This is a genomic window from Acidovorax sp. Root568 (assembly GCF_001427445.1).
In the GTDB taxonomy this organism is placed as follows: Bacteria; Pseudomonadota; Gammaproteobacteria; order Burkholderiales; family Burkholderiaceae_C; genus Acidovorax; species Acidovorax delafieldii.
Genome location: NZ_LMGP01000016.1, coordinates 283,270 through 339,304 on the forward strand (window position 1 = coordinate 283,270; position 56,035 = coordinate 339,304).

50 protein-coding genes (1 of these 50 cut by a window edge) are annotated in these 56,035 nt (G+C 66.6%); 24 read left to right on the forward strand and 26 right to left on the reverse strand.

The annotated features are described in order from the left end of the window. The 6 genes from ASD75_RS15865 to ASD75_RS15890 form a co-directional block, all read right to left on the reverse strand. Positions 1-339, reverse strand: the start of a protein-coding gene (locus tag ASD75_RS15865) for a 3-deoxy-7-phosphoheptulonate synthase (RefSeq protein WP_056746914.1). It extends 783 nt beyond the left edge of the window; the window shows 339 of its 1,122 coding nt (coding positions 1-339); it begins with the start codon at positions 337-339; its stop codon lies off the left edge, out of view. A 281-nt stretch (positions 340-620) separates the two neighbouring features. Beyond that, positions 621-1,160 (reverse strand): hypothetical protein, encoded by a 540-nt coding sequence (locus ASD75_RS15870; protein WP_056066577.1) that lies wholly within the window; start codon positions 1,158-1,160, stop codon positions 621-623. A 110-nt stretch (positions 1,161-1,270) separates the two neighbouring features. Further along, positions 1,271-2,755 (reverse strand): metalloprotease TldD, encoded by a 1,485-nt coding sequence (gene tldD / locus ASD75_RS15875; protein ID WP_056066366.1) that lies wholly within the window; start codon positions 2,753-2,755, stop codon positions 1,271-1,273. Positions 2,756-2,847: 92 nt separating this feature from the next. Then, on the reverse strand, positions 2,848-3,186 hold the full coding sequence (locus tag ASD75_RS15880; protein WP_056746915.1) for a YegP family protein: 339 nt from the start codon (positions 3,184-3,186) through the stop codon (positions 2,848-2,850). A 94-nt stretch (positions 3,187-3,280) separates the two neighbouring features. Further along, positions 3,281-4,456: a rod shape-determining protein RodA gene (rodA, locus tag ASD75_RS15885; protein WP_056746916.1), complete on the reverse strand. Its 1,176-nt coding sequence runs from the start codon at positions 4,454-4,456 to the stop codon at positions 3,281-3,283. 72 nt (positions 4,457-4,528) lie between these two features. Then, the gene (locus ASD75_RS15890; RefSeq protein ID WP_056746917.1) at positions 4,529-6,967 is read right to left on the reverse strand and encodes a serine/threonine protein kinase; all 2,439 of its coding nucleotides are present in this window, start codon (positions 6,965-6,967) and stop codon (positions 4,529-4,531) included. A gap of 114 nt (positions 6,968-7,081) precedes the next feature. Between ASD75_RS15890 and ASD75_RS15895 the strand changes: the two genes are divergently transcribed. Further along, positions 7,082-7,666, forward strand: a complete 585-nt coding sequence (locus ASD75_RS15895; RefSeq protein WP_056746918.1) for a YqiA/YcfP family alpha/beta fold hydrolase — start codon at positions 7,082-7,084, stop codon at positions 7,664-7,666. A 30-nt stretch (positions 7,667-7,696) separates the two neighbouring features. Here ASD75_RS15895 and ASD75_RS15900 read toward each other — a convergent pair whose 3' ends face one another. Beyond that, positions 7,697-9,292: a Wzy polymerase domain-containing protein gene (locus ASD75_RS15900; RefSeq protein WP_056746919.1), complete on the reverse strand. Its 1,596-nt coding sequence runs from the start codon at positions 9,290-9,292 to the stop codon at positions 7,697-7,699. Between the two features lie 89 nt (positions 9,293-9,381). On the opposite strand from ASD75_RS15900, the gene ASD75_RS15905 reads away from it, so the two are divergent. The 4 genes from ASD75_RS15905 (at position 9,382) to mtgA (ending at position 14,081) form a co-directional block, all read left to right on the forward strand. Then, on the forward strand, positions 9,382-11,457 hold the full coding sequence (locus tag ASD75_RS15905) for a ribonuclease catalytic domain-containing protein (protein WP_056746920.1): 2,076 nt from the start codon (positions 9,382-9,384) through the stop codon (positions 11,455-11,457). A gap of 30 nt (positions 11,458-11,487) precedes the next feature. Continuing rightward, the gene (locus ASD75_RS15910) at positions 11,488-12,348 is read left to right on the forward strand and encodes an energy transducer TonB (RefSeq protein ID WP_056746921.1); all 861 of its coding nucleotides are present in this window, start codon (positions 11,488-11,490) and stop codon (positions 12,346-12,348) included. A 126-nt stretch (positions 12,349-12,474) separates the two neighbouring features. Next, on the forward strand, positions 12,475-13,329 hold the full coding sequence (aroE, locus tag ASD75_RS15915; RefSeq protein WP_056746922.1) for a shikimate dehydrogenase: 855 nt from the start codon (positions 12,475-12,477) through the stop codon (positions 13,327-13,329). Between the two features lie 17 nt (positions 13,330-13,346). Further along, positions 13,347-14,081 (forward strand): monofunctional biosynthetic peptidoglycan transglycosylase, encoded by a 735-nt coding sequence (gene mtgA / locus ASD75_RS15920; protein WP_056746923.1) that lies wholly within the window; start codon positions 13,347-13,349, stop codon positions 14,079-14,081. Between the two features lie 40 nt (positions 14,082-14,121). Here the strand turns inward: mtgA and ASD75_RS15925 are convergent, their stop codons facing one another. Then, positions 14,122-15,561 (reverse strand): cytochrome P450, encoded by a 1,440-nt coding sequence (locus ASD75_RS15925; protein WP_235511644.1) that lies wholly within the window; start codon positions 15,559-15,561, stop codon positions 14,122-14,124. Positions 15,562-15,637: 76 nt separating this feature from the next. On the opposite strand from ASD75_RS15925, the gene ASD75_RS15930 reads away from it, so the two are divergent. Genes ASD75_RS15930 through ruvC form a run of 4 tightly spaced genes read left to right on the forward strand, consistent with a single transcriptional unit; the run spans position 15,638 to position 19,025 of the window. Further along, complete coding sequence (locus ASD75_RS15930; protein WP_225581055.1) at positions 15,638-16,549, forward strand: helix-turn-helix domain-containing protein; 912 nt, start codon at positions 15,638-15,640, stop codon at positions 16,547-16,549. A 54-nt stretch (positions 16,550-16,603) separates the two neighbouring features. Then, on the forward strand, positions 16,604-17,365 hold the full coding sequence (locus tag ASD75_RS15935; RefSeq protein ID WP_056746924.1) for a 1-acyl-sn-glycerol-3-phosphate acyltransferase: 762 nt from the start codon (positions 16,604-16,606) through the stop codon (positions 17,363-17,365). Between the two features lie 60 nt (positions 17,366-17,425). Beyond that, a complete protein-coding gene (locus ASD75_RS15940; protein WP_056066583.1) occupies positions 17,426-18,418 on the forward strand; it encodes a phosphatidate cytidylyltransferase in 993 nt (330 codons plus the stop codon). A gap of 58 nt (positions 18,419-18,476) precedes the next feature. Next, a complete protein-coding gene (gene ruvC, locus ASD75_RS15945; RefSeq protein WP_056066401.1) occupies positions 18,477-19,025 on the forward strand; it encodes a crossover junction endodeoxyribonuclease RuvC in 549 nt (182 codons plus the stop codon). A gap of 86 nt (positions 19,026-19,111) precedes the next feature. Here the strand turns inward: ruvC and ASD75_RS15950 are convergent, their stop codons facing one another. Together ASD75_RS15950 and ASD75_RS15955 are read right to left on the reverse strand one after the other, a co-directional pair. Next, the gene (locus tag ASD75_RS15950) at positions 19,112-19,864 is read right to left on the reverse strand and encodes a M48 family metallopeptidase (protein ID WP_056746925.1); all 753 of its coding nucleotides are present in this window, start codon (positions 19,862-19,864) and stop codon (positions 19,112-19,114) included. Positions 19,865-20,191: 327 nt separating this feature from the next. After that, on the reverse strand, positions 20,192-20,677 hold the full coding sequence (locus ASD75_RS15955) for a CZB domain-containing protein (protein WP_056746926.1): 486 nt from the start codon (positions 20,675-20,677) through the stop codon (positions 20,192-20,194). A 204-nt stretch (positions 20,678-20,881) separates the two neighbouring features. On the opposite strand from ASD75_RS15955, the gene ASD75_RS15960 reads away from it, so the two are divergent. Continuing rightward, on the forward strand, positions 20,882-21,910 hold the full coding sequence (locus ASD75_RS15960; protein WP_056746927.1) for an LLM class flavin-dependent oxidoreductase: 1,029 nt from the start codon (positions 20,882-20,884) through the stop codon (positions 21,908-21,910). A gap of 43 nt (positions 21,911-21,953) precedes the next feature. On the opposite strand, the gene ASD75_RS15965 is transcribed toward ASD75_RS15960, so the two are convergent. Then, complete coding sequence (locus ASD75_RS15965) at positions 21,954-22,703, reverse strand: SDR family NAD(P)-dependent oxidoreductase (protein ID WP_056746990.1); 750 nt, start codon at positions 22,701-22,703, stop codon at positions 21,954-21,956. Positions 22,704-22,944: 241 nt separating this feature from the next. Between ASD75_RS15965 and gspF the strand changes: the two genes are divergently transcribed. The 3 genes from gspF to ASD75_RS15980 all read left to right on the forward strand — a co-directional run bounded on the left by gspF (position 22,945) and on the right by ASD75_RS15980 (position 25,717). Further along, positions 22,945-24,177, forward strand: coding sequence for a type II secretion system inner membrane protein GspF (gene gspF / locus ASD75_RS15970; RefSeq protein ID WP_056746928.1), 1,233 nt, complete (start codon positions 22,945-22,947; stop codon positions 24,175-24,177). Positions 24,178-24,181: 4 nt separating this feature from the next. Next, positions 24,182-25,108: a 5'-nucleotidase gene (locus ASD75_RS15975; RefSeq protein WP_056746929.1), complete on the forward strand. Its 927-nt coding sequence runs from the start codon at positions 24,182-24,184 to the stop codon at positions 25,106-25,108. A gap of 201 nt (positions 25,109-25,309) precedes the next feature. Then, on the forward strand, positions 25,310-25,717 hold the full coding sequence (locus ASD75_RS15980; protein ID WP_056066421.1) for an EF-hand domain-containing protein: 408 nt from the start codon (positions 25,310-25,312) through the stop codon (positions 25,715-25,717). Positions 25,718-26,003: 286 nt separating this feature from the next. Here ASD75_RS15980 and ASD75_RS15985 read toward each other — a convergent pair whose 3' ends face one another. The 3 genes from ASD75_RS15985 to ASD75_RS15995 all read right to left on the reverse strand — a co-directional run bounded on the left by ASD75_RS15985 (position 26,004) and on the right by ASD75_RS15995 (position 29,746). Beyond that, positions 26,004-26,435 (reverse strand): hypothetical protein, encoded by a 432-nt coding sequence (locus ASD75_RS15985; RefSeq protein ID WP_056746930.1) that lies wholly within the window; start codon positions 26,433-26,435, stop codon positions 26,004-26,006. 485 nt (positions 26,436-26,920) lie between these two features. Beyond that, positions 26,921-27,418, reverse strand: coding sequence for a DUF1854 domain-containing protein (locus tag ASD75_RS15990; protein WP_056746931.1), 498 nt, complete (start codon positions 27,416-27,418; stop codon positions 26,921-26,923). Between the two features lie 21 nt (positions 27,419-27,439). Continuing rightward, positions 27,440-29,746 carry an ABC transporter ATP-binding protein gene (locus tag ASD75_RS15995; protein WP_056746932.1) on the reverse strand — a complete coding sequence of 769 codons (2,307 nt, stop codon included), beginning with the start codon at positions 29,744-29,746 and terminating at the stop codon, positions 27,440-27,442. Between the two features lie 237 nt (positions 29,747-29,983). Between ASD75_RS15995 and cphA (ASD75_RS16000) the strand changes: the two genes are divergently transcribed. The 3 genes from cphA (ASD75_RS16000) (at position 29,984) to ASD75_RS16010 (ending at position 35,363) form a co-directional block, all read left to right on the forward strand. After that, entirely contained in the window at positions 29,984-32,191 is a 2,208-nt protein-coding gene (gene cphA / locus ASD75_RS16000; RefSeq protein WP_056746933.1) for a cyanophycin synthetase, read from the forward strand. A 98-nt stretch (positions 32,192-32,289) separates the two neighbouring features. Continuing rightward, positions 32,290-34,869, forward strand: a complete 2,580-nt coding sequence (gene cphA / locus ASD75_RS16005; protein ID WP_056746934.1) for a cyanophycin synthetase — start codon at positions 32,290-32,292, stop codon at positions 34,867-34,869. Further along, entirely contained in the window at positions 34,866-35,363 is a 498-nt protein-coding gene (locus ASD75_RS16010; protein WP_056746935.1) for a CreA family protein, read from the forward strand. Before cphA (ASD75_RS16005) ends, ASD75_RS16010 begins: the two co-directional genes overlap by 4 nt. Before the next feature lie 125 nt (positions 35,364-35,488). On the opposite strand, the gene ASD75_RS16015 is transcribed toward ASD75_RS16010, so the two are convergent. The 3 genes from ASD75_RS16015 to ASD75_RS16025 all read right to left on the reverse strand — a co-directional run bounded on the left by ASD75_RS16015 (position 35,489) and on the right by ASD75_RS16025 (position 39,332). Continuing rightward, positions 35,489-36,136 carry a DsbA family oxidoreductase gene (locus tag ASD75_RS16015; protein WP_056066442.1) on the reverse strand — a complete coding sequence of 216 codons (648 nt, stop codon included), beginning with the start codon at positions 36,134-36,136 and terminating at the stop codon, positions 35,489-35,491. Positions 36,137-36,660: 524 nt separating this feature from the next. Next, positions 36,661-38,169: an AMP-binding protein gene (locus tag ASD75_RS16020; protein ID WP_056746936.1), complete on the reverse strand. Its 1,509-nt coding sequence runs from the start codon at positions 38,167-38,169 to the stop codon at positions 36,661-36,663. After that, entirely contained in the window at positions 38,166-39,332 is a 1,167-nt protein-coding gene (locus ASD75_RS16025) for an acetyl-CoA acetyltransferase (RefSeq protein WP_056746991.1), read from the reverse strand. The genes ASD75_RS16020 and ASD75_RS16025 overlap by 4 nt, the downstream gene beginning before the upstream one ends. Positions 39,333-39,594: 262 nt before the next feature. On the opposite strand from ASD75_RS16025, the gene ASD75_RS16030 reads away from it, so the two are divergent. The 3 genes from ASD75_RS16030 to ASD75_RS16040 all read left to right on the forward strand — a co-directional run bounded on the left by ASD75_RS16030 (position 39,595) and on the right by ASD75_RS16040 (position 42,957). Beyond that, positions 39,595-40,569 (forward strand): YcjF family protein, encoded by a 975-nt coding sequence (locus ASD75_RS16030; RefSeq protein WP_056746937.1) that lies wholly within the window; start codon positions 39,595-39,597, stop codon positions 40,567-40,569. A gap of 203 nt (positions 40,570-40,772) precedes the next feature. Beyond that, on the forward strand, positions 40,773-42,089 hold the full coding sequence (locus ASD75_RS16035; RefSeq protein WP_056746938.1) for an SPOR domain-containing protein: 1,317 nt from the start codon (positions 40,773-40,775) through the stop codon (positions 42,087-42,089). A 115-nt stretch (positions 42,090-42,204) separates the two neighbouring features. Further along, complete coding sequence (locus tag ASD75_RS16040) at positions 42,205-42,957, forward strand: SGNH/GDSL hydrolase family protein (RefSeq protein ID WP_056746939.1); 753 nt, start codon at positions 42,205-42,207, stop codon at positions 42,955-42,957. Positions 42,958-42,963: 6 nt separating this feature from the next. Here ASD75_RS16040 and ASD75_RS16045 read toward each other — a convergent pair whose 3' ends face one another. Together ASD75_RS16045 and ASD75_RS16050 are read right to left on the reverse strand one after the other, a co-directional pair. Continuing rightward, the gene (locus ASD75_RS16045; protein ID WP_056746940.1) at positions 42,964-43,749 is read right to left on the reverse strand and encodes an alpha/beta fold hydrolase; all 786 of its coding nucleotides are present in this window, start codon (positions 43,747-43,749) and stop codon (positions 42,964-42,966) included. A 1-nt stretch (position 43,750) separates the two neighbouring features. Continuing rightward, the gene (locus ASD75_RS16050; protein ID WP_056746941.1) at positions 43,751-44,755 is read right to left on the reverse strand and encodes a M14 family zinc carboxypeptidase; all 1,005 of its coding nucleotides are present in this window, start codon (positions 44,753-44,755) and stop codon (positions 43,751-43,753) included. Positions 44,756-44,943: 188 nt separating this feature from the next. Between ASD75_RS16050 and ASD75_RS24205 the strand changes: the two genes are divergently transcribed. From ASD75_RS24205 to ASD75_RS16060, 4 genes are all read left to right on the forward strand, one after another. Beyond that, positions 44,944-45,075 (forward strand): hypothetical protein, encoded by a 132-nt coding sequence (locus ASD75_RS24205; RefSeq protein WP_255342784.1) that lies wholly within the window; start codon positions 44,944-44,946, stop codon positions 45,073-45,075. Then, on the forward strand, positions 45,047-45,208 hold the full coding sequence (locus ASD75_RS23935; protein ID WP_167514362.1) for a hypothetical protein: 162 nt from the start codon (positions 45,047-45,049) through the stop codon (positions 45,206-45,208). The genes ASD75_RS24205 and ASD75_RS23935 overlap by 29 nt, the downstream gene beginning before the upstream one ends. Before the next feature lie 10 nt (positions 45,209-45,218). Further along, positions 45,219-45,860, forward strand: a complete 642-nt coding sequence (locus ASD75_RS16055; protein ID WP_056746942.1) for a hemolysin III family protein — start codon at positions 45,219-45,221, stop codon at positions 45,858-45,860. Between the two features lie 207 nt (positions 45,861-46,067). Further along, on the forward strand, positions 46,068-46,544 hold the full coding sequence (locus ASD75_RS16060; protein ID WP_056066465.1) for an HU family DNA-binding protein: 477 nt from the start codon (positions 46,068-46,070) through the stop codon (positions 46,542-46,544). A gap of 121 nt (positions 46,545-46,665) precedes the next feature. On the opposite strand, the gene ASD75_RS16065 is transcribed toward ASD75_RS16060, so the two are convergent. The 3 genes from ASD75_RS16065 to ASD75_RS16075 are packed head-to-tail and all read right to left on the reverse strand — an operon-like array spanning position 46,666 to position 50,482. Next, complete coding sequence (locus ASD75_RS16065) at positions 46,666-48,465, reverse strand: feruloyl-CoA synthase (protein WP_056746943.1); 1,800 nt, start codon at positions 48,463-48,465, stop codon at positions 46,666-46,668. Positions 48,466-48,513: 48 nt separating this feature from the next. Continuing rightward, positions 48,514-49,479: a 3-hydroxyacyl-CoA dehydrogenase NAD-binding domain-containing protein gene (locus ASD75_RS16070; RefSeq protein ID WP_056746944.1), complete on the reverse strand. Its 966-nt coding sequence runs from the start codon at positions 49,477-49,479 to the stop codon at positions 48,514-48,516. Between the two features lie 10 nt (positions 49,480-49,489). Continuing rightward, positions 49,490-50,482 carry a Bug family tripartite tricarboxylate transporter substrate binding protein gene (locus ASD75_RS16075; RefSeq protein WP_056746992.1) on the reverse strand — a complete coding sequence of 331 codons (993 nt, stop codon included), beginning with the start codon at positions 50,480-50,482 and terminating at the stop codon, positions 49,490-49,492. A 138-nt stretch (positions 50,483-50,620) separates the two neighbouring features. Between ASD75_RS16075 and ASD75_RS16080 the strand changes: the two genes are divergently transcribed. Next, complete coding sequence (locus tag ASD75_RS16080; RefSeq protein ID WP_056746945.1) at positions 50,621-51,313, forward strand: Crp/Fnr family transcriptional regulator; 693 nt, start codon at positions 50,621-50,623, stop codon at positions 51,311-51,313. A gap of 60 nt (positions 51,314-51,373) precedes the next feature. Here the strand turns inward: ASD75_RS16080 and ASD75_RS16085 are convergent, their stop codons facing one another. From ASD75_RS16085 to ASD75_RS16100, 4 genes are read right to left on the reverse strand one after another with little or no spacing between them, the layout of a single operon-like run. Further along, positions 51,374-52,204: an alpha/beta fold hydrolase gene (locus ASD75_RS16085; RefSeq protein WP_056746946.1), complete on the reverse strand. Its 831-nt coding sequence runs from the start codon at positions 52,202-52,204 to the stop codon at positions 51,374-51,376. Continuing rightward, entirely contained in the window at positions 52,201-53,754 is a 1,554-nt protein-coding gene (locus ASD75_RS16090; protein WP_056746947.1) for a benzoate-CoA ligase family protein, read from the reverse strand. Before ASD75_RS16090 ends, ASD75_RS16085 begins: the two co-directional genes overlap by 4 nt. A 50-nt stretch (positions 53,755-53,804) precedes the next feature. After that, entirely contained in the window at positions 53,805-55,355 is a 1,551-nt protein-coding gene (locus ASD75_RS16095; RefSeq protein ID WP_056746948.1) for a 3,4-dehydroadipyl-CoA semialdehyde dehydrogenase, read from the reverse strand. A gap of 54 nt (positions 55,356-55,409) precedes the next feature. Continuing rightward, on the reverse strand, positions 55,410-55,877 hold the full coding sequence (locus ASD75_RS16100) for a DUF4863 family protein (RefSeq protein WP_056746949.1): 468 nt from the start codon (positions 55,875-55,877) through the stop codon (positions 55,410-55,412). Positions 55,878-56,035 lie beyond the last annotated feature (158 nt).

Here is a 56,035-nt window from a genome sequence, read left to right on the forward strand (position 1 = left end):
GAAGTACACGCGCATCACGATCTCGAGCGTGTCAGCGTACTGGGTGCGCACAGCCATCAGGCTGCGGGCGTACTCGACAGCGGCGGCGGGATCGTGGATAGAGCAAGGGCCAATCACCACTAGCAGGCGGTCGTCCTTGCCCGCCATGATGTTGTGAATGTTCTTGCGGGTTTGGGTGATCAGCGTCTCGACCGGCGTGCCGCCGATCGGGAAGAAGCGGATCAGATGCTCGGGAGGAGGCAACACGGTGATGTCCTTGATACGTTCGTCGTCGGTCTGGCTGGTTTTCTCGACGCTGCGGTACCAGGCATCGCTGGTGGGATTCGTAGTGGCCGTCATGGTTGCTTCCTCGTGGAGTCGGTTGGAGTGGATGGAAAAACGGGAGGGCTGAAAAACAAAAACCGCCGGGCTTTGCAGCGTCGGCGGTTGGTATGGGGAGGTTGTGTGTGCTTGCGCGTTTTCCTCTCATCCGCCGGGGACCGAGATAAAAAACCAAAAATAAAACGCGCTGCGAATTTGCATGGAAAGCAATGTAGCACAGGAGTGCGGCAGTTCAGCACCCTCGGCATGTTGCAAATGCACGACATCCACTCGCCCCAAAAGCGCCAGACCAGAGCGATTCACCGGCGTCCCCCCCGAAACCATGCACGCAAGCGCTGCAACGCCGAGGGCTTGCGCGGCGGCTGCACGTCTTGCAAGTCGCTCGCAGGATTGCTCTGGTGCTCGTACATGTCGATGAGCAGCAGCGCTTCGCCCAGGGTCCGCCAGGCCAGCAGCTCGAACTGGTCAAAGCTTTCGCTTTCTTTGGTGCTGCGCCGCTCCAGCATCAGTTGCCAGTCTGCAATGGCGTTGCGCAGCTCCCGCAGTGCACGCTGGTAGGCGCCAAACTCGTACAGCGCGTGCCACGCTGAGCCCAGGCCAGTCAAAAACAACTGGTGTTCACGCGCGCTGTGCGACAAGGTCACCACACGGCGCGTGATCTCGGTGGTGTCCGAGCTGGTGCGGCGGATGCGAACTGCCTCGTCGATCTGCGAGGACAACGCACCAAGGCTGTCACGCAGCTGGCGCGAGTCCTCGTCGGCAACGCCCTCGCGCAAAAAGCGGCTGATGTCTCCAAACGACTGGAGCGTCAGCAATTGACTGGGGCGCGTGGCAGGCATGGTGTCACCCATTGTGCGCTGGCCAACGCGCAGTACAAGCCCCGAAAAGCGGGTGAAAACGCGAAGTCACGCACCACCCCAGGTCTGCCGGCAGGCTGCCAACGCAACCCTCAGGCCGTACCGCCCACCGTCAAGCCTTCGATGCGCAGCGTGGGTTGCCCCACGCCCACCGGCACGCTCTGGCCTTCCTTGCCGCAGGTACCCACGCCGCTGTCGAGGCGCATGTCGTTACCGATCATGGTCACCTTCTTGAGCGACTCAGGGCCGCTGCCGATGATGGTGGCGCCCTTGACGGGGTACTGGATCTTGCCGTTTTCCACCCAGTACGCTTCGCTGGCCGAGAACACGAACTTGCCCGAGGTGATGTCCACCTGCCCGCCGCCGAAGTTGCTGGCGTACAGGCCCTTCTTGATGCTGGCGATGATCTCTTGCGGGTCCTTGTCGCCGCCCAGCATGTAGGTGTTGGTCATGCGCGGCATGGGGATGTGGGCATAGCTCTCGCGGCGGCCGTTGCCGGTGGGTGCCACACCCATCAGGCGGGCGTTCAGAGAGTCCTGGATGTAGCCCTTCAGGATGCCGTCCTCGATCAGTACGTTGCGCTGGCTGGCGTGACCTTCGTCGTCCACATTCAGCGAACCTCGGCGGTCGGCAATGGTGCCGTCGTCCAGCACCGTGACGCCCTTGGCCGCCACACGCTGGCCAATGCGGCCGCTGAACGCGCTGGAGCCCTTGCGGTTGAAGTCGCCTTCCAGCCCGTGGCCAATGGCCTCGTGCAGCAGGATGCCGGGCCAGCCCGAGCCCAGCACCACGGTCATCTCGCCCGCCGGGGCGGGGCGGGACTCCAGGTTGACCAGGGCCGCATTCACGGCCTCGTCCACATATTTACCCATCTGCTCGTCGTCAAAATAGGCCAGGCCGAAACGGCCACCGCCGCCCGCAGAGCCCATTTCGCGGCGACCGTTCTGCTCGGCAATCACGGTGACGGACAGCCGCACCAGGGGGCGCACATCCGCCGCCAGCGTGCCATCGGCGCGCGCCACCAGCACCACGTCGTATTCACTGGCCAGCCCCGCCATCACCTGCGCCACGCGCGGGTCCTTGGCCCGGGCGCGCTGCTCCAGCCGCTCCAGCAGCGCCACCTTGGCCGTGCTGTCCAGCGAGGCAATCGGGTCCACGCCCGGGTACAGGCTGCGGCTGGATGCTACCTTTTTAGGAGCTACCCGCACTTTGCCTGCGTTCGCTATAGACGAAATAGACCGTACGGTGCGCGCTGCGTCCAGCAGCGATGCCTCGGAGATGTCGTCCGAATAGGCAAAGGCCGTCTTCTCGCCACTGACAGCACGCACCCCCACGCCCTGGTCGATGCTGAAGGAGCCTGTCTTGACGATGCCCTCTTCCAGGCTCCAGCCTTCACTGCGGGTGTACTGGAAGTACAGGTCCGCATCGTCCACCTGGTGGGTGCGGATCTCGGCCAGTGCGCGGGCGAGGTGGCCTTCGTCCAGGCCAAAAGGGGTCAGCAGCAGTTCACGGGCAACATCAATGCGCTGGCTGGTGGCCGCACGCTGGGGCGCGGCAGTGGTGGAGCGGAAAGTCATCGAAGCATTTTAGGCGCCTGACCAGCCCCTGCCCGTGTGGAGCCCACATGTCCCTATTTGACCCTGGCGCCCCGTCAGCGCCGCCCGCCGCCTTACGCGGCGGTTTGGTCATCCAGGCCGGCCTCGGCCGCATGGACCTGCACCGACTCGATGCCCGCGTCCCGGGCCTTGGCACCGGAGTACATCTGGCTTTGGCCAATCACCTGGCCATTGGCGGCCTTCAAGGTGAAATATGGCGCTCCGTTCTTGGCACTGAGCCTGCCAAAACGGCCATCGTTCGGAGCGTTCTTGCGCACCGCCTCGATACCACCCAGCGCGCTGGCGCGAGACTCGTACATCTCGCTGGTCAGGATGACCTGACCGTTGGCGGCCAGCAGGTTGAAGACAAACTTGTCGTTTTTCGACTTCTTGAGCTCGAACTTCGCCGCCATGGGGAAACCCTCCGGATGCTGAGCGGCCAAAACACGGTTGGCCAGCCGGTTTGTACCCCGAGGGCGTGTTCCAGGCAACCAGGCCCACAAGGCCCTACAGTGCTGCCGGGAGAGGATCCTTGGTTTCCTGTTTCTGGGATCGCGCCACCGACATCAGGATGCCCAGTGCCAGCCCCAGCGTCACCATGGCGGTGCCGCCATAGCTGATGAAGGGCAAAGGGACGCCCACCACCGGCAAGATGCCACTCACCATGCCCATGTTCACAAAGGCATAGGTGAAAAAGATCATAGACACCGCGCCCCCCATGAGGCGGCCAAACAAGGTGGTGGCGCCTGCGGCAATGGCCAGGCCCCTCCAGACCAGCAGCAGAAAACACACCAGCAGGAACAAGTTGCCCGCCAGGCCAAACTCTTCCGAATAGGCGGCAAAAATGAAGTCGGTGGTGCGCTCGGGGATGAACTCCAGGTGGGTTTGCGTGCCCGCCATGAAGCCCTTGCCCCATAGCCCGCCCGAGCCGATGGCGATCATGCCCTGGATGATGTGAAAGCCCTTGCCCAGCGGGTCGCGGGTGGGGTCCAGCAAGGTGCAGATGCGCTGCTGCTGGTAGTCGTGCAGCACCACCCATCGCACGCCATCCGCGCACAGCTGGTCGCCCAGCAGCACCAGGGTGGCAATGCCCACACCGCCAATCAGCACCGGGGGCAGGATCAGCTTCCAGGACAGGCCCGCAAAAAAGATCACCGAGAGCCCCGCAGCCAGCACCAGCAGCGAGGTACCGAGGTCGGGCTGCTTCATGACCAGGCCCACCGGAACCGCCAGCAGCAGGCCCGCCGCCGCAAAGTCCAAGGGACGCAGCGTGCCCTCGCGCTTCTGGAACCACCAAGCCAGCATCAGTGGCATGGCGATCTTGAGGATTTCGCTGGGCTGGATCACGATACCCACGTTGATCCAGCGCGTGGCCCCTTTTTTGGTGATGCCAAACAGCGCCACCGCCACCAGCAGGGCCACCCCGGTCAGGTACAGCGGCACGGCGCAAGCCATGATTTTCTGGGGGGGCACCTGGGCCACCATGAACAGGATGGCTCCTGCAATCAGCATGTTGCGCCCGTGGTCCACAAACCGCGTGCCGTGGTCATAACCCGACGAATACATGGCCAGCAACCCCGCGCTGGCCAGCATCAGCACCAGCAACAGGAGGGGAAGGTCAAAGCCCCGGAACAGGGGCGCCAGACGCTGGACGAGCGTGGGCTTTTCAAAAACGACGGCCATTCCCCGATTATCGGGGGGATGCCGGGCGTCAGAGCAGCCAACTCCCCGGCAGAGAGATCGTCGACAGCGGCACTACCCTGCCTGCCGGAAGGCCATCACGGCCTGGTTGCGCAGGGTGCGCAGCAGGCCCAGGGCCTTGTCATCCACCACAATGCCCCCCGGTGTGGCCTGATCGGCATAGATGAGGGCAAAGGGCTGCCCCTTGATTTGCAGCGGCAGCAGCAGGAACGACGGTGCATTGACGCCCTTGCGGTACCACTCGGGCAGCCGCGCCTGCATGCGGGGCTCGGTGGCGTCGTTGATCAGGGTGTCTGCACCGCGCAGGCACACGGCGGCAAACAGGTCGCCCTGGGCCTTGAGGGGTACCTTGAGGGCCCGCACGGCCACCTCGCTGCCCTCCCCCAGGCCAAAGCGGCCGGTCAACATGTCGGTGCGGGCCTCGCGCAGGCAAAACACCATGCGTCGGAAACCCAGCGCGCGGAACATGGTCTCCAGGATCATGCGCAGTACGTCGTTGAGCTGAAAACTCTCGACCATGGCGTTGGTGATGTCCTGAATGCCTGCAGCCAGCACCTCATTGACCTGCGCCACCGACACCGCCCCTCCGGCCTGGGACTCCAGCACGGCAGGCAGGGGCTGGGTTTCGTTCACGCGCAACTCGTGGGCGCCCAGCGCGTCATCGGGAGCCACAGACGCACCCGCAGCCGACGGCAGCTTGAGCAGGCGGGCGGCTGGTGTGTCCGGTGCCACGCGCAGGTCCAGCGCCTCGGCCAGTGCCACCAGCTTGTGGCGCGCACGCAGGGTGGCTTCGGCAATGGCCTCAGCCGACAGCGCCAGCGTGCGTGCGTAGCGCATGCCCACTTGGCCCAGCTGCCCCTCCAGCTGAGCAGGTTCGCAGAACAGCAAGGCGCTGGCGACCTCGTTGGCCGCCATGGCCGCCCAGCGCAGGCGCTCCACCCCCTGCTCGGGCGCGCGCTGCATGGGTGAGCCCAGCGGCTTGCGCATGCAGCGCTGCAGGCTTTCGGGCAGACCCCAGACACGCGCCACGCCCACTCCCAGATCCTCAAACCCCAGGCCCAGCACCTGTACCGATGCAGCCTCTTCCCCGCCCTCCATGCGCCCCGAGGCCACCAGGCTGCGCACCTGCCGGGCCTCTTCAGGAAAGTAGAACTCGCACAGCATGCGCCCCAGGTTCTGGAACATCGCCCCGATGAAGGCCTCCTCGGCCGCCTGGCTGGTGCTGCACAGCTCGGCCGCGACCGAGCCCGCCATCATGGCGCGCAAAAATTCCTCGCGCATCTGGCTGGCATGGGCCTTGTCCTGCATGTGGTCCAGCAACACCAGGCTCAGCGCCATGTTCCGCACTGCATTGAAGCCCACCAGGCTCACCGCGCGCGACACGGTGCTGATGGTGCCCCGGCTGGCGTGGGCGTAATGCACGCTATTGACCAGACGCAGCAGCTTGTTGGTGAGCGCCACGTCTTTCAGGATCTCGTGGGTCAGGTCGCTGATGCTGTCGTCTTCCGAATTGGCCACCCGCTGGATGCGGGCCACAGAATCCGACAAGGCCGGGAAGTCGCTCTTGTGGCGCATGCGCCGCAGCAAAAAGTCCAGCGTGGCGTTGCTCGCGGCCGATGGCGCACTGGCCGGAGCCGCCCAGGCACGCAGCGCATCCCGAAAGTCCGCCGCCGTGGCGTAGCGCTGCGCGGGGTCGCGTGCCATGGCCCGCTGCAGGATGGCGCGCAGGCCGTCGTCCACGCCCGACCCCAGGTCGGCGGGCAGCGCCAGGTTTTCGTTGGCAATGCGGTACAGCGCCTGCCAGGTGTCTTTTTGGTGGATGAGGGGGCGCCCGGTCAGCATCTCGATGAGCACCAACGCGGCGGAATACACGTCCATCCCCGGGGTGGGCGCAGCGCCCGCCGCCGCCTCCGGTGCCATGTAGGCGGGCGTGCCGCTTGCCAGCTGGGCATCGGGCGCCGCCTGCACGGGGGCCGCCATGCCAAAGTCCATCACCCGGGCGTGCCGGTGCGCATCGATCATGATGTTGGACGGCTTGAGATCGCGGTGCACGATGCCCGCCTGATGGGCGGCATGCAAGCCATCAAGTACATCCACCAAAAGTGCCACGGCGTCATGCGGCGTACAGCGCCCCTGCTGGGCCAGGTGTTCGGCCAGCGTGTGGCCTGGCACGTACTCGAACACGATATAGGGCTGCGAGCCCTGCACGTCGGCCTCGAACACCGGCACGATGTAGGGGTGGGCCAGGCGCCCGACATGGCGCGCCTCGCGCAGCCACTGCTCCAGCACGGAAGGGTCCTGGTCCTGCATGGGGCGCATGAGTTTGATGGCCACTTCGCGCTGCAGACGGGGGTCCAGCGCCAGCCACACGGTGGCCTGGGGGCCTCGGCCCAGCTGCTTCTTGAGCTCAAACCGACCCAGCGAGGCAGGCGGCTTATCGCCTGATCCGAGCGCCCATCGTCTGGCAGTGGAAAGCGGGGCAAAATCGGTCATGGTGCGGGTAGCAAAACCAGGCGCCGCACGGTGTGGCGCCCCGGTACGCACATCTTATGCCTGCGCCAGCCCGGTTAAAGCAGTGATTCCCCTGCCCCGATCACTTTCTGTCTCATGACCACCACCCACCTGCTGTATCTGCACGGTTTTCGCTCGTCCCCCTCGTCGTCCAAGGCCCGCCAGACTGCGGCCTACATGGCAGCCCACCACCCCTCCGTGACCTTCTGGTGCCCCCAGTTGCCGCCATCGCCGCGGGCCGCCATGGCGCTCGTGGCGCAGGGCATTGCCGATTGGCCCCGGCCGTCCATGGCCGTGATCGGCTCTTCGCTGGGCGGCTTCTACGCCAGCTGGGTGGCGCAGCACGCGGGTTGCCCCAGCGTGATGCTCAACCCCGCCGTGGACCCGGCACGTGATCTGGCCCGCTACATCGGCGAGCAGACCAGCTGGCATGACCCGAACGAGCGGTTTTATTTTCTGCCGGAGTACATCGACGAGTTGCAGGCCCTGGACATGCGGGGTCGCTCGCCCGCAGCCCCTGAGCTGGCCATCGTTGCCAAGGGCGACGAAGTGCTGGACTGGCGTGAGATGGTGGGGCGCTACCCGCAGGCCAAGCAGGTGGTACTGGAGGGAGGCGACCACGCGCTGGGCAACTATGGGGACTACCTGCCCTTGGTGAGCCAGTTTCTGCGGCTGGCCTGAATGCGCGGAGGCCGTCCGCCGCGCCTCCGTTCAGGGCTTGAGGTGTGACGAAATCCGCCGACCCTGCTCCCGCCACCGCTCATAGTCCGCCGGGTACGCAGCACGGTATCGCTTGAGGTGAAACGCCGCCTCGTCGTCCAGCCCCAGCATCGTGGCGCTTTCGATCAGCGGCTCGATCACCCGGGGTTCGGGCGAGAAGTGCAGCAGCTTGTTGGCCACCCCAAAGACTTGGCCCGCATTGCTGGGCGAAAGCTCGATGGTGGTCAGCAGCGCAAAATCGACCTGATCGGTGAAAAAGGGGGTGTTACCCACCTTGCGAACGGTGTCCTGGCGCAGGGACGGCGGCCGGTCGGCGAGCGGTTTGTACAGCTGGCCGACGCGATAAAAATCCCAGCCCACATAGGCCCCTGTTGCCAGCGCGGCCACGATGACGCTGACCGCCCCCCGGCGTGCGCCCAGCGAGCTTGCCCAGCCGGGCAGCTGCCAGCGCCACAGCAACGCGACGGCCAGCACCGTGACCAGCTGGAACGGCCCGTACCACAGCGGAAACTCCAGCAGGCTGTGCAGACCCAGCGGCGCCAAGATGCCCCAGGCCAGTTGCCGCGCTGGATCGGTCTCGCGCCAGGGCTTTTCGCGCAGCACCCACACCACCACCGCGGCACAAAAGATCAGCGCCACCGGCACGCCCAGCTCCACCGCAAGGTGCAGGGGCAGGTTGTGGGCATTGTCCAGCAACACACAAAACCGCTCGCCCGGGAACACGGTGACATAGTGCGCGTAGTCCAGCTCCCCCCAGCCCCAGCCCACCCAGGGCTTTTGGGCGATCAGGTGCAGCACATTGGCCCACAGCACGCGGCGGCTGGTGCAACCAGGCTCTTCGTCGAGGATGCGCACAAACAGCCCATCCGATGCGAACCCGGTCCAGTCCAGCAGTAAACGGGGCAGCAGCCAGGCCGCTGCGCCATACAAAACCAGTCCCACCAGCCCCACCCCAGGAACCAGACGCCCCCATGACACGCGCCAGCACACCACGAGCCCCAGCAGTAACAACCACTGCGCAGCCCCGGTGCGCGACGCCGTGGCCGCGCTCGACATCGCCAGCAATGCCAGCCCACAAGCCACCAGCCAACCCGTCAACCAACCGGGCCAAGCTTGCCCTGTCTGAAAGGGGGTGACAGAGCCTGGCTGTTCCAAACGCCCTTGCCTCTGAACCAGGGTCCACAGCAAGGCCCACACTCCCAGGCTCAACAGCGTGGCCTGCTGATTGCGCTGGCGCAGGTTGCCGATGGCCTGCCCCAGTGTGGAGGGCTGCACCCCTGGCAGGCCAGGGTCCCCCAGAAAGTACTGCAGCAGCCCGATGACTGCACTGATCAGTGCCGCTACGAGAAGGCCCGCCGCCAGCATCCGGCTCGACACCAGGGCTGGCGCAACCCCGGTCTCCCCTTCCTGATACCGCCCAGGCGAACTGCCGCAGCGAGCCAGGGCCAGCAGCACTAGCACCGCGCCGCAGCCCCAGGACGCCAGCAGGGGCCAGAAGTTGTTGATGGGGGCCTGCGTGAAGCAGAACAGGAACGGCAGCGCCAGTGCCAGCAGTGTCAGCGGCGTGGCCATGGTGGCAAAGGGCATGGGATGGCAGGTCGGGCAGAAAGGGCGCGCCGTGGATCATATGCGCGGCTGCCCGGGTACCCGCTGGCGCCCATGGGACAATCGCCGCCATGCACGCATTGTTTGAAGAAGCCGGCAAATTTCTCGCCGGCCGTATCCTGTCCGAAGCCGATACCTCCGCCCAAGTGGAGCTGGACTCGGGCAAACGGGTCAAGGTCAAGGCCGCCCACATCCTCCTGAAGTTCGAAAAACCCGCCCCGGCAGAACTCGTCGCCCAGGCCCAGGCCGTGGCCGAGACCATCGAGCTGGACCTGGCCTGGGAGTTCGCGCCCGAAGACGAATTTGGCTTTGCCGACCTGGCGCGAGACTATTTCTCCGAGAACGCCACGCTGGCCCAGCAGGCCGGTGCGCTGTTCCGCCTGTACGACGCGCCCCACTACTTCCGCCGTGCGGGCAAGGGCCGCTTCAAGAAGGCCTCGGCCGAGATCCTGCAGCAGGCGCTGGCCGCCATCGAGAAGAAAAAGGCCATCCTGGCGCAGATCGACGAGTGGGCCGCAGCGCTCGGACGCGGCGAATGCCCGCAGCCCATCCGCGACCAGCTCTACAAGATCTTGTTCAAGCCGGACAAGAACGCGCCCGAATACAAGGCCGTGGTCGAGGCCAGCCGCGCCACGCACACCGCACCGCTGGACCTGCTGCAAAAAGCGGGCGCCATCGATTCGGCCTACCAGTTCCACTGGAAGCGCTTTCTGTTCGAGAACTTCCCCAAGGGCACGGGCTTTCCCGCGCTCACGGCGCCCGTCATTGCCGACGAGCTGCCGCTGTCGTCCGCACAGGCGTACTCCATCGACGATTCGCAGACCACCGAAATCGACGATGCGCTGTCGGTACAAGGCCTGGGCACCGGCACCGTGGTGCTGGGCATCCACATCGCCGCACCCGGCCTGGCCATCCAGCCGGGCAGCGCCATCGACCAGCTCGGACGCGCCCGCTTGTCCACCGTGTACATGCCGGGCTACAAGATCACCATGCTGCCGGATGACGTGGTGCAGACCTACACGCTGGACGAAGGCCGCGCCAACCCGGCCGTGTCTCTATATGTGACCATCGACGAGGCCACACTGGAGTTCAAGGGCTCCGAGACCCGGCTGGAGCGCGTGCATGTGGCCGCCAACCTGCGCCACGACCAGCTCGATGCGGTGGTGACCGAAGAATGGCTGTCCAACCCGGCGTTTGAGCACCAAAACGACCCCAAGCGCTTGTCCGAATTGCGCCCGCAGCTATCCTTTTTGCACCGCCTCGCCAAGGACCTCAAGGCCCGTCGCGAAGTGGTGCGTGGCAAGCCCGAGAACTTCAACCGGCCGGACTACAACTTCCGCCTGGTCGGCAACAACGGTGCCGAGCCCACGGGCGATGAACAAGTGCAGATCAGCGTTCGCCAGCGCGGCGCGCCACTCGACCTGATCGTGGCCGAGGCCATGATCGTGGCCAACAGCACCTGGGGCAGCTGGATGGCCGAGCTGGGCGTGCCCGGCATCTACCGCAGCCAAGCCAGCATGGCGCCGGGCGTGAAGGTGCGCATGGGCACCAAGGCGCTGCCGCACGCAGGCATCGGTGTCAAAGCCTATTCGTGGGCCACATCACCCCTGCGCCGCTACACCGATCTGGTCAACCAGTGGCAGATCATTGCCTGCGCCCGCCATGGCAAGACGGCCGCACTGGCCGCGCCCTTCAAGCCCAAGGACGCCGACCTGTTCTCCATCATCAGCAGCTTCGATGCGGCCTACAGCGCCTACAACGGCTACCAGGCCGGCATGGAACGCTTCTGGACGCTCAAGTACGTGGAGCAGAACGGCATCACCGAGCTGAACGCCACGGTCTTCAAGGAAGGCCCGGGCGGCAGCTTCCTGGTGCGGGCAGACGATATTCCGCTGGTCTTCCCCGTGCTGGGCGCGCAGAACCTGCCGCGCGGTGCGCGCCTCAAGGTCAAGCTGGGCGAAGTGGACGAGATCACCCTCGACATCCACGGCACCGTGATCGAGCGCCTGGACGACCCCGCCGACACCAGCGACGACGGCCCGGTGGACGATGCCGAGGACGACGACACCGTGGCAGGGCCCATCGCCATTGCCGTGGACGTGAACGAGGCCCCCGCCGACGCCACTGCAGCAGCACCGGCCGCCTAAGCCCCGGACAGCCCCTGATAATTGCCGGCGATGAAACTCCCTGCCTTCCTCCGCACCTTCAGCACGCTGCAGCTGGCGCTGGGCGTCTCCATCGCCGTACACGCTGCACTCATCTCCGTGCGCTTCATTGACCCCGAGGGCTTCAACCGGGTGTTCCAGGACACGCCGCTCGAAGTCATCCTGGTCAACGCCAAGTCGAACGAGCGGCCCGACAAGGCCCAGGCGATTGCCCAGGCCAACCTGGCAGGCGGAGGCGATGCAGAGAAGGGCCGGGCCACCAGCCCCCTGCCCTATTCGGCCCTGACCACCATCGGTGACGACTACGAAGAGGCCCAGCGCAAGATGGACGCGATGCAGGAGCAGCAGGCCCAGCTGCTGGCCCAGTTGCGCAAGCAGCTGGCCACCATGCCAGCGCCCGATCCGCGCCAGGCCAGCCAGAGCGGAGAACAGGCCAGCGAGCAGGAAAAGCGCCGCCAGCTGGTCAAGCTGCTGGCCGAGATAGAAAAACGCATCAACGAAGAAAACTCGCGCCCCAAGAAGCGCTACATCAGCCCCGCCACCCGCGAGGAAGCCTATGCCGTGTACTACGACGCGCTGCGCCGCAAGGTCGAGGACAAGGGCACCGAAAACTTCCCGGAGCAGGGTGGGCGCAAGCTGTACGGCGAGCTGACGATGATCGTCACCGTCAACCACGACGGCCGCGTGCTGGGCACGGAGATCGTGCAGGGCTCAGGCAACGGCACGCTGGACCGCCGCGCCGAAGCCATTGCCCGCGCCGCAGGGCCGTTTGGCGCCTTTGATGCCGAGATGCGCAAGAAGGCCGACCAGATCGCCATGGTGGCGCGCTTCAAGTTCACCCGCGACCAGACCCTGGAAACCGTTGTGAAGTAACTGCCCGGCGGGTGCGCAGCGAGGCCCTTCTCGCAGGCCGCCAAGGCCTCCACGCCCACCTGCCCGCCCCACAGAACACACCGCACGGCCGCCCGTACCGCCAGCCCCACGCCGCCCTAGCCACCCATGACATCCCCCGCCTCCCCTGCCGACCTGTACTGCGTGATGGGCAACCCGGTCGCCCACAGCCGCTCGCCTGCCATCCACGCCCGTTTTGCCGAGCTGACCGGTGAACACATTGCCTACGAACGCCGCCTGGTGCCCATGGACGGGTTTGCCCAAGGCGTGCGCGCGTTCGCGGCAGAGGGCGGGCGCGGCTGCAACGTCACCGTGCCCTTCAAGACCGACGCACCGGGCCTGGCGACCGAGTGCAGCGAACGCGTGCGGCTGGCGGGCGCTGCCAACACGCTCACCTTTCGCGCGGACGGCAGCATCTACGCCGACAACACCGACGGCCTGGGCCTGGTGGCAGACATCACGCACAACGCAGGGGTGTCGCTGGCCGGGCGCGACGTACTGCTGGTGGGTGCCGGTGGCGCAGCCGCTGGTGTGCTGGGCCCGCTGCTGCTGGCAGGCGCCCGCCACATCACCGTGGCCAACCGCACCCTGGCCAAGGCGCAAGCGCTGGTGCAGTCGCACAGCGCACTGGCAGCGCTACAAAAAGCAGAGCTGTCAGCACAAGATCCACTAGCGCTATCGGCCAATTTCGATGTGATCATCAACGCCACGGCCAGCAGCCTCTCTGGCGGCGGTGTGCCGGTCCCCGCCAGCGTGCTGCGCCCGGGCGCTCTGGCCTACGACATGATGTACGGCCCCGCTGCGCAAGGCTTCCTCGACTGGGCGCGCCAGCACGGTGCGGAGCCCCGTGACGGCTTGGGCATGCTGGTGGAACAGGCCGCTGAAGCCTTCTTGCTGTGGCGCGGTGTGCGTCCGCCTTCGGCCCAGGTGCTGCGCGAAATGCAGCAATCCATGGCGGCCTGAGCCCCGAGGACGCCCCGATGAAAGCCGTGCTGCGCTGGCTGGGACTGCTGGTGATCGCCTTCGTGGCGCTGCAGCTTTTCTTCGTGCTGCGCATTGCCGCCATGGTGGCGATCAACCCCCAATCCACCACCTTCCAGCGCTCTGAAGCCTGGACGCTGCTGGCCAGCAAAGGCCACGTGCCCTGGCGCCAGCAATGGGTGCCGTACGCGGACATTTCCGACCACCTCAAACGCGCGGTGATCGCCTCGGAAGACGATGGTTTTGTGAACCACGACGGCGTGGACTGGAACGCCATCGAAAAAGCCTGGGAGCGCAACGCCAAGGCCGAAGCCCTGGCCAGCAAGGCGCAGGCCCGTGCCCCCGAGCGCCCGGTGCGTGCGCCCAAGATTCGGGGTGGCTCCACCATCACCCAGCAGCTGGCCAAGAACCTGCTGCTGTCGGGCGAACGCACGCTGCTGCGCAAGGGGCAGGAGTTCGTGCTCACGCTGGCGCTGGAGCAGTTGCTCTCCAAGCAGCGCATCCTGGATATCTACCTCAACAACGTGGAATGGGGCGAAGGCGTGTTCGGCGCCGAGGCGGCCGCGCAGCACTACTTCCGCAAGAGCGCCAGCCGCCTGAGCACTGCCGAAGCCGCGCGCCTGGCCGTGATGCTGCCCGCGCCCAAGCGCTTTGAGAAAACGCCCGGCTCGGCGTATCTGGCAGGGCGGACACGCACGATCCTGGGGCGCATGGGCGGCGCAGAGCTGCCCTGAAGCCGGCTGTCGGCAGCGTCACCCACACGCCTACAGCGCCTCATCGCCCCTGCGGTGCCTCACGCCGCTGCAGCCACAGCGCAGACGCCCCCTCGGGCCGTAGTGTCACTTGAAACCTGGGGGCCCCCACGGCGCCCCCCGCCGGCAGGCGCACGGTGTAGCGCTGCAGCAGCATCGCCGCCAGCAGCGTCATCTCCAGCATCGCAAAGTGCTGGCCAATGCACACGCGCGGCCCCAGGCCGAACGGAATCCACGCGCCCCGAGGAATGGACGGAGCGCCGTCCAGAAACCGCTCAGGCACAAAACGGTCCGGCTCGGCAAACCAGCGCGCATCGCGGTGCAGCACCCAGGGGGTGATGCGCAGCATGGCGCCCTGGGGGACCGGCACGCCGCCCAGCGTGATGGGCGCGATGGTGCGGCGGCTCATCAGCGCGGCGATGGGGGGGTACAGGCGCAGCGCCTCTTTCAGCGTGGCGCCCAGCCAGGGCAGTTGGGCCAGATGCTCGGGGCCGGGGGTGCCGCCCTGCAGCACGGCATCAACCTCCGCCTGGGCACGCTGCGCGGCCTCGGGATGCTGGGCCATGAGCAGGGTCCACCACAGCAGCGTGGTGGCGCTGGTTTCGTGTCCGGCCTGGAAGCTGACGATGCACTGGTCAAACACCTCTTGCGCAGACAAGGCCTCGCCGGTTTCCTCGTCGCGCAGGGCCAGCAGCATCTGCAGCAGGTCCGTGCGCGCAGGGGCATCGGGCGGGGGCACCTCGGCCTGGCGGGCATGGATGTGGCGCCACACCAGCCCCTTCAACGACCGGATAGCCCGCCGCTTGGCCGCCTTGCCCGGCAGGGGCAGCCAGTCGGGCAGCGTGAAGGGCATGAACATCTCCTGGTAGGCCGTGGCACCCAGCGTCTGCGTGGCCCAGGCGGCTTCGCGCGCATCGGCCTGCGCCGAGGTGCTGAACAGCGTGCGCAGGATCACGTCCATGGCCACGTCCGTCCACAGCGCATCCACCGCCACCTGGGCACCGGACTGGCCCGGGGGCACGGCAGCGTCGAGTGCGCTGCGGGCGGCATCGGTCATCAGTTGTGCGTAGCCTGCCACCCGCTTGGGAGTGAAGGCGGGCATCAGCATGCGGCGCTGGCGCTGCCAGGTGTCGCCTTCGGTCACCAGCACGCTCTGGCCAAACACTTCTTCGAACACCGCAATGCCACGCTCCCAGCGAATGAGCTGGTCGGCATGGGTGACGAGTGCCTCGCGCACGAGGTCGGGGTGCATCAGGTCCCACGCATCTTCATACCCTAAGCGCATGCGGGTGAGGTCGCCATGCTCACGCTGCAGTTGGGTGACAAAGCCCAGGTAGTCGGCCCGCATGGCGCGCAGCAACGGCAGGCCCCACCAACGGGTTCGCGGGCCGCGTGGCGTTGCAGGCGTGGGGGGATGAGTGGGAGAAGTAACAGACGACGTGGTGACTGTGGGCGAGTTCATGCCCCACATGCTGCAGCGCAGCGACGATTCGGTATTGAACGATTGCGACAGCACCCTTCGCCTACACTCGCGGCCCATGGCAAGCTTGGCCCCCCTTTCCCACCGGCACCCTGCCGGGTTGATCCCGTCGGGCGAACTGTGGCTGCCGCGCGCCAGCCTCACGGCCTGCCTGCGCGCGGCGATGGCGCGTAGCACGGTGGGCCATGCGCTCAGCGATGCGCAGCGCATCAACCGGTTCCCCGCATCCCCCTTGTGCAGCCTGAGCTGGTGGTTTGAAGGCCGCAGCGAGGCACTGGTGGCCGAGCGCCCCGACACCATGCCCACGCAGCACAGCCCGCGCGAGGCCTACCCCGGCCGCTGGGTGCTGGCCGGCCCGCAGACCCGCCCCACTTCCAGCTACTGCGCAGGGCCCACGCACGCCATGATGGTGATGTTCATGCCCGACGCGCTGCACCAGCTCACCGGCGTGGACCCCGGCGCCCTGACCGACCGCATGGTGGACGCGCAATCCCTGTTGCCGCCCGACTGGCTGGCGCTGTGCGAAACGGTGCAACACCTGCCCGACAACGCGGCCCGCCTGCAGCACCTGGAGGACTTCCTGGAGCCCCGCTGGCAAGCCTGCCGCCCGGCACAACCCTTGCCCACACAGCGCTACGGCGACTGGGCCGCGCACCTGGCGCAGCGCGCCGCCCTGTCTGCCCCCGGCCGCAGCCTGCGCCAGCTGGAGCGGCGCATCAAGCGCTGGGCCGGGCTGCCCCTGCGCGAGCTGCGCGGCTTTGGCAAGGCCGAGCAGGCGTTCTTCGACACCATCGCGGCCGATGCATCCCAAGGCAGCGTCAAATGGGCAGACGTCGCAGCGGGCGCCGGGTTCTCGGACCAGTCGCACCTGTGCCGCGTCACGCGCCGCATCACGGGCTATGCACCGCAAGCGCTGTATGACGGCATCTATGGGGACGAAGCTTTCTGGGCCTATCGCATCTGGGTGTAGCGCTGCCCAGGTCCTTGCCTGGCATGCTGGCCCGGCGCCCGTATCATCCCCGCCATGCTTGCCAAGTTGATGAGTTTCCTTCTGCTGGGGATCGTGCGGTTTCTCACCGGCTCCCAGGCCCGCTGGTATGGCTGCCCGCCCAAGGCCGAGCAGCGTATCTACTTTGCCAACCACCAGAGCCATGCCGACATGGTGCTGATCTGGGCGGCGCTGCCCGAAGAGCTGCGCAGCATCACGCGGCCCATCGCTGCCAAGGATTACTGGACGAAGACGCCGTTCCGGCAGTGGATCACCACCGCCGTGTTCAACGCCGTGTATGTGGACCGCCAGGCCACGCCCGCGCGGCCGGTTGCGCCGGTGGCGGCCGAGCCCACTGGGGCACCAGCCACACCGAGCGATGCAGACACGGCCGCCGCAGGTGGCCCAGACCCATCGCCCGAAGCCCCGCCGCGCGCTCCAACCCCCGAGGAGTTGCGTTCCGCCCTGCCAGAGTCCGACCCACTGGCCCCGCTGGTGCGCGCGCTCGAGAGCGGCGACTCCATCGTGATCTTCCCGGAAGGCACGCGCGGCCATGGCGACGAGCCCCAGTCGTTCAAATCCGGCCTGTTCAAGCTGGCACAGATGTTTCCGCAGGTGGTGCTGGTGCCCGCATGGATCAACAACGTGCAGCGCGTGATGCCCAAGGGCGAGGTGGTGCCGGTGCCCATCCTGTGTTCGGTGACCTTTGGCGCGCCCATCCAGCTCGAAGCGGGTGAAGAGCGCCGCCCGTTCCTTGACCGCGCGCGCCGCGCCGTCATCGCTCTGCGGGAAGTCTGAGCATGACCTGTCCGAAGCCCCTGACCTTGCCGAATGCTGCGCCCCGGAGCGCGCGCTGACATGAACCAATTCCTGCGCAACCTCACCGCCACCCAGCAGATCGGGGCCTTGTTCCTGGTCGTGTTCGGCATCCTGTCCATCGTCACCGTGTGGGCCTTCGTGCGCAATCTGCGCGAGCACGCCAGCGACGACCCCGAAGCCGAAGCCCGGGCCCTGGAAGCCAAGCGCTTCTGGGGACTGCTCAAGACCTCCTGGGTCATGGCCACGGTGTTCTGGATCGGCTGGGTGCTGGGCGAAACGGTGGCCACGGTGCTGTTTGCCATCGTGGGCTTTTTTGCGCTGCGCGAGTTCATCACCCTGTCGCCCACGCGCCGGGGCGACCACCGCAGCCTGGTGCTGGCGTTCTTCGTGGTGCTGCCCTTGCAGTTCTGGCTGGTGGGCAGCAAGCACTTCGACCTGTTCACCGTGTTCATCCCGGTGTATGTGTTTCTGGCGCTGCCCGTGGTGAGCGCACTGGCCAACGACCCCCAGCGGTTTCTGGAGCGCAATGCCAAGCTGCAGTGGGGCATCATGGTCTGCGTGTACGGCATGAGCCACGTGCCTGCGCTGCTGCTGCTCGACTTCCCGGGCTACCGCGACAAGGGCGCGTTTCTGGTGTTCTTTCTGGTGTTTGTGGTGCAGACCTGCATGCTGGTGCAGCACCTGCTCGGGCGGCGCTTTCCGCACAAACCGGTGGCGCCGCAAGTGAGCCAGAGCTTTCAGTGGACCAGCTGGCTGGCTGGCGTGGCCGCCGGGGGCCTTGCGGGCGGGCTGCTCACCTTCATCACCCCCTTCAAGCCCGGCCAGGCGCTCGGCATGGCGTTGCTGGCCTGTGTGGCGGGCAGCCTGGGGCACCTGGTGATGAAGGCGTTGAAGCGCGACCGGGGCATCACCAGCTGGGGCATGCAGGGCATGTCCGTCACCGGCGCAGGGGGCCTGCTCGACCGGGTGGACGCGCTGTGTTTTGCAGCGCCCGTGTTCTTCCATTCGGCACGCTGGTACTTCGGTTTGTAGAAGAATCGGCCGATAGCGCTAGTTCCCATTGCCCCAATAGCTATAAAAACGAGAGCAAATGCGCATCCTTGGTATTGACCCCGGCCTGCAGACCACCGGCTTTGGCGTGGTGGACATGGACGGCCACAAGCTCAGCTACGTGGCCAGCGGCACCATCCGCACCACCACCCTCGCGCTGGGCGACTTGCCCGGGCGCCTGAAGATCCTGTTCGACGGCATCACCGAGGTCGCAGCCCGCTACCAGCCCGATGTGGCCTCGGTCGAGATCGTGTTCGTCAACGTCAATCCCCAGTCCACGCTGCTGCTGGGACAGGCGCGGGGCGCCGCCATCACCGCCCTGGTGGCCAGCAATCTGCCCGTGGCCGAATACACCGCGCTGCAGATGAAAAAAGCCGTGGTCGGCCACGGCCGCGCCGCCAAAAGCCAGGTGCAGGAAATGGTGCGGCGGCTGTTGCAGCTGCCAGGCCTGCCGGGCACGGACGCAGCCGACGGCCTGGGCATGGCCATCACCCATGCACACGCCGGTTCCGCCATGGGCCGCCTGGGTGAAGCCGCCACGCTGAATCGGCGGCAGCATGCGATGTACAAGGATGGGCGGAGTTATTGAACCCGCCTGGGCGCCACACCAGACAAAAAAATACCGCGCCCAAAGGCGCGGTACAGCCCCACCAGGGTCTTAACCAGAACGAGACGTCAGGCCAACTGCGTCTTCATCCGCTCCGCCCGCTCCTTCGGTGAGGGGTGGGTGGACAGAAAGTTGCTCGAATCACCGCCCGACATCGCGGCCAGCTTTTCCAGTGCGCTCACGCAGGCGGCAGGCTGGTAGCGCTTGGCTTTCATGAAGCCCATCGCGTAATCGTCAGCCTCGCGTTCGTTGCTTTGGGAGTGCTGGGCGCGCACCACTTTTTCAAACAGATCGCCCAGTTGCGATTCGGCGATGGCGCCGGCGCGGCTGTTGCTGGACGAAACGGCATTGCGCAGGGCGCTGGTGCGCAGGGCCGCCTGGATGCGGGCCTTGCTGTGGCCCTTTTTGACGTGGCCAATTTCGTGGCCGATGACGTAGCGCACTTCGTCATCGGTGAACTTGTCCATCAGGCCCGAGTACACACGGATGGTGCCGTTGGCCATGGCAAAGGCATTGATGTCGGGGGTGAGGTAGACCTTGAAGTTCATCTTCAGGCCGTCATACGTGCCCAAGCCCGCCGTGAGTTTGTTCAGGCGCGTGGCGTAGGGGTTGCCAGCGAGGGCAATGCGGTTTTGGCGGTCGCTTTCAGCGGCCATCTGGTCAAAGGCAGCCTTGACCTCGTCGTCGGTCAGCGACTCGGATTTGGCCAGGTCCTTGCCCGCGTCGAGCATCTTGCCCAGGTCAAACTGTGCCCAGACGGGCGATACGGCACTCACGCCGGATGCCAGGGTCACAAGCGTCAGTAGTTGGCGGCGGTCCATCGAACTCCCTCTCTCTTCTTTATCGTTGCTTTAGGTATGGATGTTTTATTGAGCAACCTTGTGCAAGCAAAGGTTCTCAAGTGCGCCGAAATATAGCGACGCAACCCCCCGATTTCGGGGGCGGGTCCTGTCTGCAGATGTAAGAGCTGTGTGTCGATGCTCGGCGCGGTCAGTACGCCAAGGCGTCGTTCACGTGCGCTCTAAAAAAGGTATCGCTAGCGACACCTCCACCTTCGCGCGGCGCGACGCGCGCAGCGGCAGAGGATTGCGGCTTCAGAAGGCCGAACGGCTTGGCAAAAAGAATGCCACCACCCGGGGTGGTGCGTCTCAGCGCCCCAGCCCGCGCTTGAGCTCCTTGAGCAGCAGCAGCACCTGGTTGGATGCGTGGCGGCAGCTGCCGTTGAGCAGCTGCGCTGCCTTGGGCTGGTCGCCCGACTGGAAAGCTGTCACCACGTCGGCCGCCTGCTGGTGAAAGTATTTGTGCCGCGCCACCAGCATGTCGAACGCGGGGTAATGCCCCAGGCGCACCCGGCCCGTGCCGTAGAGCCATCGGCCCAGGTCACAGCGGTCGTCCTGGCAGATGCGTGCGGGCCGCATGACTTCATCGGAGCGCCCGTTGACCATGTCTTGCAGCTGCAGGCGCCAGCGCTCGTGGCTGGCAATGGCGGCGTCGATGTCGATCTCGGTCATCAGCGTGGCCGCGTACTCGGCATCCAGCACCAGTTCACTGCCGTTGTCTTCCATGGCCCAGGTGGTCTCGGGGCTGGTGGGGTCCTGCTCCCGGATCTTGAACAAGCGGCTGAAAAAACCCATGCGTCATCCCTTTTGCGCGACTGGCCCGCGCAGCGCGAAATGGCAGCCGGCGCGGAAATGTCTTGAAACATTCTGTGGCGCCTCCGCCGTTTTGGCTACCAAAAAATGGCCCCTTCGTAAAAATGTGCGTGGGCAACCCTGCTGCCACTGCCAGCTCTGCGCCCACCGCCTGCACAAAAGCAACGGCAGCCGGACAATGCGCGCATGACTTCCACTCCCCGCCGCCCTGCCCTTTCCATGCTTGATCTGGTGGCCGTCCGCGAAGGCGGCACCGTGGCCGATGCGCTGCAGATTGCGCTGCGCACCGCCCAGCATGCCGAAAAACTGGGCTTTGCCCGCTATTGGCTGGCCGAGCACCACAACATGGCGGGCATTGCCAGCTCCGCCACCGCCGTGCTGGTGGGCCACATTGCCGGTGGCACCTCGCGCATCCGCGTCGGGTCGGGCGGCGTGATGCTGCCCAACCATGCCCCACTGGTGGTGGCCGAGGCCTTTGGCACGCTGGCCGAGCTGTACCCCGGCCGCATCGACCTGGGCCTCGGCCGCGCGCCGGGCACCGACCCCACCACCATGCGAGCACTGCGCCGCAACCGGGTGGAAACCGAAGAAGACTTTCCCCGCGACGTGGCAGAGTTGCAGCGCCTGCTGGCCCCTGCCGAGCCCGGCCAGCGCCTGATTGCCATGCCAGGTGCGGGCACCAATGTGCCGATCTGGCTGCTGGGCTCCAGCCTGTTCTCGGCCCAGCTGGCAGCCGAGCGCGGTTTGCCATATGCGTTCGCCTCGCACTTTGCGCCGCGCCTGCTGCACCAGGCCATTGACCTGTACCGCAATCTGTACCGGCCCTCTGCCGCCTGGCCCAAGCCCTATGTGGCCATCGGCGTGCCGCTGATCGCTGCCCCGACGGACGAAGAGGCCGACTACCTGGCCAGCAGCACCTACCAGCGCGTGCTCGGCATCTTGACAGGCGACCGCCGCCGTCTGCTGCCGCCTATCGAGAACTACGCCGCGCGCCTGCAACCCCAAGAGCGTGCAGCGATTGGCGACTTTTTGGCTGCGGCCGTGATTGGCGGGCCGGACACGGTGCGTGCAGGGCTGGCCAGCCTGAGCGAAGCCACAGGCGCCGACGAGCTGATGCTGGTGAGCGATGTGTACGACCCTGCGCTGCGTCTGCGCTCGCTGGACATTGCCGCCAAGGCCCACGCCACACCGGGCCAGGCCGCCGTCGCGGCCTGAGCACCTGGGCAGCCGGGGGGCGCCTGGGTGCCGCTCTTGTTCTTCAGCGCGCCAGGTAACCGCCATCCACGGGGTAGTACGCCCCGGTCACAAACGACGCCTTGCTGGACGCGAGCCAGGTCACCAGCTCGGCCACCTCCTCGGGCTGCCCCAGGCGGCCGATGGGGTGGGCGCCAACCAGCATGGCGTTGATGCCGGCGTCCTGCTCCAGCCCGCTGATCATGGGCGTGTGGATGAAAGCAGGGCCCACGGCATTGACGCGCACGCCGTGCGCGCTGTATTCGATGGCCGCAGCCTTGGTCAGCCCCACCACGCCGTGCTTGGCCGCCGTATAGGCGGGCGCCGTGGCAAAGCCCACCGAACCCAGGATGGACGCCATGTTGATGATGGCGCCGCCACCGTTCTTCAGCATCGCGACGATCTGGTACTTCATGCCGTAGAACACGCCCGACAGGTTGATGTTGATGACCTGCGCCCAGCCGTCCAGCGGGTAGTCGGCCGTAGGCGCCTGCGGGCCGCCGATGCCCGCGTTGTTGCAGGCCACGTCCAGGCGGCCATAGTGGGCGACGGTGCGCTGCACCAGCGCCTCGCAGTCCTCGGGCTTGCCCACGTCGGCCGCCACAAAGATCGCATCGCCCCCGGCTGCGCGCACCAGCGCGGCGGTTTCCTCGCCCGCCTGCACATTCACATCCGACACCACCACCTTGGCACCTTCACGCGCCCACACCAGCGCAATCGCGCGGCCGATGCCCGACGATGCGCCCGTTACCAATGCCACCTTGTTCTTCAGCATGAAAGACCCCTTGTTCGTTCCAAACGCCTGCAACCTGATGCCACAGATCAACTTTCATTCTGCGCGTGCCATGCGTCAGCGCCTTGACCTGTGTCATGCCCCGGACAAGGGAGTCGAGTGGAAGCCCCCGGCCTTGGGTAGCGGCTACCATCAGGGTCTGCCAAGCCTGCGGCGGACATCCGTCCGTTGCAGGACTGCCTGATTTCCACGCCAACGCCCCACCACCCACGCCCGCATTTGCATGCCTGCTTTTTCCTTTGAAGCCCTGGACGCCCAGGGCCAGACCCGCAAAGGCCTCCTGGAGGCTGACACCGCCAAGGCCGCACGCAGCCTGCTGCGGGCCCAGGCGCTGGTACCGCTGGCGGTGGAGCTGGTGCAGACGGGCCAGTCGCTGGACGGCCGGTCCGCCAGCCTGGGCCAGCGCCTGTTCACCCGGCCGGTGTTCAGCGCGACGGGGCTGGCCATCTGGACACGGCAGATCGCCGGGCTGGTGTCGTCGGGCCTGCCGCTGGAGCGCGCGCTCACAGCGCTGTCCGAAGAAGCCGACGATGAACGCCAGCGCCACCTGGTCGCCGCCCTGCGCGCCGAGGTCAATGCGGGCGCCACTTTTGCCCGCGCACTTTCGCAGCACCCGCGCGAGTTCTCTGACATCTACTGCGCCGTGATCGGCGCGGGCGAGCACAGCGGCAACCTGGGCCTGGTGCTGGAGCGCCTGGCCGACGACCTGGAAGAGCGCCAGGCGCTCAAGGCCAAGCTGGTGGGCGCTGCGCTGTACCCGGCCATCGTGACCCTGGTGGCCATCGTGATCGTGCTGTTCCTGGTCGGCTATGTGGTGCCGCAGGTGGCCAGCGTGTTTGCAGGCACCAAGCGGGCGTTGCCGTTCCTGACAGTGGCCATGCTGGGCCTCAGCGCCTTTGTGCGCAGCTATGGCTGGGTGATGTTGATTGCTTCTATTTTGATAGCATTTGGGACAAGATGGGCGCTCACCATCGGCCATATTCGCGAGAAATTCGATGCTGCGTGGCTCAATCTGCCCCTGGTGGGCAAACTGGCGCGCGGCTACAACGCAGCACGGTTTGCCGGCACGCTGGCCATGCTGGCAGGCGCCGGGGTGCCGATCCTGAAGGCCTTGCAGGCGGCTGCTGAAACGCTGAACAACCGCGCGCTGCGGGCCGACGCGCTCGACGCCCTGGTGCTGGTGCGCGAGGGTGCTCCGCTGGCCTCGGCCCTGGCCCAAAAGAAACGCTTTCCGGGGCTGCTGTCGATGTTTGCACGCCTGGGCGAACAGACCGGACAACTGCCCGTGATGCTGCAGCGCGCGGCCCGCCAGCTCTCGGCAGAGGTCCAGCGCCGCGCCATGGCCCTGGCTACCATCCTGGAGCCGCTGCTCATCGTGGGCATGGGCCTGATCGTGATGCTGATCGTGCTGGCCGTGCTGCTGCCGATCATCCAGCTCAACCAGTTTGTGAAGTGACTTTATGGCGGTGACCTTAGACGACAAGCTGGTAGTCGCCATCTCCTCGCGCGCGCTGTTCAATTTTGAGGAAGAAAACCGCGTCTTCGAAAAGGACAACGACCGCGCCTACGTAGACATGCAGCGCCAGCGGCTCGACGTACCTGCTGCGCCGGGCGTGGCGTTTTCGCTGGTGCGCAAGCTGCTCGCGTTCAATACCTCCGAGCACCAGCGCGTGGAGGTGGTGCTGCTGTCGCGCAATGACCCGGTGAGCGGCATGCGCGTGTTCCGCTCGTGCCATGCCCATGGGCTGCCCACCATCCAGCGCGGTGTGTTCACGCAAGGGCGCGACCCGTTTCGCTACCTGCGGCCGCTGGGTGCACACCTTTTCCTGTCCGCCAACGAGGCCGACGTGCGCGAGGCCTTGCACCTGGGCTACCCCGCCGCGCGGGTGGTGACGGAGTCGGTGCAGGCGGGCGACTCCAACCCCAACGAAGTGCGGATTGCCTTTGACGGCGACGCCGTGTTGTTCTCCGATGAGGCCGAGCGCGTGTACCAGGCGGAGGGGCTGGCCGCCTTCCAGCAGCACGAGACCGACAAGGCCGCACAGCCCCTGCCCGACGGCCCGTTCAAACCCCTGCTGGCCGCCTTGCACCGCCTGCAGTCTGCGGGCGAGGCCGGTGGCACCGGCATGCGCATCCGCACCGCGCTCGTCACCGCCCGCAGCGCCCCCGCGCACGAGCGCGCCATCCGCACCCTGATGGACTGGAACATTGCGGTGGACGAAGCCATGTTCCTGGGCGGCCTGCCCAAGGGCGAATTTCTGCGCGAGTTCGAACCCGATTTTTTCTTTGACGACCAGACCGGCCACGTCACCTCGGCAGCGCGCCACGTGCCTGCGGGCCATGTGAACAGCGGCATCTCGAATCCGGTGCGGGTCGCAGGGAACTGACCCGCAGGAGCCTCGGCTGCAGGCTGGCGCGCTGTGCCACCATGCACCAGCCCTTGGGAAAAGTTCTGCAAAGACTTGCAACGCCCGGTGAAAGCCTGCAAAGCCCCGGTTGCAAACCACCGCCATCGCCCCCCATGTGCCACCATGGCCGTTGAGACTTCGAAGGAGAACACTTTGCGCATTCGCACATCCCTGGCGTCCATGGGGTTGCAAAGGCCGGTCCTGGCGACGGTGGCCCTGTTGGCAGCCTGTGCAGCACTGGCACAAACGCCCCCACCAGCACCGGCCCCTCCAGCGGAGACACACGCCGCCACAGAGCCCGCAGCGGCAGTGAGCCCGGGCGAGCTGAAGGCACAACGTGAATTCAAGATGCTGGACTTCAACGGAGACGGCAAGCTCAGCCGCTCTGAGGTAAAGCTGTTCCCGCGCCTGGCGGCAGCCTTTGACGAGGCCGACACGGATGGCGATGGCTTTGTGTCGTATGCCGAAGTCCGTGCCTTCGCCGCCAAGTACCGCGCCGAGCGTGATCGCCAGCGAGCAGCGGCACAAGCGGCTGCGACGTCGGCGGCACCGGCTGCGCCGCCCCCTGCGCCAGAGACCCGCCCGTGAGGAGCGCTGGTTGCACTTTGCCAAGCGGCAAAGCCCAAAAAATCAGTCCAATCGACTTGGAGCGCTAGTGCAATATGCGCCAAAAGCTATCCATTTGATAGCAAAAAATACCTGACGCATCGCGGCAGTACCCACAGCTTCCGTGCGCACGGCACTGTGCACCCACGAATGCAGCGCCTGTACGTCACAGTTTGCCGCTGCGCAGTGGCTTCGCTGCACTGCACCGGGCTCGCCACCGCACGCAATGGGCCGCCTTCAGGGCAGGCAACCCGGCAGCACCAGCTGCTCAGGCGCCACCGGTGCGCTTGACCTTGGGGTCGGTGTAGGTCAGCGGCTCGTTCTTGGCCTGCTGGGCCAGGCGCTCCTGCAAGGTCATCTTGTTGACGTCCTGCGCGACCTCTACCGCGCTGCCGCTGGCGCGCCACATCGACTGGATGAACTCCAGCAGCTGCTTGTAGATCGGCTCTTTGGGAGGCTCCGGCGGCTCTTCGACGGTGTCTTTCTTTTTTACCGCCGTCCAGTCCCGGTTGGGCGCCTCGGGCGCCGAGGGTTTGTCCGGCTCGCGCACGATCGCCCCCTCACCCATCCGGTCCATGGACTCGACAGGGTTGGGAGCGTTGATGGGACGCACCGGAGGCGCACCCGAGGCGCCAGTGGAATACAAATCAGCGCCCTGAGGACGCCAGGACGGCGATCGATCGACAGGTGGCATTTGCATGACATTGGCCCGTAGTTGAACAAAAGGTACAGAGGGTCTTTCGGCCTCTTCGTACATTCATTACGGCAAAAAGAAGGGTGAATTTAGGTCTTTTTCACCGATTGAACGAAATTTAGGGTTTTCCCTAGCAAAAAGCCAGCTTTTCGGGACGGTTCAGCATCAGGCAGGGACCATGAAGGTGCCAAACAGTGCCCCGAATGGGCCGAATCGGCCGAACAGCGCGCTGGGCGCACGCCGAATGTCGCAACAGCACCACGCCGTCAGAAGGCCGGGCGCCCGCAGGCCATCACCCGCTGCAGGGGAACAGGCAGAGAAGTAAGCGGCTCGGGCCGTGCGCAAGGAATGCGCAAGAGGGGGGCTCCGCCGGCCCCACATTCCCGACAGAGCATGTTGACGGTCTTGCAGAGGAGCGCAGACAGGCTCCTACGGCTGGCGGGACAAGGTCCGAGCCCAGGACGGAGCCGGCTTGACTCCGCCTTACAAGGTCAAAGAAAGCGTTCGAGCAAGCGGCGCGAATGCTTGTCCAGCGCCGTGGTGTCCTTCACACGGAACTGCAAGCCGTCGCCCCCGGCAATCAGCAGCCGGGTGCGCCCGCCCAGGCGGCGGATGTCTTCTTCGGCCTTGAGCACCAGGCGGGCAGGCCCCCGGTCGGTCTCCACATCCCAGGTGCTAGGGGTCGAGAAACTAGAAACGGCGAGGATTTTCTGGATAGTGGGCACAAACTCGCGCACCTCCAGCTCTTCATCAATGAGCTGCCGGGCGGCGCCCGTCACGGCCTCCAGCCGGGGAACCCACAGCAGCTCATGACCGTCGGCGCCCACCAGGGACAACCCCTCGCCCGGCGCGGCGATGGGAAAAGCACGCACGGGAGTCACGCCCTCATGGGCCGTGCCATCGGCCAGGGTCAGGACGAGGCGGCCGTGCGGGTTGCGCGTGAGCTGGAAGGCAGGGGTGGACGACGATGGGGTCAGGGAAGCATTCATGGCAGGGTCGCTCACAGCGTCTCAGGGGTTGCCGGCGGGGTGGGCCGGGTGCAGCAGGCTGCTGTCGATGATCACGCCCGCCGCCTGCGCATCTTCTTCGGCACGGCGGGCCTGGGCTTCGTACAGCCGCCAGTAGGCGCCCTGCTTTTCCATCAATTCATCGTGCGGGCCCACTTCCACCACCTCGCCGCGGTCCATGACCACCAGGCGGTCGGCCTTGCGCAGGGTGGACAGGCGGTGGGCAATGGCGATCGTCGTACGGCCTTGCACCAGGTTATCGAGCGCCTTCTGGATTTCCTTTTCGGTCTCGGTGTCCACCGCCGAGGTGGCCTCGTCCAGGATCAGGATGCGTGGGTCGATCAGCAGCGCGCGCGCAATGCTGATGCGCTGGCGCTCGCCGCCCGACAGGCCCTGGCCGCGCTCGCCCACCAGCGAGTCGTAGCCGTGCGGCAGGCGCAGGATGAATTCATGCGCATGGGCAGCGCGGGCGGCGGCCACGATTTCCTCGCGCGTCGCTTCGGGCTTGCCGTAGGCGATGTTCTCGGCAATGGTGCCGAAGAACAAAAAGGGCTCTTGCAGCACCAGGCCGATGTGGCGGCGGTAGTCGGCCACCGCAAAGCGGCGGATGTCGATGCCATCGACCTGGATGGACCCGTCGCTCACGTCGTAGAAGCGGCTGATCAGGTTGACCAGCGTGCTCTTGCCCGATCCGCTGTGGCCCACCAGGCCAATCATCTCGCCGGGGCGGATGTCCAGATCCAGCCCCTTGATGACCGCGCGGCTGCCGTAACGGAAGCCCACACCCTGCATGCTGATGGCGCCTTGCACCTTGTCCACCTTGACGGGTTGGGCAGGGTCGGGCACGTTGCTCACATGGTCCAGGATGTCGAAGATGCGCTTGGCGCCTGCAGCGGCCTTCTGGGTGACCGAAACGATGCGGCTCATCGAATCCAGCCTCCCGTAAAACCGCCCGATGTAGGCGATGAAGGCGGTGAGCACACCCACCGTGATCTGGTTGCGCGACACCAGCCAGATGCCGAACGCCCAGACCACCAGCAGCCCGATTTCGGTCAGCAGCGACACCGTGGGGGTGAACAGGCTCCAGGTCTTGTTGAGCTTGTCGTTCACCTCCAGGTTGTGCTGGTTGGCATCGCGAAAGCGCTGGGCCTCGCGCTTTTCCTGGGCGAAGGCCTTGACCACGCGGATGCCGGGGATGGTGTCGGCCAGCACATTGGTCACCTCGGACCACACACGGTCGATCTTTTCAAACCCGGTGCGCAGGCGGTCGCGCACGGTATGGATCATCCAGCCAATGAAGGGCAGCGGCACCAGCGTGACCAACGCGAGCCACGGGTTGATGGAGAACAGGATCGCCGCCGTCATCACGATCATCAGCACATCGGTGATGAAGTCGAGCGCGTGCAGCGACAGGAACACGTTGATGCGGTCGGTCTCCGACCCGATGCGCGCCATCAGGTCGCCGGTGCGCTTGCCCCCAAAGTAGTCGAGCGACAGGCGCAGCAGGTGTTCGTACGTGGTGGTGCGCAGGTCGGCACCGATGCGCTCGGACACCAGCGCCAGGATGTAGGTGCGCGCCCAGGACAGGCCCCAGGCGGCCAGCGCCGACAGCAGCAGGCCGCTCAGGTACAGCAGCACCAGGCCAGGTTCGATCTGTTTGCCGTTCTGGAACGGAATCAGGATGTCATCCATCAGCGGGATGGTGAGGTAGGGCGGCACCAGGGTCGCTGCCGTGGACGCCAGCGTCAGCGCAAAACCGGCCGCCAGCTGTTTGCGATAGGGCCGCGCAAAACGCCACAGGCGCAGCAGCACCCAGGTGGAGGTCTGGGGTGGCTGGGCACGGGCGCAAGCTGGGCACTCCTCGGTGTCGGGCGGCAGCGGCGTATGGCAGGTGGGGCAAGCGGGCTCGTCGGCTTCGTCCTCGGCACCGCTGTCGCCCCGGGCGCTTTGCTGCTCAAAACGCTGCACCAGGCGCAGCGCCTGCGCATGGTGCGCCAGGGTAAAGCGCCACTGGGCCAGGCGCTCGTGGGGGTTGTGCAGCTCGAGCGAGCCCACTCCGCCATGGTCATGCAGCTTGAGCGTCAGCCCTTCACCCAGGGGCCAGCTGCGCCAGGTCGTGGTGCCCGGCTCGCAGGCCAGCAGCCGTTCGGAGGTCACCACCACCCACCCCGCCGCAAAGCGCAGTGTGGCGCTCAGGTCAACCGGCAAAGCCGCCAACACGTTCTCTTTGGAAGCGAGCATGGCCCGCAAATCGGCCCCCACAGGGCCAGAAAAGACACCCGAGGCGTCCACAGAATGGTGATGTTGCATTTTTGGTTGGGTTTTCCGCCACCGGCTGCCTGCGGTGGCCGCTCTCGCGAAAGCAAGAATTCTCACCGATACTGCACGCCACGGTGCGACGGCATCCTCCTGTAACGTCTGTGGCGGCCTTTTGGCTGACACTGCGCACAGGCCCTGGACTGGCGCACAATCATCGTCCACAAAATTCCCTTTCGTCCCTCTACCGCACAGCCCTTACCAAGGCCGGAACCACAACCGCTGCAATCCATGGCGAAACTCAACGACATCCAACTGCTTCGCATCAACTACCTGCGGGGCCCCAATATCTGGACCTACCGGCCGGTCCTGGAAGTCTGGCTGGACCTGGGCGAGCTGGAGGACTATCCCTCCAACACCATCCCCGGCTTCAATGACCGCCTCACGGCCTGGCTGCCAGCGCTGATCGAGCACCACTGCGGCGTGGGCGAGCGCGGCGGCTTCCTGCAGCGCCTGCAGGAAGGCACCTGGTGCGGCCATGTGCTGGAGCACATCGTGATCGAGCTGCTCAATCTGGCAGGCATGCCCACCGGCTTCGGCCAGACGCGCAGCACCAGCCAGCGCGGCGTGTACCGCATGGTGTTCCGCGCCCGCGACGAAAGCGTGGCCCGCGTGGCACTGGCCCAGGGCCATGCACTGATCATGGCGGCCATCAACGACCAGCCTTTTGATGTGCAGGCCGCCGTGGCGCGCGTGCGCACCGAGGTGGACGACCAGTACCTCGGCCCCAGCACCGCCTGCATCGTCACCGCCGCCACCGACCGGGGCATTCCCCACATCCGCCTGAATGACGGCAACCTGGTGCAACTGGGCTATGGCGCCCGCCAGCGCCGCATCTGGACCGCCGAGACCGAGTACACCAGCGCGATTGCTGAAGGCATTGCCAGCGACAAGGATCTGACCAAGGGCCTGCTCAAGTCCTGCGGCGTGCCCATCCCCGAAGGCCAGGTCGTCAACAGCCCCGAGGAAGCCTGGGAGGCCGCGCAAGACATCGGCCTGCCCGTGGTGGTCAAACCCTCCGACGGCAACCACGGCCGGGGCGTGACGCTGGACCTGCGCAAGCAGGAAGACATCGAAGCGGCCTACCACGTGGCCTACCCCGAGGGCAGCGACGTGATGGTGGAGCGCTTCATCCCTGGCGACGAACACCGCCTGCTGGTGGTGGGCGGCAAGGTGGTCGCCGCAGCACGTGGCGAGTTGGTCACCATCACCGGCAACGGCCGCTCCACCGTCAAGGAACTCATCGACACCCAGCTCAACTCCGACCCGCGCCGGGGTTACGAAGAAGAGTACCCGCTCGAAATCATCGACCTGGCCACCGACACCAAGGTGCAGCTCGAACTCAAGCGCCAGGACCTTGAAGCCGACTCGGTGCCCGCCGCTGGCCGCCAAGTGGTGGTGCAGCGCAATGGCAACGTGGCCGTGGACTGCACGGACGACGTACACCCTGAAGTGGCGTACATCGCCCAGCTTGCCGCCAAGGTGGTGGGCCTGGACATCGCAGGCATCGACATGGTGGCCCGCGATATTTCCAAGCCCCTGCACACCCAGGGCGGCGCGATTGTCGAAGTCAACGCAGGCCCTGGCCTGCTCATGCACCTGAAACCCGCCGTGGGCGCGCCGCGCCCTGTGGGCCAGGCAATTGCCGAGCACCTGTTCCCCTCCGACGCCGATGACGAAGGTCAGGCCGGTCGCATTCCGCTGGTGGGCGTGGCCGGCACGCGCAGCACATCGACCATCTCGCGCGTGGTGGCCTGGCTGCTGCACCTGAGCGGGCACCACACCGGCCTGGCCTGCCGCGAAGGGCTGTTTCTGGATCGTCGCTGCGTGGAGGCCACCGACTGCGCCCACTGGGAAGCCGCCCACCGCCTGCTGATGAACAAGATGGTGCAGGCCGCCGTGATCGAAAGCGACGCCCGCACCATCCTGCGCGACGGCCTGGCGTATGACCGCTGCCAGGTGGGCGTGGTGACCGACATGGACGGCGTGGAAACGCTGGCCGAATTCGATGTGCACGAACAGGACCAGATGACCAAGGTGATGCGCACCCAGGTGGACGTGGTGCTGGCCGAAGGCGCTGCGGTGCTCAATGCCGCCATCGCCCAGGTGGCCGACCTGGCCCCCCTGTCCGACGGCGACGTGGTGCTGTATGCGCAGGACGGCACGCTGCCCGTCATCGCCGAACACCGCGCCAAGGACAATGGCCGCGCCGTCTTCGTGAAGAACGGCCGCGTGGTGCTGGCCACGGGCAGCGCCGAGCATGTGCTGGGCGCCCTGTCTGACCTGACCTTTGGCCGCAACGCCGTGGTGCCAAACACCGACGCCCTGCTGGCCGCCATCGGCACGGCCTGGGCGCTGGACATTGCCCCCGACCTGATCGGCGCAGGCATCAAGACCTTCGAGCCCGAACTGGTCCCCACCGCCGCCCTGCGGTCGTGATGGCCTCTCGTGCATTTGCCTTTGTTTGTTGTTTGACCCCACATCCCACGACCTGAACAGGGCCCCAGCGCTCTGATGGACCACTGAAAGAGACTTCCATGGATGTAACCCGCACCCGGGCCCTGCGCGGCCCCAACCTCTGGAGCCGCCACATGGCCATCGAGGCCGTGGTGACCTGCGCCGAGAACGAGCGCGCCGTGGGCCAGATGGCCGGATTCGAAGCCCGCCTGCGGGCCCTGTTCCCCGCCATCGGCGCACTGCACCCGGAAACCGGTGGCGGCGATGTGTCGCTGGCCCACGTGCTGCAGACCGCAGCACTGGCGTTGCAAGCGCAGGCCGGCTGCCCCGTGACCTTTGCGCGCACCACGGCCACCACCGATGCAGGCGTGTACCAAGTGGTTGTCGAATACAGCGAAGAAGCCGTGGGCCGCAAGGCGTTTGAAGACGCACAGCAACTCATCCAGGCCGCGCTGGGCAACGGCAGCTTTGACGCCGAAAAGGCCGTCGCCGACCTGCGCGAGCTGGACGAAGACGAGCGCCTGGGCCCCAGCACGGGCTCCATCGTCGAGGCCGCCGTAGCCCGGGGCATCCCCTACCGCCGCCTCACGCGCGGCAGCCTGGTGCAGTTTGGCTGGGGTTCCAAGCAGCGCCGCATTCAGGCAGCCGAGGTCGATTCAACCAGCGCCGTGGCCGAATCCATCGGCCAGGACAAGGACCTGACCAAGCGCCTGCTGCACGCCGCTGGCGTGCCTGTCCCGCTGGGCAAGCCGGTGGAGACTGTGGACGAAGCCTGGGAGGTCGCCCTCAAGGTCGGCCTGCCCGTGGTGGTCAAGCCGCAAGACGGCAACCAGGGCAAGGGCGTCACCGTCAACATCACCGACCGCGCACAGCTTGAAGAAGCCTACAAGAACGCGGCCGACTACGGCACCGTGATGGTCGAGCGCTTCTTGCCCGGCCACGACTTCCGCCTGCTGGTGGTGGGCGACCAGCTGGTGGCCGCCGCCCGCCGCGAGCCGCCCCAGGTGCTGGGCGATGGCGAGCACACCGTGCGCCAGCTGGTGGACGTGGTCAACCAGGACCCTCGCCGTGGCGAAGGCCATGCCACCTCGCTGACCAAGATCCGCCTCGATGACATCGCAGTAGCCCGCCTGGCCATGCAGGGCCTGACGCCCGACTCGGTGCCGGAGAAAGGCCAGCGCGTCATCCTGCGCAACAACGCCAACCTGTCCACCGGCGGCACCGCCACCGATGTGACTGACGACGTGCACCCCGAGGTTGCGGCCCGCGCCGTGGCCGCCGCCCAGATGGTGGGCCTGCACATCTGCGGTGTGGACATGGTGGCCGAGACCGTGCTGCGCCCCCTTGAAGAACAAGGTGGCGGCTTTGTGGAAGTGAACGCCGCCCCCGGCCTGCGCATGCACCTGGCCCCCAGCTACGGCAAGCCCCGCAACGTGGGCCAGGCCATGGTGGACAAACTGTTTGCCCATGGCGACGACGGCCGCATCCCTACCGTGGCCGTCACCGGCACCAACGGCAAGACCACCACCGCCCGCCTGATTGCGCACCTGTTCACCGCCCAGGGCCTGCGCGTGGGCATGACCAACACCGACGGCGTGTACGTGAACGGCCGCCAGATCGACAGTGGCGACTGCAGCGGCCCCAAGAGCGCCCGCAACGTGCTGCTGCACCCCGAGGTGGACGCCGCCGTGTTCGAGACCGCCCGTGGCGGCATCTTGCGCGAAGGCCTGGGCTTTGACCGCTGCCAGGTGGCCGTGGTCACCAACATCGGCGCGGGCGACCACCTGGGCCTGAACTACATCACCACGGTGGAAGACCTGGCCGTGCTCAAGCGCGTGATCGTGCAGAACGTGGCCCCCACGGGCTACGCGGTGCTCAACGCCGCCGACCCCATCGTGGCGGCCATGGCTTCGGCCTGCCCCGGCAAGGTGATCTACTTTGCCAGCGACCGCCACCACCCCGTGATGGTCACGCACCGCGCCCAGGGCCACCGCACCGTCTACGTGGACGGTGACTCCATCGTCGCCTCCGAAGGCTCGTGGCGCGAAACCATCCACCTGCGCGATGTGCCCATCACGCGCAACGGCAAGATCGGTTTTCAGGTCGAGAACGTCATGGCCTCCGTGGCTGCCGCCTGGGGCGTGGGCATGCCCTGGCAGACCATCCGCCGCGGCCTGTCGGGCTTTGTGAACGACAGCGACAACGCCCCCGGCCGCTTCAACATCATGGACTACCGGGGTGCGACGGTGATCGCCGACTACGGCCACAACCCCGACGCCATGCGCGCCCTGGTGCAGGCCGTGGACGCCCTGCCCGGCAAGCGCCGCAGCGTGGTCATCAGCGGCGCGGGCGACCGGCGCGACGAAGACATCCGCGAGCAGACCGTGATCCTGGGCGCCGCGTTTGACGACGTGATCCTGTACCAGGACGCTGCCCAGCGCGGCCGCGCCGACGGCGAAGTGATGGCACTGCTGCGCGAAGGCCTGGCCGGTGCGCCGCGCACCACGCACGTGGAAGAGATCCGTGGCGAGTTCATCGCCATTGACACCGCCCTGGAGCGCCTGCAACCCGGCGACCTGTGCCTGGTGCTGGTGGACCAGGTCGAAGAAGCGCTGGCCCACCTGGCCCAACGCTGCACCGAAGGCGAGACCGCGGCATGACCGCTGCGCACACGTTGGCAACCGCCGCCGTTGTGGCGCTTGCGGCCCTCGCGGGCGGCACAGTGCAGGCCGCATCGGGCGAAAAGATCGGCACCGTGGACACCGCGTTCCAGTGGATCGGCCGCGACCACGACATCATCGTCGAGGCCTATGACGACCCGGGCGTACGGGGCGTCACCTGCTACGTCTCGCGGGCACGCATCGGTGGTGTCAAGGGCACGCTGGGCCTGGCCGAGGACCGCGCCGAGGCCTCCATTGCCTGTCGCCAGGTCGGCCCCATCAGCATTCCCGAGCCACTGAAGAAACAGGAGGAAGTGTTCAGCGAACGCATGTCCATCCTGTTCAAGCGCCTGCGCATCGTGCGCATGGTGGACCCGGCCCGCAACACGCTGGTGTACCTGACCTACTCTGAAAAGCTCATCGACGGCTCCCCCCAGAACAGCGTGACCGCCGTTCCCGTGGACCGCGCCACCGCCATTCCGCTGCGCAAGTGACGGTAGCCCGGTGTGGCCGGGGCATCGCTCAGACATCAAAAAAAGGGGCTCCAGGCCCCTTTTTTGATCGTAGATGCCAGTAGCGCTAGTGCAATATACCTGAGCAGCTATCAAATAAATAGCACCTAGCCCTGCGCGGCAATCTGCCGCAGCGCCTGCTCAAACACCTCCACCGGCTGCCCACCCTGGATCAGGTGGCGCTCGTTGACGATGATCGCGGGCACCGAATGGATGCCGTTTTGCAGATAGAACTGCTCGCGCTCGCGCACTTCGTCGGCGTAGCGGTCTGAGGCGAGCAGCGCACGCGCCTCGGCCACATCCAGACCCACCTCTCCCGCCACACGCACCAGCACCTCGTGGTTGCTCGGGTCCTGCCCGTCGGTGAAATACGCCGTGAACAGCGCCTTCTTCAGCGCGGGCTGCACGCCCTTCTCTTCGGCCCAGTGCAGCAGCCGATGCGCATCAAAGGTGTTGTAGATGCGGCTGCGCTTGTCCATGCTGAAGGTAAACCCCAGCGCCGCACCGCGCGCCGCGATGGCCTCGCGGTTCTTCTGGCTCTGCTCGGGCGTGGCGCCGTACTTCTCTTGCAGGTGCTCGCCAATGTCCTGACCCGCAGGCCCCATCTGCGGGTTCAGCTCGAACGGCTGAAAGTGCAGGTCCAACGCGACCTCGCCCTGCAGCCGGTCCGCCGCCTGCTCCAGCGCCTTGAGGCCGATGATGCACCAGGGACAGGAGACATCGGAGACGAAATCGATCTTGAGGGTGGTGGTCATGGGAGGGGTGTACTGATGAGAGATGGCGAATAGTAGGGCGGGTTTGAAAACCGCGATTGTGATGGGTGTACCGGAAACTCATGCTCGCCTGGACGAGCGCGCTCTTGAGTCCTTCAAGGCCCTGTCGGCATACCTATCGGCAAGCTGTCGCATGAGCTGCTCGACCCAATCTACGCCGAACATCCGGGCTAGATGCCGACAGGAATGCGGTATTGAGGCACGCAGCCCCGCCCGCCACTTTTCGCCACGGGTGCAACCCACGCGTCGATGCCTCTACCTACCTATGAAAGTGAGGAGCGCAGGACCTAGCAGAAAGGCTCCAAGCAGCAAGATGACTGGCACGCCAACAGCAAACCAGATCATCAGCCTCGACTCCCTCTTGAAATGATGGTTGACGCTCTTGCTCTTGTCAGAGGAGCTTCCTTCTTCGTTGGAATGATTCGGGTGATTCATGAAGTGCTTTCGCAGTGAATCTTATGACTGCTATCGGCCAAAGCCAATCGGCCCAGCAAGCCGCCACTTGCTCACATACGCCGCAGCTCCGTCTTCAACACCTTCCCATAGCTGTTCTTCGGCAACGCCTCCACCCACCGGTATTCCTTCGGCCGCTTGAACCGCGCAATGTGCTCCAGGCACAGCGCATTCAGCACGGCATCGGCCACCGCACCGCCCTCCCCCGCGACCAGGAAGGCGACCACCACCTCGCCCCATTCCGTATCGCGCTGGCCGACCACGGCGACCTCGCGCACCTGGGGGTGGAGCAGCAGCACCTCTTCGACCTCGCGCGGGTAGATGTTGCTGCCGCCGGAGATGATCACGTCCTTGGACCGGTCCTTGAGCGTGAGAAAGCCATCGGCATCCAGCGCGCCCATATCGCCGGTGTAGAGCCAGCCATCGCGCAGCGTCTGCGCCGTGGCGGTGGGGTTGTTCCAGTAGCCGGGCATCACGGTGTCGCCGCGCACCACCACCTCACCCGTTTCGCCGGTGGGCAGGGGCTGGCCCGTAGCATCGACCACACGCACTTCCACCAGCGACTGCGCCACGCCCACCGACACCATGCGCTCGGCCCAGCGCGGGTGGTCGCGGTCGGCCAGCTGGGCGCGCGACAGGGCGGTGATGGTCATGGGGCTTTCGCCCTGGCCGTAGATCTGTGCAAAGCGGTTGCCCATCACGGCCAAAGCGTTGCGCAGGTCGTCGGCATACATGGGGCCGCCGCCGTAGACGATGGTCTTGAAGCCTGACACGTCGGCACCCGTGGCGCGCACATGGTCCACCAGGCGGTGCACCATGGTGGGTGCGGCAAACAGCGTGAGCTGGCCCACGCTGGCCGCCAACTGCACCAGCTCGGCAGGCTCGAACCCGCCCGACCGCGGCACCACATGCCGCTCGCCGCGCAGCACCTGGGCGTAGTTGTAGAGCCCCGCACCGTGCGACATGGGCGCGGCATAGACCATGGCGTCGCCGGGCAGGATGTCGTCCACATCGGTGAAGTAGCAGGCCGTCATGGCCAGCAGGTTGCGGTGGGTCTGCATCACACCTTTGGGTCGGCCGGTGGTGCCCGAGGTGTAGAACAGCGAGGCCACGTCATGCGGCGCGCGGTCGCACACGTCCATGGGCGTGTGGGCGACTGCGGCGCGGTATGCGTCGGAGCCAAAGACCAGCACCGCGTCCTGCGGCGCCCCGGCCTCGCGCACGGCGGGGGCCAGCGCTTCAGAGGTCAGCACCACACGCGCGCCAGAGTCGGTCAGCACGTAGGCGAGTTCTTTGGCATGCAGCTTGTAGTTGACCGGCACCGACACGGCCCCTGCCCACAGGATGGCGTGCAGGGCTTCCAGGTATTCGGGCGCATTGGCGGCGTAGATGGCCACGCGGTCGCCCGGGGCCACGCCACAGCGTGTGCGCAGATGGGCGGCCAGCGCGGCGGTGCGGGCAGCCAGCGTGCCGTAGCTCCACAGCACCTGGTCGCCATGCAGCAGCGCGTGCTGGTGGGCGTGCAGCAAGGCGCTGCGGCGCAGCAGGTGGGCGATGTTCATCGGGCGCGCTCCAGAATGCTCACGTAGTTGGCCACGGCCGAGCCGCCCATGTTGAACACGCCCGCCAGGGTGGCACCCGGCACCTGCAGGTCGCCCGCCTCGCCCAAGAGCTGCATGGCCGACACCACATGCATCGACACGCCCGTGGCGCCGATCGGGTGGCCCTTGGCCTTGAGCCCGCCCGACGCGTTGACAGGCAGGCGGCCGCCGCGCAGCACGGTGCCGTCTTCCAGCAGGCGGTGGCCCTGGCCTGCGGGCGCCAGGCCCATGGCCTCGTACGTGAGCAGCTCGGCGATGGTGAAGCAGTCGTGCACCTCGGCCAGCGACAGGTCGTGCACCGCGCACCCTGCCTGCTGCAGCGCCTGCTGCCAGGCGCGCCGGGGCCCTTCAAAGTCCACCACACGGCGGCGCGCCATGGGCAGGTAGTCGTTGACCTGCACCCGCGCACGCAGGCGCACGGCGCGGGGAAAGTCGCCCACCGCATCATCGGCCGCCAGGATGAGCGCCGCGGCACCGTCGGACACCAGAGAGCAGTCCGTCTTGCGCAGGGGCGCGGCAATCATCGGGTTGCGGTCGGACACGGTGTTGCAGAACTCAAAGCCCAGGTCCTTGCGCATGTGGGCCCAGGGGTTGAGCGCGCCGTTGGCGTGGTTCTTGGCGGCGATGCGTGCCAGGGTGGCCGAATGGTCGCCATGCGCCGCGAAGTAGTCCTGCGCGATGGAGGCAAAAATGCCCGGGAAGCCACCGGGCGGACTGCCCGCCTCGCCGGAGTAGCCGCAGTCGCCCAGGATGCGCGTGGTCTCGGCGCCGGAGACAGCGGTCATCTTTTCGGCGCCGATGACGAGGGCAACCCGGGCGCGGCCGGCCTCGATGGCGTCACACGCGGCATAGAGGGCCGCTGAGCCCGACGCGCAGGCGTTCTCCAGCCGTGTGGCGGGCTTCCACCGCAGGGCCTCGTCGCATTGCAGGGCCAGCGACGAGGCAAACACATCGGGCGTGAAGCCGCCGTTGAGGTTGCCCAGCCACACACCATCCACCGCTGCGCCGTCGATGCCCGCGTGCTGCAGGGCCTCGCGGCCCGCGCGGGTGATGAGGTCTTCAAGCCCCAGGCCGTCCAGCCGGCCAAACGGCAAATGTGCCCAACCCACGATCGCTACGCCCATGTCCATCCTCCGTTGATGCGCGCCAAGACGGCGCGATGGCAAGCACTGTAGGCAAGCGATGGCCCTCCGCACAGTCGCCGAACTACCCAAGGGAAAACCCGAAGCCCTGGCGCCCCGCACAGCCCGCGCCATCAATCCCCCACACGCTGTGGCGTTGAAACCGCATTGCCTAGACTGCACCTAAGAACCTGTTCACAAGCCACCGCACAACACACTGCAAGCAGTGTGCAACCCCTCCCGCCCCTTTTTTCGCACGACGACCATGACCCTGGACCAGCAAAAATCCATCCTCACCATCGCCCTTCTGGCCGCGTTTGCCGATGGCAACAAGGACGATGCCGAACGCGAAGAGATCCGCCGCATTGCCCAGTCGCTCGCGGGCGACGGGGGCGTGGCCGACCTGCCGCGCATCTACCAGGACGTGCTGCTGCAGCGCACCAGCGTGCAGGCCGCCGTGCAGGGTCTGAGCGAGCCCATGCACCGCCAGCTGGCCTACGAGATGGCTGTCTGCGTGTGCGATGTGGACGGCCGTCAGACCGCGGCGGAGCGCGAGTTTCTGACCCGACTCAAGGCGGCCCTGCAGCTGGGCGACCCGCAGACGGCAGCGTTTGACCAGCAAGCCGATGCACTGGTGGACGTGGCCGAAAAGGCCGTGCCGATGGCGGTGCCGGTGGCCACTGCTGCGGCAGCGCCTCTGGCCGCAGCAGTCGGTGCAGGTGCCTCGGACGCAGAGCTGGACAAATCCATCCTGAACTATGCGCTGCTCAATGGCGCGCTGGAGCTGCTGCCGCAGTCATGGGCGTCGATGGCCATCATCCCGCTGCAGGTGAAGATGGTCTACGGCATTGGCAAGGCCCACGGGGTGGAGCTGGACCAGGGCCACATCAAGGAGTTCATCGCCGCTGCCGGCGTAGGCATGACGTCGCAGTACCTGGAGCAGTTTGGTCGCAAGCTGCTGGGCGGCCTGCTGGGCAAGGTGGCGGGCCGCACCATCGGCGGGCTGGGCGGCGCTGCCACAGGCATGGCGTTTTCGTTTGCCACCACCTACGCGCTGGGGCAGGTGGCCAAGCGCTATTACGCCGGTGGCCGGGTCATGAGCACGGCCATGCTGCGCGAGACCTTTCAGGGCCTGCTCACGCCCGCCAAGCAGCTGCAGACGCAGTATTTGCCACAAATTCAGCAGAAGGCAGCGACGCTGGACGCGGGCCAGATCATGGCCCTGGTACGGGGCAAATAGCGAACGCTATCTAATTGATAGCTGCTTGCGCATATTCGACTGGCGCTTGCAGCCGATTTGACTCAAAACCCGTCCCGCAGGCACGCAGTGGCCTGCTCGGACGCCCCGCAGCGCGCCACCACGCTGCGCGCACCCGTTGCCGCCGCGCAGCACCTTGCGATTCGGCAGGTAATACACCGCCCGGTGCATGACAGAATCCGACCATGCTCGACCACACGGATCCTGTCGCCTCCATCATCCCGGCCATGTCGCTCGATTCGCCGTCCGACAACGCCATGGCGGCCATGTCGCGGCTGGCCCTGGGGCCCGTGAACACGGACTACTACCTGAAGGTGTTCGAGCGCTTTGACGACACGGGCCGCACGACCACCACATGGAACTGGGCCGCCTGCCTGTGCACCCTGAACTGGATGCTGTTTCGCCAGCTGTGGGGCGCCGCGCTGGTCTATGTGGCGGCAGCCGAGGGGCTGGCACTGATCGTGTTTGGCGTGGGCCGTTCGTTTTTGCACTGGCCCGTGGGCATCGAACTCGGGGTGCTGGGCGCCTTTGCGGTGCTGGCCTTTGCCGTGCCGGGGCTGTACGGCAACGCCATCCTGTACGCCGACATCCGCAAGCGCATTGCGCGCGCGCTGGCCGCGTCGCGCACCGTGCCGGAGGCCTGCGCGCTGCTCGAAAAGCAGGCCAGCTCGCGCAAGCGGCTGCAGGTGCTGGTGCTCGCAAACGTGGTGCTGGGCCTGGCCGCACTGATCGCCTACCTGGCGCTGTCGCCGTCGGACGTGAAGCCCCTGGCGCTGGAACCCGCCGTCACGGTGGCGCAGGCCACGGCAGCGGCCCAGGCGGCATCTGCCACCAAGCCCGTGGGTGCCTTGCCGGTGCCAGAGGCCGAAGGGGCACCCACGCCGCCAACGCCAGCCCCTGAAGTGGCAACAGAACCACCGCCAGCGCCCCAGGCTCCTGCAGCAGCAGCCCCCAAGCCTGCGTCTGTGGCATCGGCACCTGCGGCTGTCGCGTCCGCCACTGCCGCCACTGCCGTTCAAAAATCGGCCGAGCCCCCAGGTCCAGCACTGTCCGCATCGGCCACGGCCGCCCCCCCAGCCGCCAAAGCGTCCACACCCAAGCCAGCCACGCCAGCCGCATCGACCCGCGCACCGACGCCGGCGGCCAGCGCCACCGCTACCGCCCCTGCACGCCGTGATGCCGCCAGCCGCGCAGCAACCCCCACCAAGCCCAAGACACCGGTGGCAGCAGCGTCCTCCACCGCCGACACCGCGCTGCCCACGGTGGGCACTGCCTCGGGCTACTACATCAACGTGGGCCTGTTCGCCGAAGAAGCCAACGCCCGCAAGACGCAGGCGCGCTTGCTCAACGAAGGTCTGCCCGCGTTTCGCCAGGAGTTGAACAATTCCAAGGGACGCCGCATCCGCGTGCGGGTGGGGCCTTACGCCACCCGCGCCCAGGCCGATGCCGCGGCCGAGGCGATCCGCGCGATGGCGCTGGACGCCGTCGTCTTCAAGCAGTAGCACCCCCTGGACGCGGGGCGTAGCACTGTCCTACGCACGTGAATGCCCGACGCCGACGCAGGGTCGCCGAGTCTGCAGGTACGCTGAGCCCAGAGCAACTTTGGGCGTATGCACCATGACGCGAAAGACCTCCCCGCACTACAACGCCACCCGCCGGTGGGCCACCCTGGCCGCGGTGGCTGCGGGCACACTGCTGCTGACGGGCTGTGCCCCTTGGCGCATGTGGACGGCCGCCGACCTGGCCCGCGATGCACGCCCCTACACCGCTCAGCCCCCGCAGCCAACGCGGCGTGTGCTGGTGGTGGGAGACAGCACCGCCGTGGGCACTGGTGCCAGCACCGCAGCAGACAGCCTGCCGGGGCGCATCGGCCAGGACCATCCCCAATGGCGCATCGACAACCTGGCGGCCAACGGCGCCAAATTTGGCGATGTGGTGCAGCAACTGGAGCGCGCTGGCGGCGGCTACGACCTGGTGCTGGTGCTGGCAGGAGGCAACGATGTGATCCGCTTCACGTCTGAAGACACGCTGCGCGACCACGTACAGCAGGCCGTGGCGCTCGCGCGCCGCAAGGGGCAGCAGGTGGTGCTGATGCCTTGTGGCAACGTGGGCCACGCGCCCTTTTTTGTGCCGCCCCTGTCATGGGCCATGTCGCGCCGGTCCGAGGCACTGCATGCGCTGGCGCGGGAGGCAGCCAGCGCGCAGCAGGTGCACTACGTGCGCTTGCTCAAGCCGCGCGACCAGGACCCGTTCGTGACCCGCAGCCAGGAACTGAACGCCGCTGACGGCCTGCACCCCAGCAGCGCGGGCTATGCGGAGTGGTACCGCGAGCTGGTGGCTCAGGGTGCGCTGAACAGCCTCACGCCGTAGCCCCCGTTACCCGTCCGTTGACTCGCTACGGGACAGCCACTGCAGCACGGCATCGATGACCCACTGCGGGTCATCCAGGGGCAGGTCGTGCCCCGCCCACGGATGCGACCGCAGCGGCAGCCCCCAGGCCTGCGCAATGGCCTGCGAGCATTGGCGGGACACCAGGTGGTCCTTCTCGCTGCCCAGCAGCAGCACACGATCCACGGGTGCGGCTGCCGGCGCGCGGTACCGCGCGGCCGCCACCAGCTGGCGCAGGGCATTGTGGGCCGACACCGGCCGTTGCCTGCGCACAGCAGTCCACTGCGCCAACACGCCGGCAGCAGCGGATGGCGCGCTGCGGCTGGTGATTTGCCACACCACCTGCTCGGCGGCCTGCGCAGATCGCCACCGCCACGCCAGCCGCAGCAGCGGTGCGACGTTGTGCAGTTGCAGGCGGTGCCAGAACGGGCTGAACGGGCGCAGGCTGGTGTTGATGAGCACGCAGCCCGCCACCTCGTGGGGCGCCACGCGCGCCCATTCGGTGGCCACCATCGCCCCCAGCGACATGGCCAGCAGGTGGTAGGGCGGCGCCACGGCACGCTGCGCCAGCTCTGCACGGCAGGCTTGCACCATGCCCTGCACCGACACGGGAGACACCAGGCCATGGAACTCGCCATTGCCTGGCAGGTCGAGCTCCAGCACCTGGTCGCCCGGCACCGCTTGCGCAAAGTGCTCGCCAAAGGCGCCCCAGTGCGCGGCCTCGCGCGTCAGACCGCGCAGCAAGATCCATTGGCGTGGTGGGCGCACTGGCATCTCAGTACCACGCAGCCAGAGCATCGGCCCGGCGCTGCGCACGCTGATCGGTCGCCGGCACCCAGCGTGCGTGGCTGCAGGCCGCTCGCGACAGAAAGTCCAGCAGCGACAGGTGCCGCCGCAGCACCCGCTGCTGCCGGTGGTTGATGAGCGGATTGAAGATGCCGTTGCGCGAGAACAGCTGGCGCGGGTTCTTCTTGATCCACAGCCAAGAGCCCATCTCCAGCGTGAGCGGCAGGAAGGTGTGTGCGGGCACATCGCGGCAGGCCTGCAGGTACAGGTGGTCCCACAGATCGCCGTGGGCGAGGTACTGCGCGCTCTGCGGCTCGATGATGTACTGGTGGTTGCTGTGCGCCTGCAGAAAGATGTCTTGCAGCGCATGCAGCTCGGCCAGGTGCGGAATGGGCCGGCGGGTGTGGGCAAACGGGAACCACAGCCGGTCCTTCACCCCAAAGCCCGAGTGGCAGTCCAGCGCAATGCTGAAGGGCCGCGCCAGCAGCTGCTGCGCCACCACGTCGCACAGCGCCTGGCTCTCGGCCTCCATGGGCTCGCCCAGCCTGCCCCGGTACCAGGGCAGGCCCGCGCTCACGCGCTGCCCGCCAATGCCCCAGGGCACCGGGTCCACCGCGTCGACGGGCGCATTGCGCATCAGGTCCACCCCGCGCGGATTGGCGCGCGTGGCAGACCACATGCCGCCGGGGTTGACGATGGGCATGAAGACCAGGCGCACACGCTCCAGCTGCTGGTGCAAGGTGGTGTCCCACTGCAGCCGCATGACCACGTTTTGCAGGTAGGCAATGACCACCTCGGCACCAATGCGCTCCAGCCCATGCACGCCGCCAAAGAATCCGACGGCGGGCACGTCCAGCGCCGGGTTGCCCAACCCAATGGCATAGATGGGAAATTGCGTGCCCGATGCCACAGACACCTGCTGGACGACCTGCACCTGCAGATGGGGCGCCCCCAGGTCCAGGATTTTTTCCAGCGCCGCAAGCTCGGGCAGCATGTTCAATGGGTGGGGGTAAGTCGGTGTGTGGAGCACGCCAGAGCGCGTGCCAGGCAGTGAGGATAGCGCCCGGGGCCCAGCACGAACAGCGCTGCGGCCAACCTGTGGGGTTTGCGCGAACCGACGCGAAACCGTCACACAAGGGCGCTACCTTGCCTGCAGTCACCACCCTTTGGAAGAGGCGCAACATGCTCTGGAAACTGTTCGGACTGCAGCGGCTGCTCGATGAGCTGTTCGATGAACGCGGGTGGCTGAGCCTGGACCTGCCCCGCACCACCGGCTGGGACCACGATGATGTACCCGCCATCGCGCAAGACTGAGGCCTACCGCTGGGCCATGGGCTGGGCGATGCTGGCCTGTGCACTGGCCTGGGGCGTGGTGGAGTTTCTGGCCCTGCAGCGCGCGCGCTGGCAGCTGTGGCGCGAGCGGCTGCACACGCCTGCCCACCACTAGCAAGATCGCCATGAGCGACCGGCCGCAGGACCTGCACGAAGAGGTGGCCAACAGTGCGCTGCACGGTGCTGCGCTGGTGGGCGCCTGCCTTGCCGTGCCACAACTGCTGCAATCAGCGCCCGCCGCGCATCCCGCAGTCATAGGGGGTGTGCTGGTGTTTGTGGCCACCATGGCGCTGCTGTATGGCGCGTCCACCCTGTACCACGCGCTGCCGCCGGGGCGGGCCAAGCAATGGGCGCTGCGGCTGGACCATGCGGCGATCCACCTGTTCATTGCGGGCAGCTTCACCCCGTTTGCGTTGAGTGCGCCGGGCCACACGCACCATGTCACCGCCCTGGCCCTCGTCTGGCTCGCGGCCCTGGCGGGCTGCTGGCTGCAGCTGCGCACAAGGCGCACGGCGCCCTGGCTGTCCACGGCCTTGTATGTGGCGATGGGCTGGGTGGCGCTGCTGGCGGCCTTGCCCCTGATGGCCCATGTGCCCGCCGTGAGTGCGGCCTGGCTGGTCATCGGCGGTGCCGCGTACACGGCCGGTGTGGTGTTTTTTGTGATGGACGCCGTGGTGCGCTACGCCCACGCCGTGTGGCATGGCTGTGTCATCGCAGGCACGGGCTGTCACGTGATCGCGGTGCTGGGCCTGCAGACTGCAGCTTAGCCACGCAGGCAACAACGGGGCGCAAAGCGCGCTCGTGCAACGACCTCGCGGGCCCTGCGCAAACAGTTGGCACAGCACCCATGCGACGGCTGCAAACACCTGCGGCACGCAGGCCCTATCGCGTCTGGCGTTATCGCACCTAAAATCACGCAGGTCCTCGCCCGCAGAGGCAGGGCCCATCGTCATTCCAATCAACGAAAAAACATCATGGCAACTGCAAAGAAAACTCCCGCTCCCGCAAAGAAGGTGGCCGTCAAGGCCGCAGCACCCGCCGCCAAGAAGGCAGCACCTGCAGCCAAAAAGGCGGCTCCAGCCGCCAAGAAAGCAGCCGCTCCCGCCGCCAAGCCCGTGGCCGCTGCTGCCGCCCTGAAGCCCATCAAGGCTGCGTTCAACAAGACCACACTGGTCGCCCATCTGGCCGAACAGTCGGGTGTGGAGCCCAAGGCCGCCAAGGCCGTGCTGGCTGCGCTGGAAGCCGCCATCCTGGGCTCGGTGCACAAGAAGGGCTCTGGCGAGTTCACGCTGCCTGGCGTGCTCAAGATCGGCCTGCAGCAAGTGCCTGCCAAGAAAAAGCGTTTTGGCAAGGACCCGTTCACGGGTGAAGAGCGCTGGTTCCCCGCCAAGCCTGCTTCGGTCAAGATCAAGACCCGCGCCCTGAAGAAGCTCAAGGACGCAACCGCCTGATGCACCCAGCGCCGCAAGGCGCCTGCTTCAGCACCAGGGGCCGCGAGGCCCCTTTTTCTTTTGGCGGAACCCGCAAGGGTGCGCGACGACGCCTCCCCTACACGCCCTGGGCCCCGCGCAATCAGGCCCTGATGACCCATGGCGCTGCAGGGTGGGCGTACAACGCCTGCACCGCCGCCGCGCGGCGTGACAGCACCGCCCCCTGGTTGATGTAGCCCTTGTCAGTGATCTCCCCGGCGTCTGCATCAGGCGCCATGTCCATCACCATGGCCCGTGTGGGGCATTGCGAAGACCCAGCGCCCGCATCCCGGCGCGCGCGCATCACGGCCTGCAATGCCTGCTCCAGCCGCTCAGCGTCGGCCGCACCGGCCGCAGACGGAAACACCAGCATGCCCACCTCATCGCGGTCATGCCCGGTGAGCACGATGTCCTGGACCAGCGGCGCCAGTTGCGACACCAGCTCCACCCGCAACGTGCCCACCGACACCCAGCTGCCGCTGGACAGCTTGAAATCCTCCGCCACGCGCCCGTTGAAGACCACGCCTTTGTCTGGCTGCTCCGCGTCCACCAGATAGCCCGCGTCGCCGATGCGGTAGAACCCCTCGTGATCGAACGCGGCCGCCGTTTCGCGCGGCGCATTGCGGTAGCCTGCAAACACCGACACGCCACGAACCCGCATCTCCAGCTTGCTGCCGTTGGGCACCAGCTTCAGCTCCAGCCCTGGCAAGGGTGCACCAATACAGCCCGCGCCTTCAAGGTGCCAGTGCGCGGTGGTGACGGCCGGCGCTGTCTCTGTGGATCCCCACGACGTCGTGAGCCACAGCGGCTGGGCGGGGCGCACGCGCCGCGCAACGGCCTGCAGGCGCTGCCAGGTCGATGGAGCCAGCGCCGCCGCCGCATAGAAGGCCAGCCGCATGCGCGCCAGCACGTCGGCGGCCAGGCCGTCGTCGGCTTCCAGAAACGGCAGCAGCATGTCAAAGCCCCGGGGCACATTGAACAGCATGGTGGGCTGCACCTCGCGCAGGTTGCGCACCGTCTTGTCGATGAGCCCCGGCACCGGCCGCCCCTCGTCGATGTAGAGCGTGCCGCCGTGGCACAGCACCATGTTGAGGTTGTGGTTGCCGCCAAAGGTATGGCTCCAGGGCAACCAGTCCACCAGCACTGGCTTTTCGTGCTCCAGAAAGCGCCACGCCTGGGCCATCATCTGCTGGTTGGCGCAGAGCATGCGGTGGGTGTTGATGACCACCTTGGGCCGACCGGTGGAGCCGGAGGTGAGCAGGTATTTGGCATGGTCATCGGGCAGCAGCGCCTGCATGGCCTGCTGCACCTGGGGCGTTTCCTGCCCGGCAAGCAGATGCTCCCAAGGCAGCGCCCCCGGACACGCGGAGGCGTTGCGGCTGTACACCCGCACGGCATCGCAGTCCCAGCCTTGCAGGGCTGCCGCATAGACGCTGGCATCGGACGCATAGACCAGGCTGGGCTCCAGCACCGACAGCATGCCGTGCAGGCGGCTGGGGTCCTGGGAGCGCGCATACGCGCTCGACAGCGAACAGGGGGTGATGCCCACATGCATGGCCGCGAGCATGAGGACCGCATGGTCCACCGCGTTGTCGGACAGGATGGCAATCGGCCGCCCGGCGGGTAACCGCAGGTCCAGCAGCGACTGGGCCACGGCGCCCACCTGGCGGCGCAGTTGGGCATAGGTCAGGCTGCGCCAGCCCTCTGCGCTGTCGCTCCGCTCGGCCAGTGCCAGGGCATCAGGCGTCTCTTTAGCCCAGCGTTCCAGCCATTCCCCCACACAGCGGGCATAGGGTTGCAGCGCCATGGGAGAGCGCAGCGTGAAAGAACCATCGTCAAATTGGGTGCGCACAGCGCGCGCCGGGGCAATCTGGCGCTCGTCATCAAGAAAGTCTGGGTACATGGTGGGTTCTCGGGAGCGATGGAGGTTCAAACACTGAGGCGCGATGCCTCAGGCATCGAGATCGGGATCAGGTTGGCCGAGCAGCCCAGACGCCTGCTTGGCGCGCAACAGCTCGATGAGCAAGGCATCCCGCGCACGGGCCAGATCGCTGGCCTGCCTGTCACCCATCGCCTGCGCCACACCTTCGGCCACCCGGCGCTGCAAGGCTTCGGTCATGGACGGCGTGCCCAGGTCCTGCCACCAGCTTTCGATGGGACCGCCCAGGTGGGCCAGCAGGTGGGCTATGCCACCTTCGCCACCCGACAGGTGCAGGTTCATGAACGGCCCCATCAGCGCCCACCGCAAGCCGGGACCCTGGGAGATGGCTGTGTCGATGTCTTCCACAGTGGCTACGCCCTGGTCCACCAGATGAAAGGCCTCGCGCCAGAGCGCCGCCTGCAGGCGGTTGGCAATGTGCCCCTTGATCTCACGCCGCACGTGGATGGGACGCTTGCCAATGCGGGTGTAGAACGCCATGGCATCGGCCACCGCCTGGGGCGTGGTGCGCTCGCCGCCGCCCACTTCGACCAGCGGGATCATGTGCGGCGGATTGAACGGGTGGCCCAGCACCACGCGCCCGGGATGTGCGCAATCCTTCTGCATGTCCGTCACCGCCAGCCCCGAAGAACTGGAGGCCAGCACCACATGCGCCGGGGTCGCTGCATCCATGCGGCGGAACAGGTCCACCTTGAAGTCGAGCCGCTCGGGTCCGTTCTCTTGCACAAAATCGGCCTGCGCCAGAGCATCTTCCAGCCGCACATGAAAGTGCAGTCGCTCCTGGCTTGCCCCCGAGGCCAGCCCCTGCTGCGCCAGCGCCACCCAATGCGCGGCGACGGCGTCCCGCAGTCGCTGCTCGGCCCCTGGCGACGGGTCGGTGGCATGCACGTCCAAACCCCGTGCCAGAAAGTACGCGGCCCAGCTCGCGCCAATGGTGCCGGTGGCCACCACAGCCACGCGCTTCACGGTGTGTGCCATGGGGAACCTTTCAGGACTCTGCCGTGAAGCCGACCTTCTTCACCAGCGGGCCCCAGCGCTCATATTCGGCCTGTTGCGAGGCCAGCATCTCCGCAGGCGTAGAGCCCTTCGCGATGAGCCCCACCACGGCCAGGCTGTCCATGACGGCCTTGTCCTTGATCGCTGCGTTGATGGCGGCATTGGCGGCAGACACCACGGCTGCTGGCGTGCGGGCCGGGGCGTAAAAGCCAAACCATTCCTCGGTCGTGAGTTCTGGAAAGCCCTGCTCTGCAAACGTGGCGACCTCGGGCGAAAACGGCGACCGCGCCTGACCCGAGGTGGCGATCAGCCGCAGCTTGCCCGCCTTGTGGTTGGGAATGAAGTCTCCGCTGGGCGTGACCATCGACGCGATCTGCCCGCCCACCACATCGGTGACGCCCGGGATGGAACCGCGGTACGGCACATGCTTGAGGTCCACGCCGTTGTTCAAGCCCAGCAGCGCACCGATGAAGTGTGGCGTGGAGCCCGCTGCGGGTGAGCCGTAGTTCGCCTGCCCGGGGTTGGCCTTGGCCCAGGCCAGAAAGTCCTTCACCGTCTTGACGGAGGCAGGCACCAGCGGCCCCACAGCCAGACCATGGTGCATGACGGCACCGATGGACACTGGCACAAAGTCCTTGGCCGGGTCGTAGCTCAGGCGGCTGTAAATGTGCGGGTAGATGGACGTGCACGAAAACGGCGACAGCGTGAGCACGCTGCCATCGGCGGGCGCACCCTTGAGCGACTCCAGCGCGATGCGGCCGCCCGCGCCGGGCTTGTTTTCCACCACCGCGGGGTTGCGGGTGTAGGGCGATCCCGCCAGCTTCTCGCCCACCCTGCGCGCCACGCTGTCGCCCGCGCTGCCTGCGGGAAAGCCGTAAAAGATCTTGATCTGGTCGATGGTCTGCGCCCAGGCGGCCAGCGGCGACAAGGCCCCCAGCGCAGAGGCGCAACCGACGTGGTGCATGAACTGGCGGCGGGTGTGCATCATCATGTGTCTCCTGTGGATGGAGCCGTCATTATTTTTTGACGCCCTTGCACATTCAGTCATCGCGATGACATTTGGACTCAGGGAATACGCGCACGCGCCTGTACATCACACAGTGGCGCAGGAGACACTCTCACCATGTTGGTCAAACTGGCGCCCCCTACCCTCACCGATCTGCTGCTGCACTCTGCCTGGTTCCCGGCCCTGGACAGCGCCGCCCAGCAGCGGGTGATGGACGATGTGCGCGAGGTCGAAGTGCCCCAGGGCGGCGAGCTGTGCCGGCGCGGCCATACCCCGGTGCACTGGTACGGCGCCATCGAGGGGCTGCTGAAGTGGACCGTGACCTCGGGGGATGGCCGCTCGGTCACGCTCGGCGGACTGTCGGCGGGAAGCTGGTTTGGCGAGGGCACCTTGCTGCGCGGCACGCCCCGCACGGCCGACGTGATCGCACTGCGCCCCAGCCGCGTTGCGCTGGTGCCGATGGAGACTTTTGAATGGCTGCACGCCACACAGCGCAGCTTTGACCACTTTCTGCTGCGCCAGATCAACGAACGCATGCACTGGTTTCTGGGCAACTTTACGGCCCACCATTTGCTCGATACCGACAGCCAGGTGGCCCGCGCGCTGGCAGGCCTGTTCCACCCCTGGCTGCACCCGGGCAGCGACACGCACCTGCAGGTGTCGCAGGAAGAAATTGCCAATCTCTCGGGCGTATCACGCCAGCGCTGCAACGCGGCGTTGAAGCGGCTGCAGGCCGCTGGCCTGCTGGAGATCGAATACGGCGGCATCACCGTGACCGACCTGGAAGGCCTGCGGCGCCAGGTGGAATAGCCCCTTTTTTTGGGCGTCGCTGGGTGCATGGGCTACCGCCCGCTACTGCACCATCTGCCGCTATGTGGGCGAGTGGTGCGCTTGGATGAAGGCAACCGCAGCGGCCGTCACCGCACCAGGCTGGTCACGGTGCGGAGAGTGCGCGCAGTCCGGCAATTCCAGCAGCCGGGTGCCTGGCACCCGCTGGGCAATGCCCCGGATCTGGGCCAGGGTGCCGTACTCGTCATCACAGCCCTGGATGGCCAGCACGGGGGCGCGGATCAGGGCGACCTCCGGCTCGATGTTCCACTCACGGAACGCCGGGTCCAGCCAGACGCGGTTCCAGCCCCAGAAGGCCGAATCCCCATCATCGTGGTAACGCGCCAGCTTGTGGCGCAGATCAGTCTGTTCGTAAGCGTCCCGCGCGCGTTCGATGTTTTGCACTGTCACGTCTTCCACAAAGAGGTGCGGCGCCATCACCACCAGCCCTTGCACACGCATCGGCCAGCGTGCAGCCAGCAACAGGGCAATCGATGCGCCATCGCTGTGGCCGAAGAGCCAGGCGGCTTCCTGCACTCCCAGTGCATCGAGGAATGCGGGCACCACCTCGTGTGCCTGCTGGTGCATGAAGTCCACGCCCCACAACTCGTCCGCGCGCCGGGGTGTGGACCGGCCATAAGCAGGACGAGAGAACACCAGCCCCCGAAACCCACCCGCATCGCACAGCTGGCGCGGGAAGTCCTTCCACATCGCCACGGAGCCGAGGCCCTCATGCAGGAACACCACCAAGGGGGCAGTGCTGCGCTCGGGGGCTATCCACTGGTACTCGATATGAACCGTGCGGTTGCGCCAGCGCACTGGCACATGCTCAGTGCGCCCCCCGGGGCTGGGAGCAACGCCGTTGGCACTCACGCCCGCTGCTCCCGTTCACGCAGCCGAAAGCGCTGGATCTTGCCGGTGGCCGTCTTGGGCAGCTCGGGCAAGAATTCGATCAGACGCGGGTACTTGTAGGGCGCCAGGCGTTCCTTCACAAAGGCCTTGAGTTCATCGGGTGTGACCGCCTGCCCATCTTTGAGCACCACAAACGCCTTGGTCTTGGTCAGGCCGTCGGCGTCCTGCGTGCCGACCACGGCCGCCTCCAGCACGGAGGTGTGCTGCATCAGCGTGGCCTCCACCTCGAAGGGGGACACGTAAATGCCGCTGACCTTGAGCATGTCGTCGCTGCGCCCGGCGTAGGTGTAGTAACCCTCGGCATCGCGCACATATTTGTCGCCGCTTTTGGTCCACGCGCCCTGGAAGGTCTCGCGGGTCTTGGCGCGGTTGTTCCAGTACATCAGCGCTGCACTGGGGCCCTGGATGTAGAGGTCGCCAATCTCGCCCTGCGCCACCTCGCTGCCGTCTTCGCCGCGCAGGGATATCTCGTAGCCCGGCACCGGTTTGCCCGTGGTGCCGTAGCGCACATCGCCAGGGCGGTTGGACAGGAAGATGTGCAGCATCTCTGTCGAGCCAATGCCATCGATGATGTCGCAACCGAAATGGTCCTTGAAGCGCTGTGCGATCTCGGCCGGCAGCGCCTCGCCAGCAGACGAGCACATGCGCAGCGCCACCGCACTCTGGGAAGGCAGGCGAGGCGAGGCCAGCATGCCGGCAAAACCGGTGGGCGCCCCAAAGAACACCGTGGGCTGGTGGCGCGTCCAGCGCTCGAACGTGGCGTCTGGCGTGGGTCGCTCGGCCATCAGCACCACTGTGGCGCCCACTGACAAAGGGAAGGTCAGGCTGTTGCCCAGCCCATACGCAAAGTAGAGCTTGGCAGCCGAAAAGCACACATCCTTGTCGGTCAGGCCCAGCACCGCCTTGCCATACAGCTCGGCCGTCCACCACAGGCTGCCCTGCGTGTGCACCGTGCCCTTGGGCTTGCCCGTGGAGCCCGAGGAATAAAGCCAGAACCCAGGCTCGTCCGGGCCGGTGCGGGCGGGCGCAGTCAGCGCGGAGGTGCTGGCGATGGCGGCCTGCATGTCCACCGCCCCTGCAGCCAAAGTGCCCTGCGGCTGCGACACCGCGCAAGCACGCACCTCATGGTGGGGTGCCAGGGCCAGCGCCTCGTTCAGCACCGGCAGCAATGCGCCGGAGACCAGTGCCGCCTGCGCCCGGCAGTGCGTCAGCATGTAGGCGTAGTCGTCGGGCTTGAGCAGGGTATTGACCGCCACCGGCACCACGCCCGCGTACAGGCACCCCAGAAACGCCACCGGCCAATCGCTGGTGTCCAGCATCAGCAGCAGCACGCGCTCCTCGCGCCGCACGCCAGTGTTGGCCAGCACCGCCGCCAGCCGCCGAGCGCGGTCTTCCAGCGCGCTGTAGCTCAGGGTCCCCCGGTCATCGATGTAGGCGATGCGGTCACCCCGCGTGCGGTTGAGAGCAAACAGATGCTCTGCAAAATTGAACTGTTCCGGAAGGCTGTTCATGGGGTGTCTCCGTCGCGATGGTGTTGTCGTTTGGGGGTGGGGCTGAGGGGTCAGCAGCCCAGCGCCGCGAGCACTTCTGGGCTGGCCTGCACCGCACTGCGCTGGTGGTAGAAGTCCAGCGCCCGCAAGCCGCCCAGCTCGGCACCACCACCAGCCCGGCCGGGCCCGCCATGCAGCGACATAGGCATGACATTGCCGTGGCCCGTGTGCGCAGTGGCCACTGCCGGCGTCACCACATGCACACGGCCATTGCTCGCAGCCAGCGCAATGGCGGCCTGGGCCAGGGCCTTGTCGTCGGAGCCATAGAGCGAGGTCACCAGCGAGCCCTGGCCACGCTGCGCAAGGGCCAGCGCATGGGGCAGGTCGTTGTAGGGCAGCAAGGTGGCCACCGGTCCAAACACCTCCACGTCATGAACGATGGAGGCCTTGTCGGCATCGCGCGCGCCCAGCAGCACCGGGCCGACGCAGGCGGCCACTGCAGGGTCGGCATCGACCAGCGGCCGCGTTCGGCCGTCATACACAACGTCGGTATGGCCCCCCAGGGCGGCAATGCCTGTCTGCACCCCATCGAACTGCGCGCGGCTGACCAGCGAACCCATGCGCACTTCCGGGTTGCGGGGGTTGCCCACCACCACGCGGGCCAGCTGGGCGCTGACCGCCTCTGCCACCGCAGCGTACGACGCAGCGGGGACCAGGATGCGGCGGATCGCGGTGCACTTCTGGCCTGACTTGACGGTCATCTCACGGACGACTTCGCGCACCAGCAGGTCAAAGGCCGAACTGCCCGGCGCCGCGTCGGGCATCAACAGCGCGGCATTGAGGCTGTCCGCCTCGATGTTGGCGCGCACCGAACGCTGCGCCACCGCTGGATGCGCGCGGACAACGCCCGCCGTCTCGGCAGAGCCGGTGAACGACACCACATCAAAGGGTTGCAGCGCGTCCATCAAACCCGCCGAGCTTCCCGCGATGATCGACAGTGCACCGGCGGGCAACACCCCTGCGTTCACCACGTCCTGCACCATGCGCTGGGCCAGCCACGCCGTGGATGTGCCGGGCTTGACGATGACCGGCATGCCCGACAGCAAGGCGGGCGCAGCTTTTTCCCACAGCCCCCAGGCGGGAAAGTTGAACGCGTTGATGCACAGCGCCACCCCTGGCCTCGGCACCTGCAGGTGCTGCGACTGAAAGACCGGTTCCTTGCCCAGCCTGACCGCGTCCCCGTCACGCAGCACGCGCACATCGCCCAGCGCATCACCCCATTTGGCATATTGGCCGAGCGTGAAGATGCCGCCGTCGATGTCCACCGCAGAGTCCGTCTTGACGGTGCCGGAATTGGCGGTGGCGATGTCGTAGTAGCTGTCGCGGTGCGCCTGCAGCACCTTGGCGACCGCGCCGAGCATGGCGGCCCGCTCGCGATAGGTGGCAGCGCGTAGCGCAGCTCCCCCCTGTTCGCGGGCAAACGCAAAGGCCTCGGGCAGATTCAACCCCTTGGCGTCCACCCGCACCAGGGCGGTGCCCAGCACAGGATCGCGCAGCTCAGTGCCGGGCCCTGTTCCGTGTTGCCAGCGGCCGGCAACGTGGTTGGCGAGCAATTCAGTCATGCAGTCAATCTTTCAGAGCAAGAAAGTCAATAGGGAGCAGCGCTGGCGCCAGCCCTAGCGGGTGAACTGGATCTGCCCCTCGGGCAACAGGTACAAAACCAGCGCCCTGCCGCGCGCCACCGTAGGATGGTGGGCACTGCCGGGCGGGTAGACGCACCAGCCGGCAGGGTGGCCGTCAAACAACGCCTCCCCCTCCAGTGGCATGATCAAATCGATTTCGCCCTGCGGGTGGGTGTGGTGGGGGCCAGCAATGTTTTGCATGTCCACCACGTCCACAGAAAACCGGTGCAAGGCATCTTCGGGCTTGAACACACGGCCATAGCGGATGCCGCCGCCTTCGCGTTCACACAGCCAGCCTTCACGTGCGCCCTGAATGCACGCCTCCCGCAAGCGCTGGTAGGTCGCACTGGTGGGGCCGTGCGCGGTGTTCAGCCATTGCGCCAGAGCGGCATCCAGGGGTTTGCCAGCGAGCTGGGCGGTCAGATCAACCAAGGCTTCGTGAAACGCAGTTTTGTCGGACATGGGCAGTGGGTGCAGCTAGAGTCGGGGCCCAATCTGCACCGTTTTTGATCCACCGCCTTGCGCGCATCCAAAACATGCAGTATTTTGCCAATTGATGAACCATAGTTACCTCAAAGATCCATGTCAAGCACTATAGTGCATGAATGGCGTTTTCCCTG

Excerpts from the sequence above, each read along its gene's own strand:
- ASD75_RS15870 (WP_056066577.1), bottom strand. The coding sequence starts at position 1,160 with ATGCCTGCCACGCGCCCCAGTCAATTGCTGACGCTCCAGTCGTTTGGA.
- tldD (WP_056066366.1), bottom strand. The coding sequence starts at position 2,755 with ATGACTTTCCGCTCCACCACTGCCGCGCCCCAGCGTGCGGCCACCAGC.
- ASD75_RS15880 (WP_056746915.1), bottom strand. The coding sequence starts at position 3,186 with ATGGCGGCGAAGTTCGAGCTCAAGAAGTCGAAAAACGACAAGTTTGTC.
- rodA (WP_056746916.1), bottom strand. The coding sequence starts at position 4,456 with ATGGCCGTCGTTTTTGAAAAGCCCACGCTCGTCCAGCGTCTGGCGCCC.
- ASD75_RS15890 (WP_056746917.1), bottom strand. The coding sequence starts at position 6,967 with ATGACCGATTTTGCCCCGCTTTCCACTGCCAGACGATGGGCGCTCGGA.
- ASD75_RS15895 (WP_056746918.1), top strand. The coding sequence starts at position 7,082 with ATGACCACCACCCACCTGCTGTATCTGCACGGTTTTCGCTCGTCCCCC.
- ASD75_RS15900 (WP_056746919.1), bottom strand. The coding sequence starts at position 9,292 with ATGCCCTTTGCCACCATGGCCACGCCGCTGACACTGCTGGCACTGGCG.
- ASD75_RS15905 (WP_056746920.1), top strand. The coding sequence starts at position 9,382 with ATGCACGCATTGTTTGAAGAAGCCGGCAAATTTCTCGCCGGCCGTATC.
- ASD75_RS15910 (WP_056746921.1), top strand. The coding sequence starts at position 11,488 with ATGAAACTCCCTGCCTTCCTCCGCACCTTCAGCACGCTGCAGCTGGCG.
- aroE (WP_056746922.1), top strand. The coding sequence starts at position 12,475 with ATGACATCCCCCGCCTCCCCTGCCGACCTGTACTGCGTGATGGGCAAC.
- mtgA (WP_056746923.1), top strand. The coding sequence starts at position 13,347 with ATGAAAGCCGTGCTGCGCTGGCTGGGACTGCTGGTGATCGCCTTCGTG.
- ASD75_RS15925 (WP_235511644.1), bottom strand. The coding sequence starts at position 15,561 with ATGAACTCGCCCACAGTCACCACGTCGTCTGTTACTTCTCCCACTCAT.
- ASD75_RS15930 (WP_225581055.1), top strand. The coding sequence starts at position 15,638 with ATGGCAAGCTTGGCCCCCCTTTCCCACCGGCACCCTGCCGGGTTGATC.
- ASD75_RS15935 (WP_056746924.1), top strand. The coding sequence starts at position 16,604 with ATGCTTGCCAAGTTGATGAGTTTCCTTCTGCTGGGGATCGTGCGGTTT.
- ASD75_RS15940 (WP_056066583.1), top strand. The coding sequence starts at position 17,426 with ATGAACCAATTCCTGCGCAACCTCACCGCCACCCAGCAGATCGGGGCC.
- ruvC (WP_056066401.1), top strand. The coding sequence starts at position 18,477 with ATGCGCATCCTTGGTATTGACCCCGGCCTGCAGACCACCGGCTTTGGC.
- ASD75_RS15950 (WP_056746925.1), bottom strand. The coding sequence starts at position 19,864 with ATGGACCGCCGCCAACTACTGACGCTTGTGACCCTGGCATCCGGCGTG.
- ASD75_RS15955 (WP_056746926.1), bottom strand. The coding sequence starts at position 20,677 with ATGGGTTTTTTCAGCCGCTTGTTCAAGATCCGGGAGCAGGACCCCACC.
- ASD75_RS15960 (WP_056746927.1), top strand. The coding sequence starts at position 20,882 with ATGACTTCCACTCCCCGCCGCCCTGCCCTTTCCATGCTTGATCTGGTG.
- ASD75_RS15965 (WP_056746990.1), bottom strand. The coding sequence starts at position 22,703 with ATGCTGAAGAACAAGGTGGCATTGGTAACGGGCGCATCGTCGGGCATC.
- gspF (WP_056746928.1), top strand. The coding sequence starts at position 22,945 with ATGCCTGCTTTTTCCTTTGAAGCCCTGGACGCCCAGGGCCAGACCCGC.
- ASD75_RS15975 (WP_056746929.1), top strand. The coding sequence starts at position 24,182 with ATGGCGGTGACCTTAGACGACAAGCTGGTAGTCGCCATCTCCTCGCGC.
- ASD75_RS15980 (WP_056066421.1), top strand. The coding sequence starts at position 25,310 with ATGGGGTTGCAAAGGCCGGTCCTGGCGACGGTGGCCCTGTTGGCAGCC.
- ASD75_RS15985 (WP_056746930.1), bottom strand. The coding sequence starts at position 26,435 with ATGCAAATGCCACCTGTCGATCGATCGCCGTCCTGGCGTCCTCAGGGC.
- ASD75_RS15990 (WP_056746931.1), bottom strand. The coding sequence starts at position 27,418 with ATGAATGCTTCCCTGACCCCATCGTCGTCCACCCCTGCCTTCCAGCTC.
- ASD75_RS15995 (WP_056746932.1), bottom strand. The coding sequence starts at position 29,746 with ATGCAACATCACCATTCTGTGGACGCCTCGGGTGTCTTTTCTGGCCCT.
- cphA (WP_056746933.1), top strand. The coding sequence starts at position 29,984 with ATGGCGAAACTCAACGACATCCAACTGCTTCGCATCAACTACCTGCGG.
- cphA (WP_056746934.1), top strand. The coding sequence starts at position 32,290 with ATGGATGTAACCCGCACCCGGGCCCTGCGCGGCCCCAACCTCTGGAGC.
- ASD75_RS16010 (WP_056746935.1), top strand. The coding sequence starts at position 34,866 with ATGACCGCTGCGCACACGTTGGCAACCGCCGCCGTTGTGGCGCTTGCG.
- ASD75_RS16015 (WP_056066442.1), bottom strand. The coding sequence starts at position 36,136 with ATGACCACCACCCTCAAGATCGATTTCGTCTCCGATGTCTCCTGTCCC.
- ASD75_RS16020 (WP_056746936.1), bottom strand. The coding sequence starts at position 38,169 with ATGAACATCGCCCACCTGCTGCGCCGCAGCGCCTTGCTGCACGCCCAC.
- ASD75_RS16025 (WP_056746991.1), bottom strand. The coding sequence starts at position 39,332 with ATGGGCGTAGCGATCGTGGGTTGGGCACATTTGCCGTTTGGCCGGCTG.
- ASD75_RS16030 (WP_056746937.1), top strand. The coding sequence starts at position 39,595 with ATGACCCTGGACCAGCAAAAATCCATCCTCACCATCGCCCTTCTGGCC.
- ASD75_RS16035 (WP_056746938.1), top strand. The coding sequence starts at position 40,773 with ATGCTCGACCACACGGATCCTGTCGCCTCCATCATCCCGGCCATGTCG.
- ASD75_RS16040 (WP_056746939.1), top strand. The coding sequence starts at position 42,205 with ATGACGCGAAAGACCTCCCCGCACTACAACGCCACCCGCCGGTGGGCC.
- ASD75_RS16045 (WP_056746940.1), bottom strand. The coding sequence starts at position 43,749 with ATGCCAGTGCGCCCACCACGCCAATGGATCTTGCTGCGCGGTCTGACG.
- ASD75_RS16050 (WP_056746941.1), bottom strand. The coding sequence starts at position 44,755 with ATGCTGCCCGAGCTTGCGGCGCTGGAAAAAATCCTGGACCTGGGGGCG.
- ASD75_RS24205 (WP_255342784.1), top strand. The coding sequence starts at position 44,944 with ATGCTCTGGAAACTGTTCGGACTGCAGCGGCTGCTCGATGAGCTGTTC.
- ASD75_RS23935 (WP_167514362.1), top strand. The coding sequence starts at position 45,047 with ATGATGTACCCGCCATCGCGCAAGACTGAGGCCTACCGCTGGGCCATG.
- ASD75_RS16055 (WP_056746942.1), top strand. The coding sequence starts at position 45,219 with ATGAGCGACCGGCCGCAGGACCTGCACGAAGAGGTGGCCAACAGTGCG.
- ASD75_RS16060 (WP_056066465.1), top strand. The coding sequence starts at position 46,068 with ATGGCAACTGCAAAGAAAACTCCCGCTCCCGCAAAGAAGGTGGCCGTC.
- ASD75_RS16065 (WP_056746943.1), bottom strand. The coding sequence starts at position 48,465 with ATGTACCCAGACTTTCTTGATGACGAGCGCCAGATTGCCCCGGCGCGC.
- ASD75_RS16070 (WP_056746944.1), bottom strand. The coding sequence starts at position 49,479 with ATGGCACACACCGTGAAGCGCGTGGCTGTGGTGGCCACCGGCACCATT.
- ASD75_RS16075 (WP_056746992.1), bottom strand. The coding sequence starts at position 50,482 with ATGCACACCCGCCGCCAGTTCATGCACCACGTCGGTTGCGCCTCTGCG.
- ASD75_RS16080 (WP_056746945.1), top strand. The coding sequence starts at position 50,621 with ATGTTGGTCAAACTGGCGCCCCCTACCCTCACCGATCTGCTGCTGCAC.
- ASD75_RS16090 (WP_056746947.1), bottom strand. The coding sequence starts at position 53,754 with ATGAACAGCCTTCCGGAACAGTTCAATTTTGCAGAGCATCTGTTTGCT.
- ASD75_RS16095 (WP_056746948.1), bottom strand. The coding sequence starts at position 55,355 with ATGACTGAATTGCTCGCCAACCACGTTGCCGGCCGCTGGCAACACGGA.
- ASD75_RS16100 (WP_056746949.1), bottom strand. The coding sequence starts at position 55,877 with ATGTCCGACAAAACTGCGTTTCACGAAGCCTTGGTTGATCTGACCGCC.